The sequence below is a fragment of the Vibrio sp. MarTm2 genome (assembly GCF_027587055.1).
Lineage (GTDB): Bacteria > Pseudomonadota > Gammaproteobacteria > Enterobacterales > Vibrionaceae > Vibrio > Vibrio sinaloensis_D.
The window spans coordinates 688,360-746,030 of the sequence record NZ_JAPPTK010000001.1 but is presented as its reverse complement, the minus strand read 5'-3'; the positions used below and the strand labels follow the sequence as shown (position 1 = coordinate 746,030).

At 44.5% G+C, this 57,671-nt stretch carries 50 protein-coding genes and 4 pseudogenes (2 of these 54 only partly in view); 31 read left to right on the top strand and 23 right to left on the bottom strand.

The genetic code is table 11. The features are described from left to right. Nucleotides 1-1,029, bottom strand: the 5' portion of a protein-coding gene (locus OH458_RS03485) for an EAL and HDOD domain-containing protein (protein WP_269977282.1). 234 nt of this gene lie to the left of the window's left edge; 1,029 of the gene's 1,263 nt are visible here — the first part of the coding sequence; it begins with the start codon at nucleotides 1,027-1,029; its stop codon lies off the left edge, out of view. Between the two features lie 169 nt (nucleotides 1,030-1,198). Here OH458_RS03485 and OH458_RS03480 point away from each other — a divergent pair. From OH458_RS03480 to OH458_RS03435, 10 genes and pseudogenes are all read left to right on the top strand, one after another. Then, nucleotides 1,199-2,119: pseudogene (locus tag OH458_RS03480) on the top strand (IS5 family transposase). 187 nt (nucleotides 2,120-2,306) lie between these two features. Then, nucleotides 2,307-3,842, top strand: a complete 1,536-nt coding sequence (locus OH458_RS03475) for a methyl-accepting chemotaxis protein (protein ID WP_269977281.1) — start codon at nucleotides 2,307-2,309, stop codon at nucleotides 3,840-3,842. Nucleotides 3,843-3,862: 20 nt separating this feature from the next. Beyond that, nucleotides 3,863-4,591 (top strand): transporter substrate-binding domain-containing protein, encoded by a 729-nt coding sequence (locus OH458_RS03470; protein ID WP_269977280.1) that lies wholly within the window; start codon nucleotides 3,863-3,865, stop codon nucleotides 4,589-4,591. A gap of 444 nt (nucleotides 4,592-5,035) precedes the next feature. After that, on the top strand, nucleotides 5,036-6,187 hold the full coding sequence (locus OH458_RS03465) for an HDOD domain-containing protein (RefSeq protein WP_269977279.1): 1,152 nt from the start codon (nucleotides 5,036-5,038) through the stop codon (nucleotides 6,185-6,187). 9 nt (nucleotides 6,188-6,196) lie between these two features. Then, a complete protein-coding gene (locus tag OH458_RS03460) occupies nucleotides 6,197-6,565 on the top strand; it encodes a response regulator (RefSeq protein ID WP_269977278.1) in 369 nt (122 codons plus the stop codon). Next, nucleotides 6,562-7,146, top strand: coding sequence for a chemotaxis protein CheC (locus OH458_RS03455; protein ID WP_269977277.1), 585 nt, complete (start codon nucleotides 6,562-6,564; stop codon nucleotides 7,144-7,146). Before OH458_RS03460 ends, OH458_RS03455 begins: the two co-directional genes overlap by 4 nt. An 11-nt stretch (nucleotides 7,147-7,157) precedes the next feature. After that, the gene (locus tag OH458_RS03450; protein ID WP_269977276.1) at nucleotides 7,158-8,465 is read left to right on the top strand and encodes a sensor histidine kinase; all 1,308 of its coding nucleotides are present in this window, start codon (nucleotides 7,158-7,160) and stop codon (nucleotides 8,463-8,465) included. A gap of 23 nt (nucleotides 8,466-8,488) precedes the next feature. Next, nucleotides 8,489-10,114, top strand: coding sequence for an EAL domain-containing protein (locus tag OH458_RS03445; RefSeq protein ID WP_269977275.1), 1,626 nt, complete (start codon nucleotides 8,489-8,491; stop codon nucleotides 10,112-10,114). Further along, the gene (locus OH458_RS03440) at nucleotides 10,111-11,412 is read left to right on the top strand and encodes an HD domain-containing phosphohydrolase (RefSeq protein ID WP_269977274.1); all 1,302 of its coding nucleotides are present in this window, start codon (nucleotides 10,111-10,113) and stop codon (nucleotides 11,410-11,412) included. The genes OH458_RS03445 and OH458_RS03440 overlap by 4 nt, the downstream gene beginning before the upstream one ends. A gap of 22 nt (nucleotides 11,413-11,434) precedes the next feature. Next, nucleotides 11,435-11,788 (top strand): Hpt domain-containing protein, encoded by a 354-nt coding sequence (locus OH458_RS03435; protein WP_269977273.1) that lies wholly within the window; start codon nucleotides 11,435-11,437, stop codon nucleotides 11,786-11,788. Here OH458_RS03435 and OH458_RS03430 read toward each other — a convergent pair. From OH458_RS03430 to OH458_RS03420, 3 genes and pseudogenes are all read right to left on the bottom strand, one after another. Next, on the bottom strand, nucleotides 11,763-13,418 hold the full coding sequence (locus OH458_RS03430) for a sensor histidine kinase (RefSeq protein WP_269977272.1): 1,656 nt from the start codon (nucleotides 13,416-13,418) through the stop codon (nucleotides 11,763-11,765). The genes OH458_RS03435 and OH458_RS03430 overlap by 26 nt on opposite strands. Before the next feature lie 9 nt (nucleotides 13,419-13,427). Next, on the bottom strand, nucleotides 13,428-14,243 hold the full coding sequence (locus OH458_RS03425; RefSeq protein WP_269977271.1) for a phosphate/phosphite/phosphonate ABC transporter substrate-binding protein: 816 nt from the start codon (nucleotides 14,241-14,243) through the stop codon (nucleotides 13,428-13,430). Between the two features lie 252 nt (nucleotides 14,244-14,495). After that, a pseudogene (locus OH458_RS03420) lies at nucleotides 14,496-14,824 on the bottom strand (IS5/IS1182 family transposase); the annotation flags it as partial. A 409-nt stretch (nucleotides 14,825-15,233) separates the two neighbouring features. Here OH458_RS03420 and OH458_RS22125 point away from each other — a divergent pair. After that, nucleotides 15,234-15,371 (top strand): annotated as a pseudogene (locus tag OH458_RS22125) (cyclic-phosphate processing receiver domain-containing protein); the annotation flags it as partial. 120 nt (nucleotides 15,372-15,491) lie between these two features. Here the strand turns inward: OH458_RS22125 and OH458_RS03415 are convergent. From OH458_RS03415 to OH458_RS03390, 6 genes are all read right to left on the bottom strand, one after another. Continuing rightward, the gene (locus OH458_RS03415; protein ID WP_269977270.1) at nucleotides 15,492-16,355 is read right to left on the bottom strand and encodes a hypothetical protein; all 864 of its coding nucleotides are present in this window, start codon (nucleotides 16,353-16,355) and stop codon (nucleotides 15,492-15,494) included. Between the two features lie 105 nt (nucleotides 16,356-16,460). Then, the gene (locus tag OH458_RS03410) at nucleotides 16,461-17,414 is read right to left on the bottom strand and encodes a hypothetical protein (protein ID WP_269977269.1); all 954 of its coding nucleotides are present in this window, start codon (nucleotides 17,412-17,414) and stop codon (nucleotides 16,461-16,463) included. Between the two features lie 419 nt (nucleotides 17,415-17,833). Continuing rightward, nucleotides 17,834-18,358 (bottom strand): hypothetical protein, encoded by a 525-nt coding sequence (locus OH458_RS03405; RefSeq protein WP_269977268.1) that lies wholly within the window; start codon nucleotides 18,356-18,358, stop codon nucleotides 17,834-17,836. Between the two features lie 19 nt (nucleotides 18,359-18,377). Continuing rightward, entirely contained in the window at nucleotides 18,378-18,683 is a 306-nt protein-coding gene (locus OH458_RS03400) for a hypothetical protein (RefSeq protein ID WP_269977267.1), read from the bottom strand. A 45-nt stretch (nucleotides 18,684-18,728) separates the two neighbouring features. Further along, nucleotides 18,729-20,105 carry a DEAD/DEAH box helicase gene (locus OH458_RS03395; RefSeq protein ID WP_269977266.1) on the bottom strand — a complete coding sequence of 459 codons (1,377 nt, stop codon included), beginning with the start codon at nucleotides 20,103-20,105 and terminating at the stop codon, nucleotides 18,729-18,731. A 1-nt stretch (nucleotide 20,106) separates the two neighbouring features. Continuing rightward, complete coding sequence (locus OH458_RS03390; protein ID WP_269977265.1) at nucleotides 20,107-20,652, bottom strand: hypothetical protein; 546 nt, start codon at nucleotides 20,650-20,652, stop codon at nucleotides 20,107-20,109. Between the two features lie 103 nt (nucleotides 20,653-20,755). Between OH458_RS03390 and OH458_RS03385 the strand changes: the two genes are divergently transcribed. Continuing rightward, nucleotides 20,756-21,085: a helix-turn-helix domain-containing protein gene (locus tag OH458_RS03385; RefSeq protein ID WP_269977264.1), complete on the top strand. Its 330-nt coding sequence runs from the start codon at nucleotides 20,756-20,758 to the stop codon at nucleotides 21,083-21,085. 38 nt (nucleotides 21,086-21,123) lie between these two features. Here the strand turns inward: OH458_RS03385 and dinB are convergent, their stop codons facing one another. The 5 genes from dinB to OH458_RS03360 form a co-directional block, all read right to left on the bottom strand. Continuing rightward, a complete protein-coding gene (gene dinB / locus OH458_RS03380; RefSeq protein WP_443088491.1) occupies nucleotides 21,124-22,173 on the bottom strand; it encodes a DNA polymerase IV in 1,050 nt (349 codons plus the stop codon). A 181-nt stretch (nucleotides 22,174-22,354) separates the two neighbouring features. Next, on the bottom strand, nucleotides 22,355-23,719 hold the full coding sequence (locus OH458_RS03375) for a site-specific integrase (RefSeq protein WP_269977262.1): 1,365 nt from the start codon (nucleotides 23,717-23,719) through the stop codon (nucleotides 22,355-22,357). A gap of 1 nt (nucleotide 23,720) precedes the next feature. Continuing rightward, a complete protein-coding gene (locus OH458_RS03370) occupies nucleotides 23,721-24,245 on the bottom strand; it encodes a hypothetical protein (RefSeq protein WP_269977261.1) in 525 nt (174 codons plus the stop codon). Between the two features lie 11 nt (nucleotides 24,246-24,256). Further along, entirely contained in the window at nucleotides 24,257-26,680 is a 2,424-nt protein-coding gene (locus OH458_RS03365) for an integrase (protein ID WP_269977260.1), read from the bottom strand. Next, nucleotides 26,674-29,013: a hypothetical protein gene (locus tag OH458_RS03360; RefSeq protein WP_269977259.1), complete on the bottom strand. Its 2,340-nt coding sequence runs from the start codon at nucleotides 29,011-29,013 to the stop codon at nucleotides 26,674-26,676. Before OH458_RS03360 ends, OH458_RS03365 begins: the two co-directional genes overlap by 7 nt. 138 nt (nucleotides 29,014-29,151) lie before the next feature. On the opposite strand from OH458_RS03360, the pseudogene OH458_RS03355 reads away from it, so the two are divergent. Continuing rightward, nucleotides 29,152-29,322, top strand: a pseudogene (locus OH458_RS03355) (DNA polymerase IV); the annotation flags it as partial. Nucleotides 29,323-29,327: 5 nt separating this feature from the next. On the opposite strand, the gene OH458_RS03350 reads toward OH458_RS03355, so the two are convergent. Then, entirely contained in the window at nucleotides 29,328-31,259 is a 1,932-nt protein-coding gene (locus tag OH458_RS03350; protein WP_269977258.1) for a RecQ family ATP-dependent DNA helicase, read from the bottom strand. Nucleotides 31,260-31,318: 59 nt separating this feature from the next. Between OH458_RS03350 and OH458_RS03345 the strand changes: the two genes are divergently transcribed. The 4 genes from OH458_RS03345 (at nucleotide 31,319) to OH458_RS03330 (ending at nucleotide 35,739) form a co-directional block, all read left to right on the top strand. Continuing rightward, nucleotides 31,319-31,813, top strand: a complete 495-nt coding sequence (locus OH458_RS03345; RefSeq protein WP_269977257.1) for a GreA/GreB family elongation factor — start codon at nucleotides 31,319-31,321, stop codon at nucleotides 31,811-31,813. Nucleotides 31,814-31,869: 56 nt separating this feature from the next. Then, complete coding sequence (locus OH458_RS03340) at nucleotides 31,870-32,613, top strand: YggN family protein (RefSeq protein WP_269977256.1); 744 nt, start codon at nucleotides 31,870-31,872, stop codon at nucleotides 32,611-32,613. Between the two features lie 96 nt (nucleotides 32,614-32,709). Beyond that, the gene (locus OH458_RS03335) at nucleotides 32,710-34,233 is read left to right on the top strand and encodes a sensor domain-containing diguanylate cyclase (RefSeq protein ID WP_269977255.1); all 1,524 of its coding nucleotides are present in this window, start codon (nucleotides 32,710-32,712) and stop codon (nucleotides 34,231-34,233) included. 141 nt (nucleotides 34,234-34,374) lie between these two features. After that, entirely contained in the window at nucleotides 34,375-35,739 is a 1,365-nt protein-coding gene (locus OH458_RS03330; protein ID WP_005473500.1) for a sodium-dependent transporter, read from the top strand. 69 nt (nucleotides 35,740-35,808) lie between these two features. Here the strand turns inward: OH458_RS03330 and OH458_RS03325 are convergent, their stop codons facing one another. The 4 genes from OH458_RS03325 to OH458_RS03310 form a co-directional block, all read right to left on the bottom strand. Continuing rightward, the gene (locus tag OH458_RS03325; protein WP_269977254.1) at nucleotides 35,809-36,903 is read right to left on the bottom strand and encodes a succinylglutamate desuccinylase/aspartoacylase family protein; all 1,095 of its coding nucleotides are present in this window, start codon (nucleotides 36,901-36,903) and stop codon (nucleotides 35,809-35,811) included. Continuing rightward, on the bottom strand, nucleotides 36,863-37,768 hold the full coding sequence (gene rimK, locus OH458_RS03320) for a 30S ribosomal protein S6--L-glutamate ligase (protein WP_005473485.1): 906 nt from the start codon (nucleotides 37,766-37,768) through the stop codon (nucleotides 36,863-36,865). The genes OH458_RS03325 and rimK overlap by 41 nt, the downstream gene beginning before the upstream one ends. After that, entirely contained in the window at nucleotides 37,768-38,208 is a 441-nt protein-coding gene (locus tag OH458_RS03315) for an ATP-dependent zinc protease family protein (RefSeq protein WP_005473502.1), read from the bottom strand. The genes rimK and OH458_RS03315 overlap by 1 nt, the downstream gene beginning before the upstream one ends. Nucleotides 38,209-38,500: 292 nt before the next feature. Further along, a complete protein-coding gene (locus OH458_RS03310; protein WP_269977253.1) occupies nucleotides 38,501-39,973 on the bottom strand; it encodes an aminoacyl-histidine dipeptidase in 1,473 nt (490 codons plus the stop codon). Between the two features lie 1,029 nt (nucleotides 39,974-41,002). Here OH458_RS03310 and OH458_RS03305 point away from each other — a divergent pair. The 14 genes from OH458_RS03305 to pgpA all read left to right on the top strand — a co-directional run bounded on the left by OH458_RS03305 (nucleotide 41,003) and on the right by pgpA (nucleotide 53,551). After that, the gene (locus tag OH458_RS03305) at nucleotides 41,003-42,292 is read left to right on the top strand and encodes an NCS2 family permease (RefSeq protein ID WP_005473593.1); all 1,290 of its coding nucleotides are present in this window, start codon (nucleotides 41,003-41,005) and stop codon (nucleotides 42,290-42,292) included. Between the two features lie 214 nt (nucleotides 42,293-42,506). After that, on the top strand, nucleotides 42,507-42,971 hold the full coding sequence (tet(34), locus tag OH458_RS03300; protein ID WP_269977252.1) for an oxytetracycline resistance phosphoribosyltransferase domain-containing protein Tet(34): 465 nt from the start codon (nucleotides 42,507-42,509) through the stop codon (nucleotides 42,969-42,971). Nucleotides 42,972-43,069: 98 nt separating this feature from the next. Beyond that, nucleotides 43,070-44,317 (top strand): esterase FrsA, encoded by a 1,248-nt coding sequence (frsA, locus tag OH458_RS03295; protein ID WP_269977251.1) that lies wholly within the window; start codon nucleotides 43,070-43,072, stop codon nucleotides 44,315-44,317. Nucleotides 44,318-44,421: 104 nt separating this feature from the next. Then, nucleotides 44,422-44,811: a sigma factor-binding protein Crl gene (gene crl / locus OH458_RS03290; RefSeq protein WP_038190735.1), complete on the top strand. Its 390-nt coding sequence runs from the start codon at nucleotides 44,422-44,424 to the stop codon at nucleotides 44,809-44,811. A gap of 167 nt (nucleotides 44,812-44,978) precedes the next feature. After that, nucleotides 44,979-46,112, top strand: coding sequence for a glutamate 5-kinase (gene proB, locus OH458_RS03285; RefSeq protein WP_038139580.1), 1,134 nt, complete (start codon nucleotides 44,979-44,981; stop codon nucleotides 46,110-46,112). Between the two features lie 10 nt (nucleotides 46,113-46,122). Beyond that, nucleotides 46,123-47,373 (top strand): glutamate-5-semialdehyde dehydrogenase, encoded by a 1,251-nt coding sequence (locus OH458_RS03280; protein WP_269977250.1) that lies wholly within the window; start codon nucleotides 46,123-46,125, stop codon nucleotides 47,371-47,373. A gap of 104 nt (nucleotides 47,374-47,477) precedes the next feature. After that, nucleotides 47,478-47,927 (top strand): transcriptional regulator NrdR, encoded by a 450-nt coding sequence (gene nrdR / locus OH458_RS03275; RefSeq protein ID WP_038139576.1) that lies wholly within the window; start codon nucleotides 47,478-47,480, stop codon nucleotides 47,925-47,927. Between the two features lie 16 nt (nucleotides 47,928-47,943). Beyond that, a complete protein-coding gene (gene ribD, locus OH458_RS03270; protein WP_269977249.1) occupies nucleotides 47,944-49,050 on the top strand; it encodes a bifunctional diaminohydroxyphosphoribosylaminopyrimidine deaminase/5-amino-6-(5-phosphoribosylamino)uracil reductase RibD in 1,107 nt (368 codons plus the stop codon). A 2-nt stretch (nucleotides 49,051-49,052) separates the two neighbouring features. Then, on the top strand, nucleotides 49,053-49,706 hold the full coding sequence (locus OH458_RS03265; RefSeq protein ID WP_269977248.1) for a riboflavin synthase: 654 nt from the start codon (nucleotides 49,053-49,055) through the stop codon (nucleotides 49,704-49,706). A 60-nt stretch (nucleotides 49,707-49,766) separates the two neighbouring features. After that, complete coding sequence (ribBA, locus tag OH458_RS03260; protein WP_269977247.1) at nucleotides 49,767-50,876, top strand: bifunctional 3,4-dihydroxy-2-butanone-4-phosphate synthase/GTP cyclohydrolase II; 1,110 nt, start codon at nucleotides 49,767-49,769, stop codon at nucleotides 50,874-50,876. Nucleotides 50,877-51,046: 170 nt separating this feature from the next. Continuing rightward, entirely contained in the window at nucleotides 51,047-51,517 is a 471-nt protein-coding gene (gene ribH, locus OH458_RS03255) for a 6,7-dimethyl-8-ribityllumazine synthase (RefSeq protein ID WP_005440184.1), read from the top strand. Further along, nucleotides 51,517-51,984, top strand: a complete 468-nt coding sequence (gene nusB, locus OH458_RS03250; protein WP_005473507.1) for a transcription antitermination factor NusB — start codon at nucleotides 51,517-51,519, stop codon at nucleotides 51,982-51,984. Before ribH ends, nusB begins: the two co-directional genes overlap by 1 nt. An 82-nt stretch (nucleotides 51,985-52,066) precedes the next feature. Continuing rightward, complete coding sequence (thiL, locus tag OH458_RS03245; RefSeq protein WP_269977246.1) at nucleotides 52,067-53,032, top strand: thiamine-phosphate kinase; 966 nt, start codon at nucleotides 52,067-52,069, stop codon at nucleotides 53,030-53,032. A 12-nt stretch (nucleotides 53,033-53,044) separates the two neighbouring features. After that, a complete protein-coding gene (gene pgpA, locus OH458_RS03240) occupies nucleotides 53,045-53,551 on the top strand; it encodes a phosphatidylglycerophosphatase A (RefSeq protein WP_039483442.1) in 507 nt (168 codons plus the stop codon). Nucleotides 53,552-53,615: 64 nt separating this feature from the next. Here pgpA and OH458_RS03235 read toward each other — a convergent pair whose 3' ends face one another. The 3 genes from OH458_RS03235 to map all read right to left on the bottom strand — a co-directional run. Continuing rightward, on the bottom strand, nucleotides 53,616-53,999 hold the full coding sequence (locus OH458_RS03235) for a DUF3461 family protein (RefSeq protein WP_005473565.1): 384 nt from the start codon (nucleotides 53,997-53,999) through the stop codon (nucleotides 53,616-53,618). Nucleotides 54,000-54,160: 161 nt separating this feature from the next. Beyond that, nucleotides 54,161-56,782 (bottom strand): bifunctional uridylyltransferase/uridylyl-removing protein GlnD, encoded by a 2,622-nt coding sequence (gene glnD, locus OH458_RS03230; protein ID WP_269977245.1) that lies wholly within the window; start codon nucleotides 56,780-56,782, stop codon nucleotides 54,161-54,163. A gap of 101 nt (nucleotides 56,783-56,883) precedes the next feature. Then, nucleotides 56,884-57,671, bottom strand: partial view of a type I methionyl aminopeptidase gene (gene map / locus OH458_RS03225; protein ID WP_269977244.1) — the 3' portion only. The gene runs 91 nt beyond the window's last position; 788 of the gene's 879 nt are visible here — the last part of the coding sequence; its start codon lies beyond the right edge, outside the window; its stop codon occupies nucleotides 56,884-56,886.

Sequence of the window (57,671 nt, the reverse complement as noted above, 5' to 3'; positions counted from 1 at the left end):
AATAGTTTCAATATCGGTGTCCAACATCGCATCTAGAGTGGAGAGTAAGCCGCATAAATAGGCAGAACCTTGTCTCTCTTCTGAATGAGAGAGAGCGGTAAGCGATTGTAAAAAGTTGGCACGGAATAGGGCCAAATAAGACAGTGCGTGCGGTTTGTTACTAGAGGTATTTTGTAAGAGAAGATTGGAACAGAGATTTTGTAACCGTTTAACGCCCAAGTAAACAATAGCTTGCTCTACATTTTTGATTTCCCGTTGTAGTCCAGTGTTATTGACGTGTTTAAGTAATTGATATGTTAGCTCTGGGCTATTTGATACAATTCCGGTGGCTTTCGCGAAATTGAAGTCCTTGCTCATTACGAGTGACGAGAGCTCGAGCACAGTTTGTAAAATAGTAGATAGTTTCTTTTTCTGAATAACTTCAGGTTTTTTAAAAAAATATCCTTGAAACAATGAGAAACCACACTTAATGGCTAATTGGTACTCTTCATAGGTTTCGACTTTTTCGGCGATAAAAGTTATGTTCGAGTGGCTCATAGCTTCTATGAAGAAGCTCGCGTTGAGTAAGGAGTATGCTTGAATATCTATTTTGATTATATCAACAAAAGGGTAAAACCTCTCCCATTCTGGTGAAGGGACAAAATCGTCCAATGCGATTCTGTAGTCTGCTTGGTTAAGCTCAACGATTATGTCAAAGAGTTCGTCATCAGGTGGACAAGTCTCTAGGATTTCTACGACAATTTTTTCTGCAGGAAAATTAAAGACTAATCGCTCACGTAATGCTTCTATATCGAAATTTATGAAACCGTCCTTACCCTCTAAGAAGGAGCCTGTAGATGAAAGAAATTGCTCTGCAAGGATGAGTTTAGTAGCGTCAATGTGTCTAATGCTGGCGGGGTATCTGTTGTCTGAGCTATTCCGATACAAAATCTCGAAGGCAACAGTGTTTCGAATCGTGTCAAGAATAGGTTGCTTTGCAACATAAATATTATCACTCTCGTTTATATTCAAATTAATTATACCAACCACTAGGCATCCTCCGTAACCTATTATGTTAATAATATATTAACACATTTTGTTTGCTGTAGTTTTTTGTGCATTTTTAAGTGCTGCATTATTTGTTGGCTTTGTTGCGTAAATCGATGGAACTAAATCCAAAGCTTACGATCTGATCTGCTACATTCAAGTATGTAGTCTCATGTCGAAACCTGGTTGCAAAACAAACAACTGGAAGCAATACGATCAAGCTATCACCAACCGTGGCTCTCTGACGTTTTGGATTGATGAGCAAGCGATAAGAGAGTGGAAACAAGGTAAGCAAAACAAGCGCGAAAGACCTCGTATTTACAGTGATTCAGCCATCACAACCGTTTTGATGGTAAAGCGTATGATTTCAATGCCACTTCGTACTACATAAGGGGTTATAGATTCTGTATTTCGACTCGCTCAGCTTCCATTGCGCTGCCCACACTACAGTTGTATCAGTCGTCGAGCCAAAGATGTTAATGTGAGTTTCAAAACGAAAACCAAAGGACAGATTCAGCACCTCGCTATCGATGCGACAGGCCTTAAGGTTTAGGGGGAAGGCGAATGGAAAGTCAAAAAACATGGCGCGGATGGTAAACGCCGAGTGTGACGGAAATTACACCTCGCAGTAGATACGAGTGCACATGAGATTATTGGCGCAGAGTTGAGCTTATCAACGGTGACTGATGCAGAAGAGCTGCCTTATTTGCCTAAGCAAACACGTCGGAAAATCCTTGAGATATCAGGCGATGCTGCTTATGACACAAAGGGTTGCCATAAGGCTATTCAAATTAAACGAGCGGTTGCGTTCATGCAGCCACGAGAGGGAGCTGCATTCTGGGAACGAGGTCATCCAAGAAACTTAGCGGTTGGTTGCCAAAAGCTATACGGTTCGAACAAGCACTGGAAAGAACGCTATCGTTATCACAAACGCTCGCTATCTGAAACATCTATGTATCGAGTGAAGCAGTTACTTGGAGGATGGTTAAGTCTAAGAAATTACAACGCACAAGTTGCTGAAACATACGTGGTGATCAAAGCGTTGAACAAGCTAACAGGGCTTGGTAAGCCTAAAACTGGCCGTGTTGCCTAACAATTAACCAAAATAGGTCTGGCCTATTTCGAAAATGAATTACGCAACAAAGCCCGAACTAAGCATCAAGGCATGTACCGTAACATTCATAGATTTATCCCATATACGATGAAAGTTTAATCACCAAATTGATTAAAGCTAAACTAGCTGCTAACTTTTGAATAGCTGTCAAATCGAGGAGGCAGTAATGAAAAAATTAAAGGTAGTATTTTTAGCCCAAGTTATTGTTTCTTTAACACTAGTATTGCTCGTGTCAGCTTTCATTAAGTATCACGCGTTTAAAAATAACCTCCTTGAAGAACTACAACTCTCGGTTGAAAACACGACTCAGCGAATGGCTATTAGTCTTCCCAAAGCAGTATGGGATTTTGATTTGGAATCGGCTCGAGTCTCAATATCTGCGGAACTCAAATCGCCTGAGATTTCCGCGGTCCAGCTTATTGATAGTGATGGCAATGATTTGCTGTTTCTGACTACGCAAGTAATAGATGACAAGATTGAGACCCTAGAAGTCAGCGATTCTTCTCTTTTATTGGAAGAGAACAGCATAAGTGCTGATCTCACTTTTGTGGAATATGGTGAAGAGAATGCTGTCGGCAGCGTGAGAGTCTTTTCCGATTCTAATATTCTTGATGCCAAGCTCATGGACTTTCTTTACACCAATATAATCGATTTGATAGTACTCGATACCATCATATCAATCGTGATCGTGTTGGTGCTTTCGGTGACGGTGATTAGACCTATTTCTCAACTGACAGATGTGATCAAAGATCTCGCTTCTGGAGAAGGAGACTTGACTAACAAGCTCGAACCAGCGAAATACCAAGAGTTCGTTGACATCACCGAGGGAATCAATAATTTCACTGAATCGCTGCGAGCGATTGTACAAAATGTCAACCAATCTTCTGATGTTTTGAAAGATAAAGCTCAAGCCAACCGCGTTACGGCTAAGACCAATGCACAGAAACTTGAGATACAAAAGCATCAATTGGCAACTATCGCAGATGCAGCGACAAAGCTCAATCAATCGGTTTCCACCGTGGCTGAAACAGCTTCTGAGACGGCAGAACAAGCACATACAGCCAGTTTCCTAGCTTCAAGCGTAAATAACACAATTGAAAGTAGTGCCAACGCCATCATCAATCTGTGTGGAGATATGATCCATGTGAAAAAAGAAATGTACATCTTAATAGAAGAAGGAGAGAAGATCACCACAGTGCTAAATGTCATTCAAGATATCTCAGATCAAACCAATCTATTGGCACTAAATGCCGCGATTGAAGCAGCAAGAGCTGGAGAACAAGGTAGGGGCTTTGCCGTTGTCGCTGACGAAGTGCGTAATCTTGCCGTTAAAACCAGCGAGTCTACAGAGCAAATTCAGAAAAATATAGTAGCACTCGGCAGCGCCACTAAATCGGTTGAAGAAGAGTTAACACGTATCGCGACTCTACTTGAAAAAACTGCTTCGCAAGTTGGTGAATCTCAGGGCTCGGTAAGTGAAGTACAGAGCCTAATCACCATCCTTTCTGAACGAAGTGGACAGATCTCTCAAGCAACTGATGATCAGCGGATGGCCGTTGAAGAAATCAGTCAAGCGATCGTGGAAGCATCAGAAGCCTCGAACGAGGTGTCATCAGGTGCAACGAAGAACGCTCAAAGGACAGACCAAGTCTTGGAACTTAGCCAAAGCATAGCTCAGCACATGTCTAAGTTCCGTGTTTAAAAGTAAACAAAGGATATGTTATGAAAAATATTACATTATTTATATTCAGTACATTACTTTATTTTAATGCCTCAGCTGCCACCATTACAGCTGCGCAAGACCCATGGGCTCCGTTTGTTCAGAAAGACAGCGTTAACCCAGGCATATCAGTAGAGATAATAACCGAAGCTTTTAAGAGTCAAGGTCACACTGTTGACTTTAAAATCATGCCTTGGACCCGCGCCCTCAATGAAGTCAAAAGCGGTAAGGTAGATCTATTAGTTGCAACTTGGTTCACTAGTGAACGCACTTCCTATTTGAAATACAGTGAGCCATATCTTGAAAACTCTCTCAAGTTTATTATGCGCAAAGGATACGGATTTGAGTACAGCGGTATGGCCAGTTTGTCGGGAAAAAACGTGGGGATCGTTCGTAATTATGGCTACGGTGATGAATTCTTAGCAGCAACCAACTTCAAAAAACCTGAAGCAAGTGATTTGGTCAGCAATGCTAAGAAGTTGCTGGCTAAACGCATCGACCTCACTTTAGAAGATGAACTGGTAGCAAAGTCGACTTTATCCGGAGCTGGAATGGATTTGGCCGATTTTGATTTCTCGAGCACTGCGTTGTCTGTGAACCCACTACATGTCACTGTAGGGTTATCGAATCCAAATCATGATGCTTATATTGCTGCTTTTAACAAGGGATTAGCAGAGATAAAAGCTAATGGGACCTTTGATAATATTTTGGCAAAGTATGGTATCAAGTAGCTATCGTTCACATTGAAAAAGGTGTAAACCGCGCACGTAAGATGGGCGGTTTTATTCTAGGACTGCATTTGCAATTAACCTCATCTTGCCTTTATTACAAGTATCCCGACTAACCGATAGCAAGCTTTAAGGCCTTTCAACAAATTAACATATGACTTGTTCGTAAAGGGACTCATCTATACTTATACTCGCAGCAAAGTTTAACTAACCAATAATTAGCCTGTAGTAGTAACTGCCAATCGTTGGTGATTTAAAAGTTAAAAAACAATTTCTGTGTGGCCCTAGTAAGGTTGGATTTGTCCTCAATATCTGTATTTTCGATATTTGTTAAGTGGTTGGCGGCAAAATCCAGTTTTTTGTCTATGATTAAAATAAGTGAAGGAGTGTACGGCGAAGCTGTAGTTAGCAAAAATAGTTATCAAAAAGAATAATAAGCGAGAGAGTATGGCAAAGAGCAGTTTTCAGGTGCTTTATATAGATGATGATGAGTTCATGCTTAAAGCTGCCAGTCGGTTGCTTAAGCGTTTGAAGCCCGAATGGTCAATCACTTTGATTCAAGACCCTACCACGTGGCGGGCTCTGACCGATGCACAGGCCATATCCCCTGATTTGGTTTTGAGCGATCTGGTCATGCCTGAGCTAAAGGGCGATGAGCTATTGGCGCAAGTCAGCCAACGTTTTCCTAATAGCATCCGAGCCTTAATTACTGGTGACACGACGGTGGATATTATAGCGCTAGTTAACAACTGGACTCATTTTATATTACCTAAACCGTTCTCAGAAAAAGACTTTGCGCAAATTCTCATCTGCGCTGAGAGGCTAAGAGGCTTGCCTTTTTCAGCCCGTTGTCGCCAAAAATTAGCTGGTATCGAAAACTTGCCTGTGTTGCCTAGTATAGTTCGGCAACTGGAGCTGTGTATGGCCAACGAGCAATGTGGCAGTTCAGAGCTTGCAAATATCGTTGCTGATGAACCTCCCTTAGCGGGCCAAGTGCTTAAAGCTGCTAACTCCGTATATCTGGGCTTTGAAAGTCCTACCAATTCATTGAGCACCGCTGTATCTCGGTTGGGCGTTAAAGTGGTGTGCGGCATTGCGATGACCATGATGAATCGAAAGGCTTTTCGCCAACTAAGCGATGAAGAGCACGAGGCAGTCGTGACACGCCATCAAACGCTCGCTAACCTTGCCGGGGCACTTGCCCAGCAATTACATTGGTCTCCGGAAGATAAAGACAGCGTCTATCTAGTGTGTTTGTTGTCCGCGATTGGGGAATTGATCCTAAAGGAGATGGGTCACACACAAGCGCTGGACAGCGACAATCCGCTCGATTTGCAAGTGGGCTATCGAGACACCGACGTGATCAGTGCCTACGTGCTGATCTTATGGGGCTACCACTTGCCCTTGGCGGAGGCGATTCTCACGCTCGGCCAGACTTCCGACGTCGCTGATCCTCATCAGTGGGAAGTGGGGCAACTGGTGCTCTTCTGTTACGACTACACTAGAGCGCATGACGCTGGGACGTTGGACGAATGGCAGCATTCCCTTCCTGAGCCATTGGGCGTATTGGCGGACTTGTTGTCATTTTTGGAAAAGTAGGGGGAGTCTATGTCAACTATTTCTGTCACTATTGTAGATGATTCTAAAATGTCGAGAAAAGCCGTGATGAGAGCCTTGCCGCCGGAACTGCATGATAACGTCTATGAAGCCACAAATGGGGTAGAAGCCCTTGAAAAATTCCATGAGGGTAAAGCCGACGTTATGTTTCTGGATCTGACCATGCCCATCATGGACGGCTTTGAAGTTTTGTCTGAGCTAAAAAAACGGGCCGCGCGGAATTTCGTGTTTGTGATAAGCGCAGACATTCAGCCTACGTCTCAGCAAAAAGTCATGGAACTGGGTGCAGTGTCGTTTCTCAAAAAGCCGCTGGATGCATCAATGTTGAAAGAGCTACTGCACGAGGTGGGTATTATATGAATCCGACCTTAAGTGCCGATCACGAAGACTCGCTCAAAGAGTTGCTCAACATTTCCATGGGACAGGCGGCTTGTAAACTGGCAATTTTGCTCAATCATCCAGTGACCTTGACTATTCCCAGTATTGACATCGCCTCGCCGAGTCAGTTAATGGGAATGTTCGGTGATGTCAAAGCCAATTACTACACCCGGCAACCATTTTTCGGCCAAATGTCTGGTGAGGTAATTACCCAATTAACTAAGCAAGGCGGCCGGACAATAGCCTGTGGTTTGTTGGCGCTGGACGATGATCAAGCTATCGATAGCCAAATGCTCCATGATAGTTTGCTCGAGGTGTCGAACATCCTGTCTGGCGCAAGCTTGAGAGGGCTATGTGAGCAAATTGAGTTGGATACACGGACTCAACCACCGTTTATGTATTCTCCGGCGCGCCAACCTATTCCTGGTAATAAATGGCAGCAAGCGATTATTTTGCATGTTTCCTTCTTGATCGAATCTGCAAGTTTTGAGACCAAGACGATCATTTGTTTCGCCGAAGATGGTTTTAATGCCATCGTAAACCGATTGGACGAGTGGTTGTAGCAGGGGGACGTATGAAAGCAAAACTTGCGCTCTCAGATTTACTTAACCAGTTGTCAGTAGCGATGTGTATCGTTCGTAAAGACTACACCATCGTGATGGCCAACTCGTACTTCCAGTCACGGGCGGGCCTCACCAAAGATGCGTTACTGGGGCAAAACGTCTTGTCGGTTTTCTCTGGCGCCGCCGCTGTACTGAAACGTAAAATCGATACGGCATTTGTCATTGAATCGCCTAGCTTCTCGTCTTGGGAGCAAGCCCCCCATGTTCTGCCTTTCCAGTCTTCTCGTCAAGTATCTGGACAAGAAGAGGAAATGTTCCAGGATCTTGAGTTTATCCCTATCCATGGTCAAGACGGAGCACTGGATCATGTGTGCATCTGTGTTTACGATCTTACTGCTCAAGCCTGTCAACAAACAGAACTCAAGAGTCTGTCTCGCCGCCTGCACCGTGAACAAAAAGAACTCAAAGACGCGTTAGCCCACCTTAAAAATGCCCAAAGCCAACTGCTGCAGTCGGAGAAAATGGCATCGATTGGTCAACTCTCGGCGGGCATTGCCCATGAAATCAATAACCCTCTCGGCTTTATTACCTCCAACATTCAGACGTTGGACGACTACTTTCGCAAGATCTCTGACGTCGTGAGTACACTGGAGGAAGCGATCGATGGGTCGGGTGACGCGACGCTGGTCGAGCAAAAACGGCAGTTGATAGAACAGTCTCAACTGACTTACATGCTGGAAGACGTCACCGATCTGATCGTGGAGTCATTGGAGGGCTCTTCTCGAGTGATGGCGATTGTTAAGAACCTGAAAGAATTCTCGCATGTCGACGATTCTGAGTGGCTCTATAGTGATCTCAGACAGGGATTAGACTCTACTCTGCGCATCATCAACAACGAAATCAAATACACCACTACCGTCGAGCGCGAATACGCCGACGACACGCCGAGTATCTATTGCCAACCCATGCAACTTAACCAGGTGTTTCTTAATCTGTTGGTTAACGCCACTCATGCCATTCAAGAAAACGGCGTCATCCGAGTGCGGGTGCAACCACTAGCGAACGATCTGGTGCAAATTCAGATCGAAGACAACGGTGCTGGTATCCCTAAAGAAAACTTGTCGGTGATCTTTGAGCCGTTTTTTACGACCAAACCCGTCGGCGATGGTACAGGGCTGGGTTTGTCCGTGTCGTATGGGATAGTCAATGCACACGGGGGAACTATCGAAGTGGATAGCGAAGTGGGTAAGGGGACCACCTTTACGCTGACTCTACCTGTGCACAAAACCACGGCGGACGCAGCCGACTCGATCAGTTAAAGCTATCGGCGGGATGGAGTGTTATGGACTTTGCTGAGATTCTTATAGTGGATGATGAAATGAACATCCGCAATGCGCTGCGACGAGAGCTGCGTTTTAAAGTGGCTACCGTACACACGGCGGAAAACGCAGCTCAAGCGCTCGAGGTCCTCGACGCACACCACATTGATTTAATCATCACCGATTATCGCATGCCGAGGATGAGTGGCACCGAACTGCTGCTAGAAGTTAAGCAACGCTACCCAGAAGTACCCGCGATAATGTTGTCGGGACAGGCCGATCTCAGCAGTGTGACGGCGGCCATCAACGCTGGCGTGCTCAATCAGTACGTGGATAAACCTTGGGATGCCAACAAACTGGCTTCGGTGATCGCCACCACGTTGCATGACCATGAGCCAGTTATAGACCGCCGCACTCAAATGGCGACTCGCCGAGAGCTTGACCGACGTTTGGCGTTATTGCCTGATCTCACGGGAAATGGCCTCCTCTGGCTGCTGGTCATTGTCGACATTGCTGAGTTGGACGCCTATAACAACAAGTATGGTAAAGCCTCTGGTAACAACCTGATCCAGCAAATGGCCATCGCTCTCCAGCGAAGTACGGACCAGATATGGTATCGAGCTGATGACAAGTTTGTCACATTCACCGAATACTCGGTCGAAGGCCATAAAACGATTGACACCCTAAGTCAGCGAATTAAGGCGATCTGTTCAGCGCACCCTCAAGCGGTCGACATGCGCTGTTACATTAGCGAGGCCAAACATTGGGGTCAGTGGAATGAGCAGCAGGTGTTGTCGAGTAAAGCCAACGCTCTACCTATCAATGCTCACGTGTACTGGTTGGTGCAAGAGGGCAATCGGGCGATCGCAGAGGAGTACTCCGAATTAGGCACCCTAATCCAAGATCTGGAGCAGGGCAAAGTCGAGGCGTTTTTCCAACCACAATTGGCACTCGACACTGGTGATATTACTCACTGCGAAGCCTTGGCTCGGCGCCGGTTGCCCGACAATTCCTATCAAAGCCCGGTGGACTTTTTGCATTTGATTCGTAAATATGACCTCTACGACTTATTGACCATTGTAATGTTGCAGCATGCGGCGGACATGTTAAAGCGCAAGGGGGCACCGGGGACATTGACGGTGAGTGTTAATGTCACTGCCAAGCAGTTAATTACAGGCTTTGCCCAACGCTCGTTGAGAGAGCTTGAACCAAACCCTGCCGTTGCTTTCAGCGATATCGAACTCGAAGTAGTGGAGACCCATCAGATCTTTGACTATCCACGGGCCCTAACTCAGTTTCATCAGTTGCATGCTCTTGGAGTTACAATTGCTATGGATGATTTTGGCACAGGTTATTCTGGTTTTGAGTCTCTTTGTGAACTGCCGTTCGATGTGGTTAAAATTGATGGACGTTTCGTTCGTGCTTTGGGTGAAAATTTATCCGATGAGGTGATTTTGTCCTCGATCACCAACAGTGCTAAGTCGCTCAATATGGAAGTGGTTGCAGAGTGGGTGGAGAAGCGCCGTCAGGCCGAGTACCTTAGGAACAAAGGCTGCACACGTATCCAAGGATACTTGGTCAGTCCACCGTTGCCCCTAGACGAATTTTTGTATTTTTTAGACAACCGTGTGGCAGGAGCCGAATTATGAATGATGCTGACGTCAGTGCCCTCACAGACAAGTTGCACCTTCTACTCTTAGACGACGAACCTGACATCCTCAAGTCTTTGACGCGTGTGTTGCGTTTTGATTATCAAGTGGTGTCGTTTAACAACGGTTATGACGCCTTGGCTCATTTGGAAGAGCATGACGTGTCGATCATCATCTCTGACATGCGTATGCCTGAGATGGACGGCGCGGAATTTCTCACTAAAGCTCGCGCGCTCCGTCCTAACTCCATTCGGTTTCTTTTAACGGGCTACAGCGATATGGCGTCGACGATTCGAGCAGTTAATGAAGGGGGGATCCATACATACATTGCCAAACCTTGGGACAATGAAGGCTTAAAACTAACGCTGTCTAAAGCCTCTGAGCTATTCGAGTTGCGCCGTCAAAAGCAGGCTCTGACTGATGAACTGCAACAAAAGAACGCTCAACTGAGAGACTGGAATAACGCGCTTGAGAGCAAAGTCAAACAACGCACAGCCGCATTGCAAGACTCTAATAAAAAGATGAGCGTACTGCTGACCAGTCGTACCCGAACGTTTAAAGACATCCTTGCCGCTCTGTCTGCCATTATTCAACATGCTACGGGCCAGCCACACCAACATAGTGATCGGGTCGCCGAATATACTAAGTTGGTTGCATTACGCATGGCACTGCCCGAAGCCCAAGTGAGCCATTGTTACTTGAGTGCATTGCTGCATGAAATTGGCTTGATAGGAGTCAGGCCTGGGTCCGAGGGACTGACGAGCCAAGGAGACGGTTCGCAGATCCAATTGGCTCCTCCAGCGAACGCGGAAGTAGGCGCCACCATCGTTGGACAAATTAAGCGTTTTGGCCCGCTGGTAGACATTATTCGTCATCAGGATGAAAACTTTGACGGGACTGGCCATCCTGATCATCTTGCTGGGGATACTATCCCCGTTGGTGCCCGGATTTTACGGGTGATCAAAAATTACGATTTTTTCGTCTCGAGTCTGTATAACTCCGCTCGTCTCAAGCCGAGCAGTGCGAGAGCCTTTTTAGAGCAACAAGCGGGCACTCTTTACGATCCTGAAGTGGTTCGCCATTTCTTGGAAGTGCTCAAGAGCGAAGTGGAAAACGCTGACGTTGACTTATGTGTTGGTCTTGATGAACTTAAAATTGGCGCGGTGCTTAAGCAGGACGTGTATCACCCGAACGGCCAGATGATGCTGTCTGCGGGCCAAGAGATCAACGAGGCGTTGCTCAACAAACTGAAACAAATTGAAGCGACCGTGGAAGTGCCTATTGCCGTGTACATTTGAGCCGATAGAAAGAGAAGTAATTATGACAAAACCTACCTACGTCTTTTCCCCAGACACCATTGCCGGGCTAGTGGGAGAGGAGGGCGTTGAAGAATTGCTCACCGAATATCAGGGGTTGGCCAATCAATATTTAACAATGCCCGCTCCAGCTCTAGGCACAGTGGTCAACGCCACGTTCTATCGCACGGTGCATTCACTGAAGGCGGCCAGCCAGTTTATCGGTGCTGAACGAGTGGCCGAAGAGGCTCTCGCCCTGGAAATGGAATGTAAGAATGGCGCGGTGTGCAGCGTTGCCATCACCACCATGGCGGCCGATCTTCAACTGCAATTAAAAGACATCAATACGCAAATCACGCACTATCTTCAGTCTCGTTGATTGCCTGATCTGAGAGTGAAAGGGGAAAGGCCAGCGTGACAACCACACCGTCGATATCTCGGTTTTGAACGTGAATCACCCCATCATGATGACGCACGATATTGTACGCAAAGGTCAATCCCAGCCCAGTTCCTTGGCCGACGGGTAAGGTGGTAAAGAAAGGATCGTACACACGTTTGAGGTCAGTCGCCTCAATACCCACCCCGTTATCTACCACGTGGATCACCCAACGTTGGCCGTCTTGTTGGACGGCGATGGATATCTGTCCTTCCTCCGGGTTAGGCTTGCGCTCACACGCTTGAATGGCGTTCCTCAGAAGTTCAGTGAATAACTGTCGAAAGTCGTCTGGGTTCACGCGCCATTGGGGTAAGTCAGTGAGCGACGTGCTCACAGTGATACTCAACGTTTCCGGCGGCGCCAGCGTCTCCAGGCAGTGAGTCACTAACTGTTTGAGCAAAATGGGCTCTCGATTGCCTTTTGGTTGATGAAGCTGAGTGGCGTAACGTTGCAACGCCGTGACGATCGCTCGGACCCGGTCCACGCTCACCAGTGCGTCGTTCAGGCTGTCACGAAAGTCTTCCTCTAGACACTCTACGTGATGGGCTTGTTTCCATTGCTCTAGGTCTTGATTCGCTTGAGCATCGCAGCTTTCGCGCAACGCTTCACTGCGCTCAATCCACTTTTGGTAAGTACCTAGGTAGGTCTGGCACATTTGAAGGTTACTGCTCACAGCCCCCATGGGGTTGTTGATTTCATGCGCCACTCCAGCAGCCATGGTACCAATCGAAGCCAGTTTCTCCGACTCGACCAGCTTCTCTTGGGTATTTTTGAGTTGTACGTTCGTGGCCGTCAACTGATGATTGGCCTCGGTCAGCGCTTGCGTGCGCCTTTGTACTCGGGTTTCTAATGTCGCGTTGGCTTCCGCCAACTCGTTATGATAGCGTTCAGCTTTGTCTTCGGACACTTTGATCTGGGCGACCATGTTACTGAAGGCGCGCGATACCGTGGCCAGCTCGTCTCGGCCGTCAGTGCGAACGTCGACATCCCGAGCACCCGCCGCGATGTCGTCTGCGGCCCGTCGCAGTTCGCTCAATCGTTGAGTCAGATACGCTCCGAGTATATAGGAGAATAGCGCCACTAAGGTCATTTCGCCGACCACGATAAGCGTGCTCCATTTCTTGGCCGAATCGATGGCAGCATTAAGGGCCGACATGTCAAAGCCAAGCCACACCGCGCCAAATTCGATTCCAGCTTCGGCGATCGGGCTTGAGACATCAAAAATACCATCTGTCACTTGATGCGAGCCCTTCTCCAAGCGTGAAGGATCGTGATCACTGGGTACCGAACCGACACTTGACAGTACTTGCCCACCCTCTCCGAACACCGCCACATAGACAATGTCTTCGTTGCGTAGCAACTCTTGGGTAAAGGACTCGACGGTCGCCAAATCGTAAGAGAGCACCGCATTTTTGACCGTGGAGGCGAACAAGTCAGAGGTGGAAAAAGCGCGTTGATCCAAACCGTCAAAGTTGGTCGTGCGTAAGTAATTGAGCGTCAACGTCAATAGAATAGCCAACAGCACAGCTTCAATCAGGGCCACTCCGAGGATGGTTTTCAGTCTCAGTGACATGGTTCACACCTAAGGCGTTAGATACTTGTCGAGCAAGGTGATATTTAGGGCACGGACATCGTCCCAGTCGCTGTCCCGCGCCAGCTCGATCCCCTTGAATTTGAGCCGCCCTAACAGCGCTTGTCCTTCGCTGTCGTCATTCAGTGCCAACATCGCCTCGGCGATCTTCGCGCTTACGTCTGGCGGCAAAGCGGGATGGGTCGCAAATGCATGCGGTGTGTAGCCGGGGGTGCGCCACAACACTTTGAGCTGACTGCGTACCGCCGGATCGGTGTTGTTAAGGGTACGCTCTATTCCACCCCCTGCAGGGAAGAAATCTTTGGCGACGTTGATGTATACCGAATCGTGCGAAGAGACATATTGCGGCGTGAATGTGATCCCCATAGCTTGCAACGACGACCGGGGGACGACACTCGCGGCAAAGGCTGCGGGCGAAGGAAAGGCTAACGTTTCACCGTCCAAATCCTTCAAGTCTTGGATGGGACCGTCACTCTTGGTGATGATGATGCCATGGATCAGCTTGTCTTTTTGTTTGGCAAATGCTTCGTACCCCGGTTTTTGATGGAACACCGTATAGTGATAAGGGTTCATGTAGGCGATGTCGTACTCGCCTTTGAGCACACGTTGCTCAAACTCTGGTATGTCCTTGGCGGTGCGAAAGACGATTTTGTAGCCAGTCTCTTCAGACAGGTGCTGCAAGATCGGTCCCCAGTTTTTGGCGAGGGTGATTGCCGACTGTTGTGGAACTATGCCGAACGTTAGGACGTTTTCCTGAGCCTGCAGTGGCAGCCCGAAGATTAACGCAACCAATACCAACTTTTCCATCTTGTTGTCCTTTCTATAGCCAACTTACCTAAAGCGTAGACAAAAGGTGGAAAAATTCGAACTTATTATGACTTTTCATAGCGTTGACGAAACGAAATGTGGCACAGTCGAGTAGTTTTTAGCTTCCTTGCTTGGTCAGATGGTGGTATTAACGTTAGATATGCCCTCTCCACTTTCGGAAACTTTCAAGTCTTCATGGGCTTTGTTGCTTAGGTCGGTAAGAATACATGATAGTCCAATGCGGATTACTTCTCATACAACATATTGAGTTTCAGGCATACCAACCCCTGTAAGTTTGCTCAGCGATGTGATCATAGCGTAGGTCTTGACAACCTGAACGTTGTAACTTCTTAGGCTTAATTTCCCACCTAACAACAATACATTGCTGCCTCTGACAGCGAGCGCTTATGATAACCATACCGCTTTTTCCACTTCTTGTTAGAACCATGGAGCTTCTGACAACCTACTGCTAAATTACGAGGGCGTCCTTGCTCCCAGAGGACAGCTCCTTCTCGTGGCGGGATTAGTGGAACCGCTCGCTTGATTCGTATAGCATTATGGCAATTCCTTGTGTCATAAGCACACACCCTTATAGATAAAAGGGGAAATTAGCAGAGTCCAACCTACCTTTAACATCCATTCAAGAGTTCTAATTAAGTTACGTTACTGGTGAGAACAAAGAGGGAGCGTGTCGCTTTCTCTTTGCTTGAATACCTGACTGACTATTGCCTCTGAGCACAAATACTATTGTGTAGATTAGTTTGAATAGGCGCCAACCGATGTTAACGTTCTTTCTGGGTGATCCAGACTTCGAAAAACTTATTATCGGGCTTACAGAGCAAAGGCGTATGAATCTAACGGCTTGTTGTAAAAGTACTAACTTTGGATCAATTCAAGCCAAGCTATCCAATAAAAACAATAGGTTATCTGAAAATTTACCTTGATGACGAACGAGCAACTCCGAACGGATAGCATAGGGTTTACTGGCCTGAAGAAGCTATTGCATTACTCAAGCGAGGCAAGGTAACTGAGATCAGTCTTGATCATGATCTTGGTGACGATGAACACGGCACTGTCTATGATGTGGTTTTGTGGATTGAAGAGGCTGTTGCAACGCAAAGTTTTTAACCTATAACACGGGTTCACAGTGCTACCTGATATAGGAAGAGAGGTTTCAAGAATAGAATCGCAATCTTGATCTGCAACGACGAAAATTGAAACCATCTCTATGAATCACACAGTTAAAATTCAAAATAATCGGTACGGAGATACGTTCAGCTCACTGTTTTTAAGGTAATAATCGTCCCAGCCACGAGTATCAAATGGAACTTGTTTACCTTGTATATCTATATGCAAATAACCTAGCTTTGCACCAACAACAGTTTTCGAACGAGCAATTGGCATCACAATCGCGTTTATCATCTTTTGAGCATCAGATTTTGAAGCGGGTTTATGTACCGAAGCTACTTTATTACCTATCTTCATACACTTACGGATAAAGGTTATATTTTTATCACCAACTTTACCATAAGCCTGACTTCTAAGTTTGCCTAATTCACATGTTGGTTTCTCTAAATTGACAACCCCAAATCGAACACCATAGTCGGTGTATTGATTTTCTCGGTTCGCATATAAAATAGCGATCAAATCGTCATTAGCACTGAATGCCGGATAAAATGAATGTGACTCTTTCATCCAAAAACTATCCAGTTGTGTCGGTCGGTTGAACTCTAAGTTGTATCCATACTTCGCACTTGCTACGAATCCTTCACCGTTGAATTTTAACTGGCGACCAGTTGGCTTTTGATTCAATGAACCACGTTCAGGATCAACGAATCTTGCATTTCGCATTTGAAGTGAACCATCGCGGTTGAAATACTCTCTGAGGCGGTACAATCCTTGTTCTAAAGTATGTGAACTCACAGAACCATCATCAAAGTGAGTGAACCTCTCTTCTTTGTCATTCACGTAGAATGTTGGCTTTGGTGCCGTTTTTTTTGCTTGAATACAAGGCTCACCCAAGCACATTGCTACCTTTTCTTCACTCGTTGCTGAGCATCCACTAAGAGCCAATACTGACACCCCAATTACAAACAACCCCTGTTTTTTCATAAGTGACATTCGCCTTTTTTGTTTTAAACTCTATAAACAACCAATCTTTGTTTTTTTAATGTTATCTTGCGATAACACCGTACTCCGCTGTAAATCAGCGCACTTTTACTCGCTAAGATTAAAGACTCTATAGAGCGAGTGACTGTCTTTTTGCTTCGCAGTAATTTTAGGATTGAAGTAAAACACCGTATCGTCGCTTAATCGCTTGATATACGGGTTAATGGAAATGCGTTGCTGATTATCCCAATCAGTAAAATAGGAAAGATTTTCCTTTTTCCATAGATCTTCGTGCCCATTCATTTTTACAGCTGGTACATAAAGGAATTGCTCAACCCCAGCAACGTTAGCAAATTTTATTTGCTCTATAGGAAAGCCAATCGGCAAGTAAGTCTTAGCAACCATATAGTCACCACCTTGCGGCGCTAGCGGGATATAACCATTATTGTCGCGGATAAGCATAGGAATTCTGGCTGTGAGGGAGTAGCAAGGCGAATAGACAGCAGTACAAGTCTCATCTGAAGTGCTGGTCACTTTAATTCTGTCCAAGAAGTAAAAATCTTCTGCCCCCACTTTTTGATATTCTTCCTTCGCATCACTTTCCATGGCTGCTTTTATGGTATCTACTGCAATACGGTTAACGTATTGTGCCTGAGCATCCAAGTCTTTACTGTTATCCACCTGAATAATGGTGTAGAGATACTGGTCTCCTAAAAGTGAATCATAGCCAGATCGCGAGCCTTGTTGAGCTAGTAATCCCATCACCGCGTCAAATGAGGTGATACTTCCTAATCCAGCGGCGGCAAGAGTCGCCACAGAAGAAGTATTAGCCAATTCCTTGTGTGAATCCGTATCGTAATAAAACTTGTCTAAGTTGTTGGAATTATGTTCAGGTTCTATCCATCTTAGTGGATAATAGAACCGTGTGGCTTCTGAAAACTCTTCAGCATTGAGAGCATAGTCATCCGCATATTTACCCTGAGATTCAATGGCCTCATTGGGAGTGCTTGCGCAACCAGATATCGCTAAAGTTAGAGTTGAAATAACGACGAATTGTTTCATAAAACTATTTCTTGATAAGTCTTCTAACATTATATTTCATTTATTTATCAATAACTAAAGTTGTGTTGTTTATAGGCTTGAACACGGATAAATGAAGTCAAATCAATCTCGCAACCTTCATTTCTAAATGAGCTAAATTGCAACTCCCATGACTATAAAACTTGCAGACAGTTTTATCGCAAAGACTATAGGTACCCTCTTATAGGTTTGATAAATTACCTCTTAAAGTTCGTCCTGATCTCTCTGCATGCTCTTTTCTTGAGACAATAAGACGCCATCACGTACCTTTTGAGCAATTCCTGGTTTCCACAGTTCGTACAGTTTTAGTCTTTCTGGAGAAGGAAATTCATCAACGTAATTTCTGCCCCTGATAGAAGCGAGAATCTGCTCTACGGTTCCGATCTTTCTTTGAAACACCCTCATTTGTCCCGTAAAATGTTATCGGTCAAACTTGGCGTATTGGTCGCTTTTAACCTTAGAATCTGGGCGAGTAATTCACTCGTTACTCCTTTTCCAAATTCTGAACGTAAGTGACGTTCCGGATAGTGTTGTAATAGTTCTTCAGATCCAATTTCGCCGCAGGCGTACCATTGGGTATTCAATCCATGTGCGTGGGCTATCATCCGACGCACAGGGTCGTTGTCGTCCATTTGCATCCTGAAGGGTAATTCTGTATTAGGCGCTAATTCATCAGTGGAAAACACACCATGTTCAATAAGGTATGAACGATTATAAAAAGTCCCTAATGGGTAAAGTAGTAGCCCCGCTTCTGACGCTGCATTTTTTAGCTTTTCGATAGCTTGAAAATCCGGTTCCACCATTTCTAACAGTGTCTTTGTACGAGTATGGAACCATTCTTTATACTTGGTGTGCACACTTGCATTACGTTGAAAATACTCATTCGAATAAAGTAAACTAAGCGTATCAAAATATAAAATCTTCACTGAAACCACCTAGTCCGTATTAGGCATAGTTAAAATGGTGCTTCATGAAAAAATCCAGATGACATCCTCTTTCTAACGCTCTTTCCTCAATTTGCTTCCATAAGAGTGGTAAATAGGTTTTCAGATCTTCCGCTTCCGATTGATGATATTCATCCTCACAGTCCCCTGCAGCAGCTTTTAGCCACTCTGAAGGGGTTAAAATAGTGAGCCCAAGATGAAAATACTCTGGAATGGCTGCCCGTATTGATTCTTCGCTACCGCTAGCAACATACATTGTGAGGCCTTCACCTGTTGCGTAATAATGGCTAACACCGATGTAGAACATACCAACTCCTTAGAAGTGTATTGCTTGATGGAATATCATCGCCGTCTATAAAAATGCTGAAACTACACGTTCACGAAATCGTCCTAACCAGATTTCATCGAAAATATCGTCAGAACCCCGACCAGATGAGGAATGTTTAGATTGAATTCCCCAATCTAACTGGCTATATCCTTTGATGGCTTTTTTTGACGCAGATTCGGCTTCACCGTTTTGATTAGTTGCTTGCAGATCTGGGACGAACTCTTCTTTACCGATTTTGGCAAAGAGACAGGTTTCAGGAATGTCATGTTCTATACGTTCCGCGTAGTCAATTAAATTTTGCTCGGCAAACGTATAAAGCCAGGCTTGTTGATTTGAGCTGTCGTTGACTCGTAATATCCGGCCAAGTACTTGTCTAAAGTAAAGCTCTGTTTTTACGGAGCTGATATGACAACACACCTGTAAACGGGGAATATCGGTACCTTCGCTTATCATGCCGACACTCACAATCCATTGCGTCGTTCCTGTTTGATAAGCCTTAATTTCAGATTGAGGATCGTCATGATGGTAGGTCACTAATGTTGTCGACTGAGCAAATTTTTCAACCAATATTTTTTGTACTTGTTTGGCATGCTTCACTGACGAGGCAACAACGAGACCGCCGGCATTAAAAGATTCTTTGCGGATTTCACTGAGTTTCTGACATCCCAAGCCGAGGATATACTCCATCGCTTGAGTATTATGAATCACATCCTGATAAGATGTTTTCGATTGCTTAAGGAGCTCAAGAATAGAAGCAAATGATCTCTTCTCGGAACCTTCTGAAATCGTTAAGTGTTCATTATCAACCAAAACTATTTTAGGCTTACGGCAGACATTGTCCGCTATAGCTTGGGCTAAACCATACTGATAATCACAAAATAGCTTGCCTTCCGGATCACTATATTCAGCCAAGACGATCGGAAATTTATCTGAGCGCCAAGGAGTACCCGACAAAGCTAAAGTATAGGTGGCAACACCTTGTATACGGGCTAATATCTGCTGTCCCCAAATGTTCGCTCTTTCTGGTTCATCACCAGAACAGTGATGTATTTCATCAAATACAATAAGCAGCCGATATTTTTCAATGGTTCGCCAAAAGTCGTCTCCTAAGTACTGAATGGACTGATAAGTAAGTGACTGACCAATTGAGCCTAGACTTCCGTTGAATGGACAATTGATGGTTATCGAAAACGTAGTTCTCATGCTATCTGCTACAGAAACAGAAGGTGAAAAACAAAGAATGAGGTCAATCATACCTTTATTAAGTAGTGTGTTAGCCAGTGTAGCTGCCATGATGCTTTTTCCGGCTCCAGGTGTCGCCTGACAGAAAAAATGATTAAAACCGGATTTGTACTTTTCCATTGCGTGAGTGACGCATTCTGCTTGCCATTTTCTTAACATACTACGCTCTCTCGTGTGACAACGAATTCAGCATATTCGTAATAGCGTTAATATTGCCCATAAATAAAGCTGCCCTTTCGTTAGCGGCGACATGCAGACGTTCAAGGAGCTGAAATTGCTCGGGATATTGTTCTTTTAACGTTTTGTACTTGTCTATCTCACCAAAAGTAACTTCCAGCTCTCCCTTTAACCGATTGCGCTCAATCAATAGTTCTGAGTAATCGCTATTGCCTTTATTCGCAACTGATACTTTAGGGATGATCTTTTTTACACGTGATTTAGGTTTACGAGGTTCAAAAGAGAGCGATTTAAACTCGTCCGTTTTGAAGTAACGTTTTTCTCTACCAGAACCTTCACAGCGCAACCATCCACATTCTATGCACTTTAATAGTTGTCGATAAACAATCTTGCGGAGTTCATTGATATCTTTAGGGCTTTCGGGGAACATACGGGCGACATCTCTAGCCTCAACAACTGAGAATCCATCCATCTTCTTTTCTATCAACAACTTATAAATATATACGTTTATCTTTTGAGAACGTTTCATTTACTACTCGAACAACATAAACACTAAGTATTGCTTAGTATACATAAATAAGTAAAACTAAGACAATCTTAGTCTTAATGAGTACCACAAGTATGAAGCATAAGTGTCAACAGACAACCCCATCCCAAAGCGCCTCAAAGAAGCCCGTAAGAAAATGAAAATCTCTCAAAAATCACTGGGGATTTGCATTGGTATGGATGAAGGGGTAGCAAGTGCACGCATGAATCAGTATGAGAGAGGAGTGCATACTCCCGATGTTCGGACGCTAAAGCTGTTGGCTAAAGAGCTAGGGGTACCTTTGAACTATTTCTTCTGCGAAGATGCTGAATCAGCAGAGTTAGCAACTGAGATTTCAAAACTATCTATAGAGCAAAGAAACCAAGTGCTTAATTTTATTCATAGTCTTCAAAAAGGAGATGAGTTCGAAGGTTAACATTATGAAATATAAGTAAATGTGAAAATGAGTTCTCGCTAGAACAAAGTCATTTGGTCACTGTCCTTCTCTGTGTTCAGACTAACAGAGATACCGATCAACCTGATGCCTCGATTTTGTTGCCTTCCTAACCCTTCTTTTAATAATTCTAAGAAGAAATCTTTATTTAACTGCAATTTTTTGTGTTCGACAGTGGTTTGCTTGAAGTCCTGAAACTTTAGCTTTAACCCTTGCTTGATGATGTCGTTATCATGTGAGGCTTTTTGTAGCCTTTCAACGAGCTTTGGATAAAGCATATCAATCACTTCGATGCATTCTTTTTCCGAATAAATGTCAGTTTGAAAAGTTCTTTCTACACCGACGGACTTCCGAATCCTGCTTGTTTCAACTTTACGGTTATCGATGCCATGGCACCTTTCCCACAAGACTTGGCCGAATTTACCAAAATTATTTAAAAGAACATGATGGTCACATTCTTTGATGTCTTTACCTCTATAAAGATCAAGCTTATGTAATTTATCTAAAGTTACCTTGCCGACACCTGATATTTTTCCTAATTCAAGTTGTTCAATAAAGCTGTCTACTTGATGCGGCGGAATAACGCAGATACCGTTGGGTTTATTAACATCCGATGCCACTTTAGCAACAAACTTCAACGGAGCGACTCCTGCGCTTGCGGTCAGATTTAACTCACTCCAGATTGCTTTTCTGATATCTTCAGCAATCAAAGTAGCGGACCCATGAAAAAGCGGGCAGTCTGTGACATCAAGGTAGGCTTCATCTAATGAAAGTGGCTCGATAAGATCAGTGTATCTCGAAAAAATCTCATGGATCTGTTTTGAAACTGCTTTGTATTTATCCATGTTGCCGGGTACAACAGTTAACTGGGGGCATAGTTTTAGAGCTTTGGCTGTAGGCATGGCAGAATGCAGACCAAATTGCCGAGCTTCATAGTTGCATGTTGAAAGAACCCCACGTCCATACTGAGAACCACCAATTGCGATAGGGATTCCTCGTAGTTCGGGGTTGTCTCTTGCTTCAACGGCTGCATAGTAACAGTCAAGATCTATGTGGATGATTTTCTGCACCAAAACGGTTAACCTAATAGATTAAAAACATAATCACCAAAACTGCTTTACAGACGTTGAAAAATCAATTGGGTGTTTTGGTGAGGTATGGTTAAACCTAAATTATATGCTATACCTGTTTTAATATACAGTGCTTTGAGGTTTACTCATTTTTCATCTGCATGGGGATGTAAAATCAAAGTTATATATTCACGCATCTATCAATATCATGCTCAAAGCTATTAAGCATTTCATCTAAACGCAAATCGTACTCAACGCGTGTTAGCTCTTTGCTTTGGTACATGCTTCTAATATCGGAAAGTTGACGTTTCATAAGCGCCACACTGTTTTTTAATGAAACGGCATTATACGTTTCTGTGTAACCGTTAATCTCTTCAAATACTAAGTCGATATAGGTATCCAATGAACTTAGCATTTTGTGACCAGTCCATTGCTGTAGCTGTTGTTTGAATGCTTTTGTATTCAGTAAGTGCTTACGAAAATCATCTTTGTTGTTTATCTCATTGTGAGTAAGGATCATGTCTTTCAACTTGTTGGTAATAAATGCATGTCTCCAAAGATGGGCATGTAATTCACCGTCTATTCCTATCACTCTTTTCCATTCATTTAAGTAAGTCCCCCAACTATCTGCAGAAAGTGATAGACCATTGTTTAAGTTAATGAAAAGCATGTCATGCTTTACTTTTTTCTTTTTCATCACTCTTTTTCTAACCTTGACATACTGAGAAATGTAATCCAAGACGATTTTTGGTACGGGAATATAGCGAGTCGTTTGATCATCCCCGCGTTTTAATGTATGTACCTTAATGTTGCCAGTTCTCTTGGCTTCTTCATAATCAGAGAGAGTGATCATATGAAACTCTGTAATTCTGGCACCGAGCTGTTCCATGGTTATGTACATCGCTTTATCCCGAGTACGTTTGTCCCTTCCTACTGGTTGAGACATAAGGTATTCCCATAGTTTTAAAGCATCATCAGAGGACACTGGATGCCTTGACTTGATCGGATCCTTGTTTGGTATGCAAGGATGAGAAGTCTTGATACCTTCTTTATATCCCTTTTGTCCTTCGATTTTTATTTTGTATGGTTTTTCTATCGTTTGTATAGCGTTGGCTTTATCACTTCCGATGAAGTTAGTTAGATCATGGAACGCCTGTACAAACTTGAGAAAGTCCAGACATCGTTCAGCAATTTCAACGACTCTATTGTTCTCTCTTTTTAACTCGCCTGTTGGTAACATTTCGGTTTGTAAATTCTGAACAAAGAGCCTGAACAAAGCATCGGTAAGTTGGTGAAAGGAGTTAATCGATGGTTGATTTTCAACAAAGCGGATAAGATGGATGATTAACCCTGCTTCTTGTTTTAATGTCGAACTTGCAACTTTGTCTAACAACCGCTTGTGAACATACATATTTACTTCATAGCATGGGACGTGGTTACTCCATGTAAAGTATTGTATATCTATGGGTTTATTGATGACCAATGTATCATCGAGAGGACTAACATGACTCCATAATTCAAAGTCTTTTAACTTACGATAGGGCATGTTAAAGCTCCCCATTAAGCGTGTAATTTAGTTTCGTCTGTACTTCTTTGTTAAACCTGCGATAAAGTTCCTTTCTTTCTTCTACAGAGCCATCATTTTCTGCGAGTTGTTTAAGCTTAGAGCGAAGATCACTTATCATTGTTGTGAGTAAGAAGTTACTACGTTTGGTAATATCTAACTCATCCTTTAACTCATTTACTGTGTTTCTTAACCCCATTTTTGTTTGCTTACTGGGCTTTTTGCCTTCAATAGCACTTTCAATTGCAGTCTTGGCATTTAAACGTAGCTGATCTAATCCCAAGAGAAAGCCTCGCTCCAAAAGCTTGTCGGAGGTGGTTTTGAGCGTATTTAAAGAGCAGGAGCAAATTTCTCGTGCCTCATTTTCGTATTTAGCAATGCCACCTTGAGAATTTAGTGTTTTAATAAGATTTTCATCGTCTTTAAAATTATCTGGTTTATCAATTATTTCTTTTAGAAACTTGACGGTGTTTAACACTTTTAATTGATTGATTTCTTTAGCTTCCATTGTGGTCCGCCTTAATTTTTCTCATTGAATGTCAGTACTAAATTGAATGTTTTTTCTGTACTTCCCTCTGAATTTGTCACACTAAAAAATTCAGGCTCAAGGGAGATAGTTTCATCATCTAGTAATTGGAGAATTTCATTTTCTATTACTTGCTGTTTTTCAATTTGACTAATGTGAGGAACGGTCTCGTAATCATCTTCGTAAAAGTCATCAGCTGTATTGCTGAGAGAGTTGATCATCACTTCAGCGTTTTCATTACCAGTTAAACGGGTAGCGAGGAGTTTACGAAGTGTTCTGAGTTGTTCGGTATCGAGCTCATTAGCTGTTTTGTCGATAACGCTACTAGCGAGAACACTGGCTTTTGCACCATTTAGTACCGCGCCGGTTTCTGACTCTGAAATATAGTGGTAGAGGTGTTCCATATCGGTGTGACCCAGCATCCAACGAAGGGCATCCAGGCTTTCTTTTTTCTTTGACCAGAAGAAAACCAGTGCGAAGAAGCGTCTGAGTTGGTGCTGATGGATGTAATTCCGGCGGTATTCGCCATTGTCCATTAACACTAAATCCGTTTCCAGGTAATCACAAAGGGCATTATAGTGTCCATCGAAGCTTATTGGGATTACTTTGGAGAGAGAACAAGATTTGGACTGTAGGTAGTTAAAAAGTGATAGCTTACCTTTGTTTAGTCCAGAATCTTCAGCCTTTCTATTAAATTCTTCCAGTTTCCAAATAAATTTTGCAATAGAGGTAGGAATAGGGCGAGTAATGGTTTGATTTTCCCCTTTATTACCTGACTTTTTTAATTTGAATTGTAAGCTGTACTTGGGGGCGATTAATCCATCTTCCCCTTTTTCAACAATGCATTCCTTTTCACCACTAGTAAAAGGATTTTTGTTGGGTACCAAGTTTCCATATGGTTTGAGATCAATCAATTCATCTTGTCGTCTAGCCATAATTGCACCAACCAAAAATTGAATAGAGCCTTGTAATACGCAGAACAAATCAAAAAGGCTCTCATTGTTTCTAATACGTTGATGGCGGTTAGGAGTATTGAGTTCAAAAGCATTAACTTGTTTGATCCCTTTTTTTAACCACTCACTGCTGACGCAATTAATTGCATCCGTATCGAACCAATGGTTACGCTCAGATGAAGACATTTCTCCATGGATCTTTTCATTGTATGATTTCTGATGACGTTGAGGCTTGAGTTTATTGCTATCTGAATCTGAAGATTTACCTTTACCTTGAATCAAGGCTGTTAAGCATTGTTCCAATATTTCATCTTGGTTTTCTTTCGTAAATGTATAGCTCTGGTCAATTAGATTAAAAACAAATGAAGGAGATAAAGTTCGAGTACGTTTTGTTTTTTTTAGTCTCACGCCTTTAATATCATTAATGGTTTCAACCGTGAGCGTGTCTGGAATAATATTCGGGGTGCAGGCATCTTGACGGTCTAGGTTAGTATGTATCAGTTTAAGAACTGAAATATACTGTCTTAAACTAGAAGAATTCATACCACGACTATTGTCTTTATTGTTAATGGGTTTATATTCGGTTGTTATACTTTGTGGTTTTAGATGGAATTCAACAAAGTTAGATATTCTGATGTCATCAGATAAACATTTTTCACCTAAAACAAGGCTACCTAATACTGCTCCATTGCCATTATATTTGGGTATGTTTTGATAAGTGCGGTAATACCCTTGCTTAAATAACCATGCACTTGCTTTTTGCCTATTATTGGGGTTGATATAAATATCTTCGGATGCCAGCGTGGAAGTTAGGTAAGGGTATTGTGCAACGAATTTTTCGCATTCTTCGTCGCTGATTGTTTTTGTGCCATTGTCGACTAGTTTTTTGATTCTTTCTTCAAATCTATAAACTCCTTCTGTTGCACCATAAGTAGCCATTTGAGTGAAAATAGTCAGCCAAAAATTTGTATCCACAAACGATAGTTGATATTTTGCTAATAGAAGTTCTTTCGCATTCAGCAAAATAGCATTGATTAATCTGATAACATAGTAAACTTTTGTTAATATTGTTTTGGAAGCCAACTCGACTTTACCGCTGTTTTCCAATGGGTTAGCTGTGGCAGTTATCCAATACTTAAAGGCGTTGAGAAGCTTGGCGTGTTTGGGAGCTGTGAGTTTTTCTCCATCATCAAGAATAACAGTATTCCATCGAATGAATTTTGGAGTGTCTAAGAGGGTTAATTTCCAAATCGGCGCTTCGAATTCTGAATCTAGCCATGAAGGTACGCGGTCATCGTAGTCATAGATGCCGGTATTGTGGTTTGTGATCATTCTAAACACTGTGAAATCATTACTAGCTAGAGATGCTTCGTAAACGCTTTCAAATTCTTTTTTTGAAAGGGAGCTTAATGAACGTTCTTCTGATTTGATATCTTCAATCAGTTTTAGATGAGACTTTAGCATGTTAACGCCCTCATGATTATACTGCTATCAATTGGATTAGCTTTAGCGTCTTCTAACATCTGTTTGTAGTCTTCTTCTTCCTTGTACATGTCGGTTTCAAGAGATAAGAGGATGAATAATGCACATTGATACCAATGCTCGACAACTTCTTTTAATTGGGTTTTTGTGTCTACAGTCTCCACTATCGCTTTTATAGTAATCAGAAGTTGCAGTAATGCTGTACTGATGGTGAAAACCATCCCATCAAATGCACTAATAACATCTTTTACTTGTGATTGATTTTTCACTTCGTGACCTAAGTGAAATGGAATGTCACTAATACCGTGATTCTCAAGGAATTCAGTTATATTTTTTTCTGAGATATCAATGGCATCCAAAAGATATTGAGAGTCCTTCATTGCCTCGGATAAAATAGCATTCTGAAATTGACGTATAACTCGATCAACAAAAAAGTCCATAAGGGGCTTGGGAAGATAGCTGCCTTCTAACAACTTTAAATTAATTTCTTTATGCCCTAAGGCTCTGGCGACAGCACTCATGGATTTCGTTTCCAGATAGATTTGTAACCCTCTGTGCCGACGTAGTGAACGAAGTGAGAATATATCAGAGATAACATTGATATCATCCTGATTAATAAGTGCACTGTTTTTTGGTAAATAGTCGTTGTTCTTTAATTCTTGGTAAAATTCCGAGTCTATACTTAACGAGTTGTTTAAATTTGAGTACACGATTGCTTTATTATGTGTGGCAATAATGATCATCTTTCGCCAGTTTTTATCGCCAAGTGACTTCAGGCGTGCTCTGGCTATAGTTGTGTGCTCAATTAAAAAGTCTACTATAGCCTTCGTTTCTTCATTGAGAATCAACTCTTGTTGAGCAAGTGTTACACCTCTTCGCTTTTTGAGTGATACCGCTATCCACTGATTGCCAACTTGCTTAAAACCAACTTGACGGCCTTTTTTATCAAATAATTCCCACTCTTGAAGCCAACTTGGAGTAATTTTAGGGTGGGACAATATTAGTAGTGACAAGATAGCATTCATTGTCGTCCTAGTAGGAAGAGCTAATTCTTTAGCAAGTGTTGGTGCTAGACAATCGAATCCTAAAAAACCTGCATAATTAGAATGTTCCGCTCCAATACCATGATGGTAAAAAGTAGCAATGGTGTTTTCAAGGTTTTTTGGGCCAATAGGGTATTGAGAATTACGTGATGGATTTTTTAAGGGTTTAATATCACCATTTTGAACATAACTTGCATTACGAGCGTGAATGGCTTTTGTTTGTTCAAAAATATGAGTGCATACGGTTTTTATGTGGTTTAAGTCTTGATTTAGCCGTAAGTGAACGGTCTTAACTGCTTCTTCATCTTTAATATGCAGGTCAATGTCTTCAAACCAACGTTGAGATTCTTTCGCTGTTGCGTTACCGCCAATACTGAATGATAAGTCGTCATTGACAGGCTCTTTCCATGTTGGAGTTAAGAACGGCTTTAATGGGGCATCAAAAACCCCTGTTTGTATAAAACATTGAGAATAAGTGTTAACAGCCTCCAGCCACTTTGAATAGAACGTTTTTTCATCGTTACCTTGAATTTTTACCTTGGCGAACTGGATATCCATTATTTCAGCGAAGTATTTTTGTGCATTTTTAGCTGATAATTTGACTTTTAGTTCTTCAAGTGTCTGGGCTCTATGCAGGGTAAATCCATTCAAGACACAGGAACAAAGGAAAGACATTTTAGTCTTTAATGTAGTTAATATTGTAGTTAACCCATAGTTCTTTAATGCAATGTGAATTTTTTTAGTAAAATCGTCACCATATCTACAATAAATGGGATCGAGATTGACCTGAAGATCCTTTCCCTCTTTTGATTTTATTGCCCAGCCATTGAGATAATTCAATTTGTCATTATCGAGAGAAAGGTGACGATATAAATCAATGCAATGTTGGGCATCATCTGTGATTTTTTTCGTTCTTAAGTCGATTTTTTGGAAACTAAGATCTAAAGATAGAGCCATATGACTAAATATTTTATTGGCATACATTGCCCTGCGATAAGAGGTTACTAGAGATGCATCTGCTTCTGCGTAGATGAAGCCCACGAAAGTTCGAATGTGCTGATTAAATGATTGACTGTCATTTAATATGCGCAAACTAGAAAAGTTTTTAGGTTCGGACTCCGTTACTAGAAGATATGCAGCATAAATATTCAATATTTGGTTACGATGATCCTCAAGTATATTGGCTTCTACAAAGGGGATCAGATACTGGAAGTACTCACTAGAGCGAATAGTTTGTAACTTTGATAACGAGTTGAGAATTGTGGTATTCATGTATTACCTATAACTACCGTATATAAATACATAATATGAATCAATTGACAACTGTCAATGTATAATTGACTGTTTTATTTTTTCATTTATCAATTTAAACAATAAGTTATGATAGTATTGATAATTATGTGCTATTGGGAATACCAACCAACCACGATTGAACACATTCATTCAGAGCTCGATCTCGACCATTTTAAGCAACTGCTACAAGATATCCTCAAGCGACAAAATGGTCGAGAAATTCGACTGTTAGGGTTGAGTGTCATGCTCAAGCCAGAGCTTCAAACTAAGCAATTAAGTTTCTTCTAGTTGGTTTACCGAGTTTGTTCAACCCACTGTTTAACCTCTTTAAATGGGGTGCTCTCATATTGCCCAAATCCAGGGAGCGTACGCGCTTTAATCTTGGTAAAAAATGGAGTGGCAATTCCACATAGAAATTTCGTTTTCAGCTGTGACGTGAGTGGCCTCCTCGCTTTCTCTTCCAACTGAGTAAGCCAGCCGTCAATTAAGTGCTTGTTAGAGTTTGGTTGAGGGCATTTGGGCAATACGGCGATCTCGCCTCGACAAACGCTGCAATGCCCACACTGTGTTGGGGCGGCTTTGTCTCCAAAATAGTTTGCCAGCCTTGAGCTTAGGCACTGATCCGATTGGAAAAACTCGATTAAGTGATGAATGCGCGCAATATCGCTGCTTTCCTTTTCATGGAATAGAGTGGCTAGTTTTGATACCACAGCGCTAATATTAGGCGCTTTTTCGACATGGTAAACCTCTGTCATTAACTTACTTTCAAGCTCAATCCACCCCTTCTCATTAAAATAATCGAGCGCCGCGATAGCGCGGGCGCGATCGCCTTGAAATTGATGCCACAGCGTATCAAAGTCGACCTGACACCAAGTTCTGGCTTGTGGAGAGCAATTAAACAGTGCTTGAATGAATTGGCGACGTTCAGGATCAAAGTGGTCAATAATGCGTTGCTTGTCGAGCAAGAACTTAAATCGATAATCGGCAAAATAACTGTATTTAGAACGTATTACCCCTTCCATTTCCAAATAGACCAGAAGGGTTTTTAACGGCAGTTGGCGGATATTACATTCAGAAGATAGGCGGCTCAGCACGATCTCCCATTGAGGGACCGATTGTTGCGCTTGTTCAATGACGCTCTGGATTTCATCGGGTTCAGGGGTATCGCCATAGATAAAGTTTTCAAGCGTACTGATGCCATTTTGGTTGCCGAGTAAAACGCAATGAGAGAGGTTGCCGTCTCTGCCTGCTCGACCGATTTCTTGAGCATAATTTTCAATAGATTTTGGTAAGTCGTAGTGGATGACTCGACGTATGTCGGATTTGTCTACGCCCATGCCGAATGCAATCGTCGCGACAATGCAGTCTATTTCACCTTTCATAAAGTGGCTTTGAATCTGCTCTCGATCGTCATTGTTCATACCCGCATGATAGGCATTCGCATTGATACCACTCTCGCGAAGTAGTGTTGCTACTTGTTCAGCGGCACTTTGTAGAGTGACATAAACGATGGTTGGCGCTTTGGAATTGGATTGAAGCAGTTTGACCAGTGTTTCGGGCTTTTGGTCATCATCACAAGGTGTGACCGAAATATCGAGGTTGGGGCGATAGAATCCAGTGGTCACGATATGGTTTGGTTCGATGGAAAACTTTTGCTGCATATCTTGAATAACAGCCTGTGTTGCCGTGGCGGTTAAAAGTAGCACTTGCTCAATGTTGAGCTCTTTCTGGTATAGCGGCAGTTTAAGGTAGTCAGGGCGAAAGTTGTGTCCCCACTCAGAGATACAATGGGCTTCATCAACCACCAATAATGAGATGGGAACCTGTGAGATAAATTGGCGAAAACGCTCGTTTTTAAGTCGTTCTACTGAAATCATCAACACCTTTATTTGCCCTTGCTTCACGCCATCCATAACCTGTCGAGATTCCTCTTTTGTTTGGCTGGAATCAATGGATGCGGCGGGTATCTGCTTGCTTTTGAGAAACTCGAGTTGGTCTTTCATTAACGCAAGAAGTGGAGACACAACCAAGGTTAAGTGCGGCAACATCACCGCGGGTAGTTGATAGCAGAGAGATTTTCCTGACCCTGTTGGAAAGATGGCGGCTGAAGAGTGACGTTCTAGGACATGCTCGATCACTTGTTGCTGCCCCAACCTGAGTGACTCGAAGCCGAAAATGCGATTAAGAGTGTGTTGAATATCCAGTTGATGGTTTGAAGGTTCCATAGCGCCTTTGCCAGTATCTTTCCGTTGCAATGCACACTATTCTAGGAGGAATTGCGATAATGGAACATGATTTTAGTATGAATAAGTTGGATCTAAAGCAGACTATCCTCGATTCACTTGAACAAAAGTGGCGAGTTGCCCAGAGTTCGATGCAAAGGGCTGTGGAATCCGCAACCGATGAAGAGACTGTTCCGGAGCATAAATATGATACTTTGGCGCTCGAAGCCTCGTACCTAGCCCATGGTCAAGCGGTTCGTGTGCAGGAGTGCGAGCGGGAAATTCGATTGTTCCGAGAGCTCGAACTGCCAAACTCGCCACAACACGTTGTGCTAGGGAGCTTGGTCGCGGTCGTTGATATGAGCGATCGAACTCAATATTATTTTGTCGCTCCTTGTGCTGGTGGTTTGAAAGTTGAACTTGATGGTACTGAAGTGCTGGTGGTGACTTTTCAATCTCCACTTGGGCAGGCGTTGAAGAGTAAGTCTGTAGGCGATGAGTTGGAATACCAAGTGTCGGCCACGACGTTTAGTTACGAAATAGAAACCATAAGCTGACAAAATTGATATTGAGTTTTGCTATGGTAACGCTGAATCAACATAGTGAGAAGAGTATGAAAAAGGTATTACTGACGCTTCCATTGCTTTTATCTAGCCACGTTTATGCGGCTCAATGCCAAGTCGATATCAAGAATGAAATTCACTTGAGTGGGGACAAACTCGAGATTCATCAAGCAAGTGGAGAGGCTGCCGTTCTAGATAAGCAGAACAACCTGATCATTCAGGGGGAAACCATCACCTTGAATTCGGAACAAAAACAGGCGGTGAGCAACTATCGTGAGAGCCTCAATGAGTACTTACCGCGCGCTAAACAAATTGCGCAAGATGGCTTAGCGTTGGCGAACGATATAGTGGATGATGTTGCAGAGAGTTTTGATGCGCCAGAAGCGTTTGATGGCGTTAAACAATCCATGAAACAGTTCTACGCTGACATTGAAGCTCGCTACTACCAAAATGGCGATCTGATTCTCCCTGCAGAGAGCTTTGACTCGTTAGCTAAGACTTGGAATGATGATTTAGATAAAGCGATGGCCCTTTTTAATCAAGAGTTTATTACGAGTGCATTCGGGGCGATGTCTGAAAAAATGAAAGCGGAAGGCGGTCTCAACTTGACAGAAATGGCCAACTCGATGGCAGAGTTGAAAGAGCGCATCGCGAATCGAATCGCTGAGCACCAGTCTCAGGTTGAACAGCAAAGCGAGGATTTTTGTGATTCGCTTGGTGAAATTGCCGAACAAGAACAGCAACTGCATCGAAAAATACCTCAACTTAAAGACTATAAGGTCTTTACCATCTAAACTTTAAGAGCACCGATAGGGTGCTCTTTTTGTAGACAATCTCGTATGGATTGTATTTAATCCCCGCTCATTTAGGAGCAGTGTATCAAGCGTTTCGTGCAGATATCTAATTTCTCGATCAAACAACTTACGGTTATAGCCTCTGTCATGATGGCGGTGACTTTTGTACTTTTCTATTTAACGTTCCGATATTTTTGGACCTACGATACAGCTGTTGAGCTGGCTATTGAGCGACAGAATGAGGAAGTTCGTCGGGTTAAGACCCTCATTCACCTACAAAAAAATGATTTAGCCAAAAGCATTTCAGATTACGCTGCATGGGATGAAGTCGTCGATTTTATCGAGGGTAACAACGACGATTTTCTGGTCGATAGCATCAACGAACATTCGTTTTCGGCACTGCAGATAAACGGTGTCTTTATTTTTGATGCCGATGTGAGCCTGATGTGGGGAAGGATGTACGATTATATCTACAAGCAAGAACTTTCCTTTGATGAGATTCGCTATAAATTTGGTGCGCTCTTAGCAGAGAGTCTGCGTTCTCGCACGGATAGAATTATGCCGTTTGTTCGATTTCTCGTTCTTAACGAACAGCCACATTTGTTGGCGACCTCGCGAGTGTGTAATAGCGATGGTATCGACTGCGACAAAGGCTACATGATGATACTAAAGCCTGTGGGAGAGACTTTCAGTCGTACGTTGCAACAAGCCACAGGGCTTCAAGTTCATATTAAAACGAAGCGAGATGACGACACAATTTTGGATCACGCTCAGGATAACATCTCCATCATTGAGAAGAATGATTATAGAAATGATGAGACGGTGTTTCTTGAAATTCACCACTCAGTAAAATTGCCCCCGTTTATCACTTGGGGAGAGCTTTCGGCCGTGTTGGCTTTTGCCGTGTTTATGTTCGCGTTTAACTTGAGTGTGGTGCATATCATGGTTCGTCCAATCAAACGGGCTCGTAGCGCGTTGGACCAATTGATGAGTGGCGAGTCCTCGCAACTGACGCAACAAGATACGTTTATTTCTTATGAAATGCGTGATTTTGTCTACCGAGTCAATGAAGTTATAAGCCAGCTCGAAAGTAAGCAGCAAGAACTTGAATGGATCGCTCATCATGACGCGTTAACCAAAGTCGGAAATCGGCGCAGTCTCCAGCAGCATTGGCAAACGTTAGTCGATAAACAGCCGAAGCACACTAGCTTACTTCTCATCGATATTGATTACTTTAAACCGTTCAATGATCACTATGGACACGTTGAAGGTGACAATGTTCTTCAGCAAGTCGCCAGTGCACTCAAAGAGGCACCGACCGAAAGCTCGAAGTTTGTTGCTCGTTTTGGTGGCGAAGAGTTTTGTGTCGTTTTGAGCAATGACTCTCCGCTCAATAACCGGCAAGAAGCTGAGTGGCTCAGAGCTGCGGTAGAAACACTGAAGATTCGTCACTACTATTCACCGATTGCTGCCCACCTGACGGCTTCCATTGGTGTTGCCGACTGCGGTTTACAGCCCTTAGGTGACTTACAAGATCTGTTTTTGGTGGCGGATCGCGCGCTCTATGAAGCAAAAGATGCTGGACGTAACCAAGTAGTGATCCACTCCTCTGAGCGTTAAGTTCTGTGTCATCTTTTGTTTACAGATGAAGCTGACTGTTTTTTATCCCATCGACTTTAATTAAGTTCCAATATCATTGCTGATTGTAGATTTTTCTTTTATTGTACTAGCTAACTAGTTCAATGGTGCAAGTGAAGTTGTATGGCACAAGTAGATACCTCTCAATCTCGTGAACATTTTGGTTCACGTCTTGGTTTTATTCTGGCTGCGGCAGGTGCTGCGGTTGGCCTAGGTAACATTTGGGGATTTCCAACTCAAGCAGCGAGTAATGGCGGTGGTGCGTTCTTGCTTGTTTATTTGGTGATGATTCTTGTTGTTGCCTTCCCTATGCTGGTGGTCGAGATGGCGATTGGTCGCCACGGGCAAGCTAACCCTGTTGATAGCATGCGTTCGTTGACCTCGAACCCTATTGGTAAGCGTGTTGGTGCAGCGGTAGGCTGGATTGGCTTAAGTGTCCCAAGTGCCGTACTGGCGTTTTACAGTATCGTTGGTGGTTGGTTGATTTGCTTCCTGTTAGGCGCAATCACGGATGTGTTGGGCATGGAAGCGGCGACGGCTTGGTTTAAAGGCTTCAGTGTTGAACGTAACCTTTTCGGTACCATCACTTTTTACGTTCTGACGATTTTAATTGTTCAAGGCGGGGTGAAGCAGGGCATAGAGAAATGGTCGACTCGCCTGATGCCTGCGCTGTTTGTGCTGTTTGGTCTGCTTTTTATCTACATCATGACGCAAAGCGGTGCGATGGAAGGGTTAAAGCACTACTTGATCCCAGACTTTGAGAAAGTAATGGACCGCAAGTTAATCTTAGCGGCGATGGGGCAAGGGTTCTTCTCGCTGACGATTGGCGGTTGTTCGATGCTGATTTATGGCTCTTATCTGAGTAAGAAAGAGAACTTACCGAAGATGGCGATGAACGTTACGCTGGTGGATACTGCAGTTGCGTTTATTGCTGGATTGGTGGTTATGCCTGCGATGTTTGTTGCGATGCAAAAGGGCGTGCAGATTTATGCTGAAGATGGTTCGCTACTCAGTTCTGATACCTTAGTGTTCACAGTGCTGCCATTGATGTTTGATAGTTTAGGCTTGCTTGGCCAGCTGTTTGCCATTGTGTTCTTCTTACTACTAACCATTGCTGCCTTGACGTCATCTATCTCGATGCTGGAGTGTCCGGTTGCTCTGGTCAGCGAGCGTTTCAATACAAAACGTACGTCAACGAGTTGGGTACTTGGTGGCTTGATTGCGCTGTTGAGTGTCATCATCGTGTACAACTTTGGGGAGCTATTTGGGTTGGTGGCGATGGTTGCAACTCAATATCTGCAGCCAGCAGCAGCTTTACTATTCTGCTTATTTGGTGGCTGGGTATGGAATCGCCACTCTAAGATTAAAGAGCTAGAGCAAGGGTGCCCGGAGTTTACTCAGGGGTGGTTTGGTAAGTTATGGCCAGCTTACGTGAAGTTTGTCTGCCCGATCCTTGTCGCGACCGTTATTTGGGCATCATTTGGTTAATTGCCTCAACCTCACCAATACAAAGGGCCCGCATAGTGATATGCGGGCCCTTTGTTTTAGCGGTTCAGTCTACTGAGCTGGAGTGTTGATTTGACCCGTCGTCAAAGGATCAACATCAAGGTCCGTCACTTCTTCAATAAACTCTTCTACGACCTGTTCGACTTCTTCGTCATCTTGCTCAAAGTAAGCTAAGTGGAAGATAGCATCGCCTTCGTTTACCAAAGGTAGTGTCTGTTGGCCGATAACAATGCCGCCTTTGCGAGCCGTGAGTTCAATTTCACTGTGACCAAGAGGGGCGCTGATGTACGCCAATACTTGGCCCTTCTCTACCTTCTCACCCAGTGTGACGACAGTACGCAAGATACCATCGCTTTCCGCACGCAACCAGCTGGTGGATTTTGCAATCACATGAGGTGGCAGCTTTTTACGGCTTGAGCGTAGCATACCAATGGCTTGCATCACGCGCTGTACACCGATGAAACCTGCACTGATACAGATTGGCTCAAAGCGCAGTGCTTCGCCCGCTTCGTACGTCAGTACAGGAATGCCCAGGCGTTCAGCTTCGCTGCGCAGAGAACCGTCTCGAAGTGGAGCATCGACGATAACTGGCGTCGCAAACGCCTGAGCAATTCTTAGGGTTTCTGGGTTACTCAGATCAGCACGGATCTGAGGCAAGTTCGTGCGATGGATCGCACCCGTATGCAAATCCAGAATGTAATCACAGCGCTTCGCTACTTGAGAGAAGAAAGTATGCGCCATGCGTGATGCAAGCGATCCTTTCTCACTGCCTGGGAAGCAGCGGTTTAAATCACGTCTATCTGGTAGATAACGCGATTTATGGATAAAGCCAAATACGTTAACAATAGGAACGGCGATAACCGTCCCTTTTAGCTTGCTCGCGTCGATGGTGTTGATGAGCTGTCTTACGATTTCGACACCGTTCAGTTCGTCACCATGGATCGCGGCATTCACCATCAGAACGGGACCCGCTAAGTGGCCGTTGATGATCTCTACAGGAATAGATAGAGGTGAGTGGGTATAAAGCTTGGCAGCTTCTAACTCAATGACCTTACGTTCACCCGGCGAGACAAGCTCGCCGAGAAATTCAAATGCGCTATTTTTTTTAGCCTTTGCCACGAGTTTTTGTCCTTTTACTTGCCGCATTTTTCTCAATAAATTCGACAATCATTCCAGCAATGTCTTTACCAGTTGCGGCCTCAATACCTTCAAGACCTGGAGATGAGTTTACTTCCATGACCAATGGGCCACGGTCTGATCTTAATAGATCCACCCCAGCCACATTTAGACCCATTATTTTCGCTGCTGCGACGGCGGTACGGCGCTCTTCAGGAGTGATCTTGATTAAAGATGCACTGCCACCACGGTGTAGGTTCGAGCGGAATTCACCCTCTGCACCTTGGCGTTTCATCGCAGCAATCACTTTGTCACCAATCACGAAACAGCGAATATCCGCGCCGCCCGCTTCCTTGATGTACTCTTGCACCATGATGTTCGCTTTTAGCCCCATGAATGCTTCAACCACGCTTTCCGCAGCTTTACGAGTTTCAGCGAGAACCACTCCGATACCTTGAGTGCCTTCGAGTAGCTTAATAACTACGGGTGCACCGCCGACCATTTCAAGTAGGTCTTTGACGTCATCAGGCTTGCTTGCGAACCCAGTGATCGGCATACCAATGCCTTTACGCGATAATAGTTGCATTGAGCGCAGTTTGTCACGTGAACGAGTGATGGCGACCGACTCATTGACCGGGTATACACCCATCATTTCGAATTGGCGAAGTACCGCTGTACCATAGAAAGTCACTGATGCACCGATTCGAGGAACAATCGCATCAAAACCAGATAGCTCTTCACCTTTGAAGTGTATTTCTGGCTTCTCTGAGTTGATATTCATGTAACAACGCAGCGCATCAATCACTTTCACTTCGTGGCCACGGCTTTCTGCCGCTTCAATTAAACGCTTTGTTGAGTATAAGTTCGCGTTGCGAGACAGAATACCAATTTTCATTATTTGCTTTCCTCGAAAGGGACTAAAAACGATTCAACAGGGTCGACAATGATGCGCTCGTGCATTGCAGTGCGACCTAACAACATGCGAAAAGCCATATTTTCGCGATTAGTTAATGTAATTTCGATTGGCCAACTTTTTCCGCCAATACTCAGTTCTGATTCGATCACGTAGCGTGCTTCTTCATGGCCACCTGAATCACGAACGATACGCTCATCAATGACTTTCGCTTCACAGACTGTTTCGAATTCCGTGTCATGTTGTTTTGGGTGGATCCAAAAGCGAACCCACAGAGCTTCATCCTTTTTAAAGCTCTCTACTTTGAACGCGTGTAAGCAAGACGTCCTGGCTCCGGTATCAATTTTTGCGTTAATTTCATTAATACCTAAACCTGGCAGGCTAAGAGTTTCTCGCCAGCCGACTAATAGTTTTTCTTTCATCGCAGTAACATATTTTTAGAGAGTATTTAAGATGTTCGGGTGAAGTGAACATCCCCAACATGACCGGTCGAATTTGTGCCGAGTCTTGTGCTTGAAGAGAGTAAGAATGTACCCATAGGCGCTTCAAGGAGGGGAAATTTAGCAACCGAGGTTCGGTGTGACTAACGAAAAAAACTCACCGTCACGACAAAGAAAATTTATCGAAAGGAAAGCTGAGGTATTAAAAAAGCCAGCTAATCCGAGCTGGCTTTTTGGATAAGTTTTTCTAATGGAATGTTGCTATTTTAGCAAATTATGCCTTTTCAGGAATCGCTTCAAGAAGTGCAACCATTTGATCCCAGAATAGGGCAACGGTATCAATTTTCACTTTTTCATCTGGAGAGTGAGGGAACTTGATGGTTGGACCGAAAGAGACCATATCCATGTTCGGGTAAGGTTCTTTAAATAGACCACATTCTAGGCCTGCGTGGATTACCATGATGTTTGGCTTGTGGCCGTAGATGCCTTCGTACATATCACGGAAGATAGCCATGATTTCAGAACCTGCATCTGGTTTCCAGCCAGGGTAAGCACCAGAGAACTCGATACTTGCACCTGCTAACTCAGCAACCGAAGTCAACATGCCTTCCACTTGCTGACGTCCTGAGTCAATAAGAGAACGCACAAGGCAGAGAACTTGAATTTTGTCTTCTTCAGTGGTGATTACACCGACATTCAGAGAGGTTTCAACTACGCCCTCGATTTCATCGCTCATACGAATCACACCATTTGGACATGCGTTTAGAGCGGCGATGAAGCGTTGCTGATCTGCGATGGTTAAAACTTGAGCGTCTGTGTCGATTGCTTCATTAAAAGAAACAATATCGGTTTCTACTTTATCGAGTTCAGTTTTTAGTAGGTTGGTGTAGAACTCAAATAGCTCTGCCAGTTTTGCTTCGTTTTCAGCAGGAACCGCGACAGTGACGAAAGCTTCACGAGGAATCGCATTACGTAGGCTGCCACCACGGAACTCCACTAGACGAAGATCAAGCTCTTGTGCGTGACCTGCTAGGAAGCGGGCAACTAGTTTGTTTGCGTTGCCACGGCCAGTGTGAATATCACAACCTGAGTGACCGCCTTTTAGGCCTTTTAGCACTAGCTGACGAGTAATGTAACCTGCAGGGATTGCCTCACGCTTGATATCGAAAGTCATTTCACCATCGATACCACCCGCACAACCCATGTAGACTTCACCTTCTTGTTCTGAGTCAGTGTTCAAAAGGATCTCACCTTCCAACCAACCTGCTTCAAGACCAAACGCGCCTGTCATGCCTGCTTCTTCATCAACCGTCAGCAAAACCTCGATTGGACCGTGCTTAATATCCGTAGAGGCAAGTACTGCTAGACACGATGCCATGCCCATGCCGTTGTCAGCACCCAGAGTTGTCCCTTTCGCTGTTACCCATTCGCCATCGATATAAGGTTGGATTGGATCTTTAGTGAAGTCATGATCGGTGTCTTCATTCTTCTGTGGCACCATGTCGATGTGCGCTTGCAGAACGACGCCTTTCTTGTTTTCCATGCCCGGTGTTGCTGGTTTTTTAATGAACACGTTGCCTGTTGGATCACGACGAACGTCTAGACCTTGCTCTGTCGCCCAATTGACAATGTATTGGGCAAGCGCTTCTTCATGTTTAGAAGGGTGGGGGATGGAACAGATCTTATCGAAAAACTGCCATAGTGGAGCAGGTGATAAGTTGCTGATTTCAGAATGGAATTCAGACACGGATGACTCCTTATAAAGAATAATACCAGATCTTATGACTTCAACGTTTCAAATTTCAGATGATTAATCTAGATGTGGCCTATTAAGTAGACGCACAGAATAGCACTCTCCGAGATTCGGGTGTAGAGAAAGAAGTGAGGATTTGTTTCGCTGCTATCACAGAATACTGATTTTATCTGCAATGCGTATGTTACCGGACTCTTATCAGGTGTAAGAAATAAAAATAATAAATTGATATATCTGTAATTAAATTACAATATTTGTTTGATCTAAGTCAATTGGTGAACTTTTTGTGACTTTTGTCACTTTTGTGCTTGTAATTAAATTTCTTTGGGGTATATTTACACCAACTTCGAAAGCGAAGAGAAAATGCTCAAAGGATGAGTCCGATTTGTCGCCTCCAAGGAACCGAGAAATCAATAGTGTTTATTTAGTTTTCATTGATTTAGAAGGTGATAGTTATGAAAGGTTTACCAAGTGCAGCGTTCTGGCTAAACAGCTCAGCTTACACAGGCAGCTTTACTTACCCAACAAGCTTCGGATACTAATCCAAGTTTGTGACTCTCGAACAAGTTTGTTCACCCCTATATATTGGAATTTTTTTACAGCTCCTATATAGCTGACATGATTCAACCGCCACTCAAATTGAGTGGCGTTTTTTTATCCCTTTTACTTTCCGATTAAATAGTGCACACCAATAAAGTGTTTCTTCGATCACTTTGAGTTCCCTGCATATTATTCGCATAAACACATATTCCCTCCGCGTTTCTTACGTAAATCCAACTGGTATTTTTTCTCATAAGTATAAAAAACAACCGAACAGTGTTTTATATGGATCGCAGTCTTAGTGATTGAATTTTATCGGGTATTTTTACGCTAGACTGGTCGGTTGATCTTAAATAGACAAGCTGGATGGTAGAAATGTTGATTAGAGTGTTAATTCTATCTGGAATTTGAAATTTTATAACTTTATAATTCCGGCCAATCGATTACGCAACCGTTTACTTTTTACCCTTTTAGGATTCGATCATGTTCGAAAAACTGTTCAAACTCAGTGAAAACGGCACGAACGTTAAAACTGAGATCATCGCGGGTGTTACCACCTTTTTAACCATGGCCTACATTATCTTTGTTAACCCGGCAATGTTAGCGGATGCAGGTATGGATAAAGGCGCTGTGTTTGTCGCTACCTGTCTTGCTGCGGCAATTGGCTGTTTCATTATGGGTTTTGTTGCGAATTATCCTATCGCACTTGCTCCAGGTATGGGCTTAAATGCCTTCTTTACCTACGGCGTTGTTCTAGGTATGGGGCATTCATGGCAGGTTGCGCTTGGGGCTGTATTTGTCTCAGGTCTCATCTTCATGGCCTTGAGTATATTTAAGGTTCGTGAGTGGATCATCAACTCGATCCCGATGTCTCTTCGTACAGGCATTTCTGCAGGTATCGGTTTGTTCTTGGCATTTATCGGCCTGCAAAACTCAGGCATTGTTGTCGACAATCCAGCAACTCTGGTTGGTCTTGGTCATATTACTGGTCTCCAGCCTGCTCTTGCTGCTCTGGGCTTCTTTTTGACCATTGGTCTTGTCTACCGAGGCGTTCGTGGCGCGGTAATGATTGCAATTTTGATCATTACGGTGATTGGTTTGATGTTGGGTGATGTTCAGTGGGGCGGTATTATGTCTACGCCACCAAGTGTTGCACCAACATTCATGCAAATGAATATCGCCGATGTCTTCGAAGTGGGTATGATTTCAGTGGTGTTTGCATTCCTGTTCGTTGACCTATTCGATACGGCAGGTACTCTGGTTGGCGTTGCGCAAAAAGCGGACCTTATTAAAGAAGATGGCAAACTACCGCGTTTAAGCAAAGCGTTACTGGCTGACTCTACCGCGACGTCAGTTGGTGCGATGATTGGTACATCAAGTACAACATCGTACGTTGAATCAACAGCCGGTGTGGCTGCTGGTGGTCGTACTGGTCTTACTGCCGTCGTAGTAGGGGTATTATTCCTTCTGGCTCTTTTCTTCTCACCATTGGCGGGCATGATCCCAGCTTACGCAACAGCGGGTGCGCTATTCTACGTTGCGATCCTAATGATGTCTGGATTGGTAAGTGTTGACTGGCGTGATCTAACAGAAGCTGCTCCAGTCGTAGTGACTTGTCTTCTAATGCCGTTAACTTACTCAATTGCTGAAGGTATCGCGCTTGGCTTTATCTCTTACGCAGCGATTAAACTGTTGAGCGGCCGTGGTCGTGAAGTTTCAATCAGTGTGTGGGTTCTGTCTGCAGTCTTCATTCTTAAGTACTTGTTTGCTTAATTAGACTTACCTATCACATTTTTGAGCATCGCTATGGCTGTTTCTCTGCTGTAGCGATGTTTTTTCGTTTTGAGGAGAGGTTAATCATTGGTATTACCAGTCTCATCCGTTAAAATAAACGTTTGCGTAGCTTTTCCCCAACTTGCTAAAGCACTCCGAACCGACAGTCACGCTTTGTGGGGATGCGGATTTTTCAAATTATTAGGTTATTACAATGGCTAAGAAATTCATTATCACATGGGACCAAATGCACACATTCTGTCGTGAGTTGGCTGAGAAACAGATGCCAGCTGAGCAGTGGAAAGGTATTTGGGCAGTAAGCCGTGGTGGTTTAGTTCCAGGGGCAATTCTTGCTCGTGAGCTCGGTATTCGTCACGTTGATACGATTTGTATCTCAAGCTACGACCACGACCATCAACGTGATATGACTGTTGTAAAAGCACCTGAAGGTGACGGTGAAGGCTTCCTGATCGTGGAAGACCTAGTGGACAGTGGTGATACCGCGCGTAAGTTACGTGAAATGTACCCGAAAGCAAAATTGATTGCTGTTTGTGCAAAACCTGCTGGAGTAGACCTGCTAGACGATTACGTGGTAGATATTGCTCAAGATACATGGATTGAGCAGCCTTGGGACATGTCTATCCAGTACGTTGAGCCAATCAACCGCAAACAAAAGTAATCAAAATGGCATAATGCCGCTGATTCTTGATAAATGGCCCTTTATTGGGCCATTTTTTTTTATACAATTTAGAAAAGCACATTTACTAGGTTAAGCCCATGTCTGAGGAAGTCAGCAAGAATCTCTCTGAAACGTTGTTTGCGAATCATAAGCAAGCGAAAGAAACCTCGGAACTGACTCGATATATGCCAAGTAGTCAGAGCTTCTTGGATGAAAAGCGTGAGAGTGACGGATACAAGTGGTATCGAAATTTGCGTCGAATGCAATGGACGTGGCAGGGCTTAGACCCAATCGAGATTGAAGCGGTGCTCGCCAAAATCGCTGCTTCGAAGCATTCCCGAACTCATGAAGAGTGGTTAGACACCGTCATGGGGTATCACAGTGGCAACTGGACCTACGAGTGGACGAAGCTCGGCATGCTTCACCAAAAGCGTTCATCGCAACTGAAGGGCGAAGACGCGGCTGATGAGCTTTTTAATGCGTCACTCTGTTTTAGCATTGCCGGCTATCCGCATCTAAAAAACGATAATCTGGCGACTCAGGCGCAAGTTTTAGCAAGTGCTGCTTATACCGAAGCGACCAAGAAGACGAAGTACATCGTAAAGCGGTTAGAGATCCCTTATCAGAAAAAAAGCATTATTGCTCATCTTCACCTTACCAGTACCGAAAAGCCGCAACCTGTGGTGATTGTGAGTGCTGGGCTGGACAGTCTGCAAACCGACTTGTGGACCGTTTTCCGTGACCATCTTGCGAAGAAAAATATCGCAATGTTAACCGTCGATATGCCTTCGATTGGGCACAATACCCACTGGAATTTAACTGAAGACACGTCAGTATTGCACCAAGCTGTGCTCAATGAGTTGTACTCCATTCCTTGGGTCGATCATCACAGAGTAGGGCTGATTGGTTTTCGCTTTGGTGGTAATGCGATGGTGCGTCTTTCATTTTTGGAGCAAGATAAAATCAAGGCGTGTGTCTCGATGGGGGCACCGATCCATGATGTCTTATCATCACCCGATAAGCTCAAGAGTATGCCGAAGATGTACCTTGATGTGCTGGCGTCACGTTTAGGTAAAAACGCAGTTGATATTCATAGTCTGTCGAGTCAACTGATGGCTTGGTCGTTGAAAGTGCAGGGGATATTGTCTAGCCGTAAAACTCGTGTCCCTATTTTGGCGATGAGCTTAGAGGGAGATCCTGTTTCCCCTTATAGCGATAATCAGATGGTTGCTCTGTACAGCGACTACGGTAAAGCGAAGAAAATCAGTGCAAAAACAATTACACAAGGATATGAGCAATCCCTCGATTTAGCGATTAAGTGGCTAGAAGATGAGCTAATGAGATGACATCTCAAGTATTTTAGACGACACTGATATAGGCTGTACCTAGACTAACAAGTCCTGGAATCAGCCTTTTATAATAATTTCAGTGATGAATATGGAGATTCATAATGTCTGATACTATAAAAAAGCCGACTCACTATCGTTTGGTTTCCGTTATGAGGGCAATTGGACCTTATTTACGCGAATCACAGTGTGAAGAAGGGGCTTATTTGTTTGATTGCTTGTCTGTTTGTGTAGACGATAAAAAGTCACCAGAGAAAAGAGAGTTTTGGGGGTGGTGGTTAGAGCTCAATCTACAAGATGGTGTATTCCAAGCACGCTATCGCACTGGGCTTTATGATGTGACTGGAGATTGGCAAGAAAAGAGCATACCGAAAAAAGTGGTTGAGGACGTCAACCGTACTCAAGTGGCGTTTCATGACAAGCTCGTTGAAACCTTGAAAAGTCAATTTGCACTAGAGGTTCAAATGCACGAAGAATCTGTCGAATTCGTCTGATTTTCATCGTTTACCCTCTACCAACAACAAAAAGGCGCGTTTTCGCGCCTTTTCTACTTGTGAATTTACCATTTGATTGCTAAAACATCAGGTCTAAGCAATCTTCAGCGTCTTGTTGTGACTGCGTCGATTGTGACGGTTTGTATTTATTTCATAGTAGAAAGGCAATGAATCAAGAAAGCGGAAAAGTACTACAGCCACAGACTGTGGTAGTGAAACTAGGTACTAGTGTATTAACTGGTGGAACGCTGGCGTTAGACCGAGCTCATATGGTTGAGTTGGTTCGTCAATGCGCTGAGCTAAAAAAACAAGGCCACTCAGTGGTGATGGTTTCGTCTGGCGCCATCGCGGCTGGTCGAGAGCACCTAGGTTACCCCGCATTGCCCAACTCTATGGCCAGCAAGCAACTGTTAGCGGCCGTTGGTCAAAGCCAATTGATTCAAACGTGGGAATCATTGTTTGCTATCTACGGTTTGAAAATTGGTCAGATGTTGCTGACGCGGGCAGATTTAGAAGATCGCGAGCGCTTCTTAAATGCTCGTGACACCATCAACGCACTGGTTGAAAACGATATTATTCCCGTTGTTAACGAAAACGATGCCGTTGCGACCAGCGAAATCAAAGTTGGTGACAATGATAACTTATCGGCATTGGTTGGCATTTTGTGTGGTGCCGACAAGCTATTGCTGCTGACCGATCAAAAAGGATTGTTTACTGCAGACCCTCGTAAAGACCCTAACGCTGAGTTAATCAAAGAAGTGAAAACCATTGATGATACACTGCGTAAAATTGCTGGTGGTAGTGGCACAACGCTTGGCACTGGCGGTATGGCGACTAAGTTACAAGCCGCTGATATCGCACGACGAGCTGGTATTGAAGTTATTATCGCCGCAGGTAGCGCTCCAAATGTTGTTTTTGACTCGTTGAGTGATGAGCCACAAGGGACCCGTTTCCTTCCGTGTGAAGAAGCGCTCGAAAACCGCAAACGTTGGATCTTGGCAGGCCCTGCAGCATCAGGCGACATCGTTATTGATGATGGCGCGGTTAATGCGGTGGTAGAGAAAGGAAGCAGCTTGCTTGCCAAAGGCTTGACGGGTGTGAGTGGTGAATTCGCGCGAGGTGATGTTGTCCGTGTCACTGACGCTCAAGGCAAGCTAGTTGCACGTGGTATCGCCAGCTACTCAAGCCAAGATATGGCTAAAATCGTCGGCAAACACAGCAAAGATATTATCGGTATTTTAGGTTACGACTACGGCAGTGAAGTGCTTCATCGTGACGACATGGTCGTAATCCAAGAATAAGGAAAGAATTGTGGAACTGATTTCTATGGGCCAAGCTGCAAAAGAAGCAGCGTTTCAACTGGCGACAGCATCAACGGCACAAAAAAACAAAGCACTCGCTATTATCGCCGATGAGCTAGAAGCCAATGCAAAGGTTATTCTTGCCGCGAATGCGAAAGACATTGAAAAAGGGCGTGAAGCAGGGCTGACAGAGGCACTATTGGATCGCCTTCTGCTTAACGAAGAGCGCTTATCTGGCATTGCGAATGATGTGCGCAATGTCATCAGCCTTAATGATCCGGTTGGTAGCGAGTTAGACAGCAAAGTACTTGAAAACGGTATGTCCCTTTCTCGTCGCCGTGTACCACTTGGCGTCGTCGGGGTTATTTACGAAGCGCGTCCAAATGTCACCATCGATATCGCAGCCTTGTGCTTAAAAACGGGTAACGCGAGTATTCTACGCGGTGGTAAAGAGACGTTCTTTTCTAACATGGAGTTGGTTAAGGTCATTCAATCTGCATTGGCAAAAGCGGGTCTACCTGCGGCGTCGGTTCAGTACATTGAAAAGCCTGATCGTGAACTGGTTTCGCAGCTTCTAAAACTCGATGAATACGTGGATATGATTATTCCACGCGGCGGAGCTGGCTTGCACAAAATGTGTAAAGAGAACAGCACGATTCCGGTCATCATTGGTGGTTTTGGTATCAGCCACATTTTTGTTGACGAAAGTGCCGATCTTGAAAAATCGCTGAATGTGGTTGAGAACTCGAAAGTGCAACGCCCATCAGCTTGCAACTCACTAGACACGCTACTAGTGCATGAAAAGATTGCGGCGGATTTCTTACCAATGCTTGCAGAGCGTCTGGCGGACAAAGTTGCTTTAGTTGCAGAGCCAAAAGCGAAAGCCTTGTTATCAAGTGCGCAAGACTTACGTGATGCGGGTGAGGGTGATTTTGACACCGAATGGTTGAGCTACACGCTAGGTGTTAAAGTGGTTGCCGATGTCAAAGAAGCTATCGATCACATGCGTGTTCACAACGCGAGCCACTCGGATGCGATCATGACAAATAGTTTAGAGAACTCGGAATTGTTCATCAATTCAGTGGGGTCTGCGGCGGTTTATGTTAACGCATCAACACGCTTTACGGACGGTGCACAGTTTGGTTTAGGTGCAGAAGTGGCGGTCTCTACGCAGAAATTGCACGCTCGCGGCCCTATGGGCTTGGAAGAGCTGACAAGCTACAAATGGGTCGGTAAAGCGAACTACTTGCCGCGTAGTTAACAAAACAACCTAAAGATTGATTGAAAAAGGGGCTATCTAGCCCCTTTTGCTTTTCTTGTGATCCGCAAATCCGCTACACTGTCGAACACTTATATGGAGGTGATATGCATTGTCCTTTTTGTTCTGAAAACGATACTAAGGTAATCGATTCCCGATTGGTGGCTGACGGTCATCAAGTTCGTCGTCGCAGGCAGTGCCTCGCGTGTAGTGAGCGATTTACGACATTTGAAACCGCAGAGTTGGTCATGCCCCGAGTTATTAAGTCGAATGGCAACCGTGAACCATTCAACGAAGATAAAATGGTGGGCGGACTTCAACGAGCGCTAGAGAAAAGGCCAGTCAGTGCGGATGCGGTCGATGTATCAATCAGTTTGATTAAGTCGCAGCTTCGAGCGACGGGTGAACGAGAAGTACCGAGCGAAATGATTGGTAACTTAGTGATGGACCAGCTTAAAGAGTTGGACAAAGTCGCATACATCCGTTTTGCTTCGGTTTACCGTAGTTTTGAAGATATTCGTGAATTTGGCGAAGAAATTGCCAGACTGGAAGACTAACTGCAGGTGTAAAGGAATGCCTCAATTCACTGAAACCGATTTCAACATGATGTCGCGGGCTATATCGCTAGCAAAAGGCGGCATCTATACCACTGCGCCCAATCCGAACGTCGGCTGCGTGATCACGCAAAATGGTGACATTGTCGGAGAGGGCTTTCACTACCGAGCGGGTGAGCCTCATGCCGAAGTTCATGCCTTGCGAATGGCAGGGGACAAGTCGGTGGGAGCCACTGCGTACGTGACTCTAGAACCTTGTTCTCATTACGGGCGAACGCCGCCATGTGCTGAAGGGCTGATCAAAGCAAAAGTTGCCAAGGTGATATGCGCAATGCAAGACCCGAACCCTCAAGTCGCTGGTCGCGGTATTCAAATGCTACGTGACGCTGGGATAGAGGTGGAAGTGGGCTTGTTAGAGCAAGACGCTATCGCTCTCAATCCGTCCTTCATCAAACGAATGCAAACGGGCTTGCCTTTTGTACAGCTAAAAATGGCGGCGAGTTTGGATGGACAAACGGCATTAGCCAACGGTAAGAGTCAGTGGATTACATCAGAAGCCGCGCGTCGAGATGTACAAAGATATCGAGCTCAAAGTGGTGCGATCCTCTCAACCAGCAAAACCGTCATTGAAGACAATGCTTCTCTTAACGTCCGCTGGAACGACTTACCCGAGTCAGTAAAAGCTCAATACTCCGAATCTCAATTGCGTCAGCCAGTTCGTGTCATTCTAGATCGCCAGAACCAACTCACCTCCGAACTTAAGTTGTTTCAAGCTGGGGGAGAGACGTTAATTGTTGGGCCTGAAGGCGACGTTGAAATGACCCTCAATACGGATCAGCAAATCTCACTTCAAGATACGTTTGCTACATTGGCAAGCGCGCACAATATCAATCATATCTGGGTCGAGGCTGGTGCAACCTTAGCAAGCAGTTTGCTCCAGCAAGATTTAGTCGATGAACTCGTCATTTACTTAGCCCCTAAAATCATGGGTAGCGATGGTCGTGGCTTGTTAGGAGCGCTAGGATTAGAGTCAATGAGCGACGTCATTGAGCTTGATATCAAAGATGTAAGACAGGTGGGTAAAGATATCCGCATTGTTACCACCATATTAAAGAAAGAAAATTAAGCATGTTTACAGGTATTGTTGAAGCAGTCGGCACTCTCACTGCAATTACGCCTAAAGGCGAAGATATTAGCGTTACGGTCAATGCCGGTAAGCTAGACATGGCGGATGTCAAATTAGGCGATAGCATTGCGACCAATGGTGTTTGCCTGACGGTTGTGGCATTTAGCGAAAATAGCTATACCGCTGACTTATCGTTTGAAACGCTGCAGAAAACTGGTTTTGCAGATTACCAAGCGGGTGACAAGGTCAACTTAGAAAAAGCCATGTTGCCCACAACGCGCTTTGGCGGCCACATTGTCTCAGGGCACGTGGATGGCGTAGGTGAAATCGTAGAACGTAATATGGTTGGTCGCGCGATCGAGTTTTGGGTGGCGATGCCGCAAGAAATCGCCAAATACGTCGCAGAAAAAGGCTCAATTACGGTAGATGGTATCAGTCTGACGGTGAATGCATTACGTAAAAATGCCTTTAAGCTCACGATAGTACCGCACACGGGTGAAGAAACAACCATTGCTGACTTCAATGTGGGCCGAAAAGTGAACCTAGAAGTAGATGTATTAGCACGCTACATGGAGCGCCTTCTGACCAGTCAGCAAGAGCAACAACCAGAATCAAAAATCACCATGGAATTTTTACAACAGAACGGATTTGCTTAAGTTAACCTTGCGTTGTTAACTCACTCAATTAGCCGCTAGAAGCCAAGATAGGAATGCAAAATGCCAATTAGTACCCCGCAAGAGATTATTGAAGATATTCGCCTAGGTAAAATGGTTATCCTAATGGATGATGAAGACCGCGAAAACGAAGGTGATTTGATCATGGCGGCAGAGCACGTGACGCCAGAAGCGATCAACTTTATGGCAACTCACGGCCGCGGTTTGATTTGTTTGACGATGACGAAAGAGCGTTGTGAGCGTCTTGGCTTACCTCCGATGGTGCAAGACAATAACGCCCAATATACAACCAACTTTACCGTGTCTATTGAAGCTGCAGAGGGAGTCACAACTGGTATTTCTGCGGCAGACCGTGCGCGCACGGTACAAGCGGCGGTTGCGAAAGACGCCAAAGCTGCTGACTTGGTTCAACCTGGTCATATTTTCCCACTAGCGGCTCAAGAAGGTGGCGTGCTAACCCGAGCTGGGCATACTGAAGCTGGCTGTGATCTCGCTCGTCTTGCCGGTCTAGAGCCTGCTGGCGTGATCGTCGAAATCCTTAATGACGATGGCACCATGGCGCGTCGCCCAGATTTGGAAATCTTCGCTGAGAAGCACGGCATCAAGTTAGGCACCATCGCAGACCTTATTGAGTATCGCAATAACACCGAAACGACCATCGAACGCGTCGCGGAGTGTAAGCTTCCAACCGAATTTGGCGATTTTAATTTGGTGACATTCCGTGACACGATTGATAACCAAATTCACTACGCACTGTGCAAAGGTGACTTGACCAGTGATGCTCCGTTAGTACGTGTTCACTTACAAGATACCTTCACAGACTTACTTCATAGTGATCGCAATGCTGAGCGTAGTTGGACACTCGATGCTGCAATGAAGCGAATTGGGAAAGATGGCGGGGTATTGGTTATCTTAGGCAACGAAGAATCGACGGACTTGCTGATCCACCGTGTGAAAATGTTCGAAGCGCAAGACAAGGGCGAAGCTCCAACGTTGGCTAAGAAGCAAGGTACATCACGCCGTGTTGGGGTGGGCTCTCAGATCCTTGCTGACCTTGGCGTCCATGATATGCGTTTGTTGTCGTCGGCAAGCAAGAAGTATCACGCCCTAGGCGGCTTCGGTCTTAATGTGGTTGAGTACGTTTGTGAGTAATCGCTAACACGCACTTTGATGAAGAGGGCAAATGTTTCAGCATTTGCCCTCTTTGTTTTCAATCTGTTGTGAACAAGGCGGGTAATGCTAAATTTCCATTAGATATTGCTCACAGATTTGTGCTAGAATCCGGCGATTCTCACTTGATGAACATAGTTAAAGGAAGGCTTATGAAAGTGATCGAGGGTGGCTTCCCAGCGCCAAACGCAAAAATTGCTATCGTTATTTCTCGTTTCAACAGTTTTATTAACGAAAGTCTATTGTCTGGTGCAATCGATACTTTAAAACGTCATGGCCAAGTTAGCGAAGACAACATTACTGTTGTTCGTTGTCCTGGCGCTGTAGAGCTTCCTCTTGTTGCTCAACGCGTAGCAAAAACAGGCAAGTACGATGCGATCGTATCTTTAGGTACTGTTATTCGTGGCGGCACTCCACATTTCGACTATGTTTGTAGTGAATGTAACAAAGGTCTTGCGCAAGTTTCTCTGGAATACAGCCTTCCAGTTGCATTCGGCGTACTGACGGTTGATACAATTGACCAAGCAATCGAGCGCGCAGGAACCAAGGCTGGTAATAAAGGTGCAGAGGCTGCACTAAGCGCACTTGAGATGATTAACGTTCTTTCTGAAATTGATTCCTAATGGGGGCCAGTGTGAAACCAGCCGCACGTCGTAATGCACGTCGATTTGCTCTACAAGCAATCTACTCTTGGCAAATTACTAAAGAAAATGTTGCTACGATTGAGGAGCAGTTTTTGTCAGGTGGCAAGTATGATGAAGAAGAACATCATGCCTCAGAACCTGCACTTTCTACTCCAGACACAGACGTTGCATACTTCCGTGACCTACTAACAGGTGTTGTGCTAAGTCACACAGAGCTTGATAGCAAGATTCGTCCGTATACAGCGCGTCCAATGCAAGATTTGGATATGATGGAGTTAGCATTGCTTCGTCTAGCGATGTACGAAATGACACGTCGTGAAGATGTGCCTTACAAAGTGGTGATCAACGAAGCGATTGAACTTGCAAAAGTGTTCGCTGCAGAAGAGAGCCACAAGTTCGTGAATGGTGTACTTGATAAGGCAGCACCACACGTTCGTAAGAAGTAATCGAATACAGAATATAAAAAGGTCAGCATCTGCTGACCTTTTTTATAGGTATAAAGACACCCAAAACGAAAACAAGAACGCTATGTCAGGTGAATTTAATCTCATTGAAAAATACTTCGTCGGCCGTCAAAAGCAGCGTAACGATGTTTTGCTCGCCGCTGGTGATGATTGTGCCTTAGTTCAAGTGCCTCAAGGTTTGTCAGTGGCCATCAGCACAGATACCTTAGTCGCGGGAACACACTTTTTGGCAGACGCCGATCCCGCTTTGGTAGCGCATAAAGCGTTGGCTTCTAATATTAGCGATTTGGCTGCGATGGGGGCGACCCCAGCCTGGGTTTCGTTCGCATTAACCATGCCTGAGCCCGATGAGGCATGGCTTGCCCCATTTTGTGAGTCGTTTTTTTCACTCGCTGACTACTTTGGTATCCAGTTGATTGGCGGCGACACAACGAAAGGCCCACTTAGCTTGACCTTAACGGTTCAAGGGCTAGTGAATCCTGAAAAAGCGTTGCGTCGCAACGGTGCTAGGGTTGGCGACCGTATCTATGTCACGGGGAATCTTGGCGACAGCAAAGCCGGACTGGATGTGATCTTGTCTGCTCAGCAGGAAGATAAACCTTATGCATCTGAGTTAGAGCAGCGACATTACCTATCGTCTCCAAGGGTGCTAGTTGGTCAAGCTCTATTAGGGCTGGCAAGCTCAGCCATCGATATTTCGGATGGCTTAATATCCGATTTAAAACACATTTTAAAACGTTCTAATGTTGGCGCGAGTATTGACGTATCAACGCTTCCTGTTTCTAATGAGCTGGTTCAGTTTTTGGGAAGTGCTGAACAGGCGCAGCAGTATGCGTTGTCGAGTGGCGAAGAATACGAACTGTGTTTTACCGTCCCTGAGCAAAACCTAGGTGCTATTGAGAGTGCACTCGCGCATTGCGGTACTCAGATTACCTGTATTGGTCAAATTCGCCCAGAAGGTATGTTTGATATTCACTCTCAAGGTAAAGCGCTCGATTGGACGCTTTCAGGTTACGATCATTTCAACTAGTTAAGCAGTATTATGGCAAACCCTTTATCTCTTATTTCTCTGAAAAATCCGTGGCATTTATTGGCGACAGGGTTTGGCAGTGGCTTATCCCCAATCATACCTGGCACTATGGGAACGTTAGCCGCGATCCCCTTTTATTTACTGCTAGTGCAACTGCCTTTACCCCTTTACCTTGTCGTTGTTGCGGCCGCTTGCGTAGTTGGCGTTAAGATTTGTCAGGTCACCTCCGACGATATGCGGGTTCATGATCACGGCTCGATTGTTTGGGATGAGTTTGCTGGTTTTTGGATTACGATGCTGGTTGTGCCACTGTTTAACCTCTCGGCGACAGACTGGAAATGGTTATTAACCGGATTTGTGTTGTTCCGTTTCTTCGACATGGTGAAGCCTTGGCCAATTGGTTGGCTCGATAAACGAGTCCACGGCGGGCTAGGGATTATGCTCGATGATATCGTTGCTGGGGTGATGGCAGGCTTTGCCCTTTACGCTGTAGGCAAGTACGCAGGTTGGTTAGGGTAAGCAAGAGGTTACCTGCTCTAACGAAAAAGGGTGGGCATCATAACCAACCCTTTCAATCAACTATCTATTTTAGTTTGTCCAGATCCGCCTCGATCTCAGCGATCTTACTTGAAACCACCTTCTCTAGATGACGCAAGTCAGACAAGATTTTCTCTTTTACATCCAACTCTGCAGACGTTTCTGGCTTGGTGATTTTATTCAGTTCATCGATAACCAAGGTTAAGTTGCGGTTGATTTCTGTCACTTCTTTGTATTTGTGACTGCCGCTGTCAACCAAGACATTTTTCACCTGTCTCGGGTATTTAAACTTAACGCTTTTCGCAAACAGCTCTCCTTTTTGCTTACGAAAATAGATTTTCAACACATCCTTATGCGCTTCTTGACGGAGTGAATAGCGCTCAATCTGTTTAGGTTCGTGAATCCCTAAACCAGTGAGGTGTGGAAACATAGGCTACCTCTTTATTTGTGTGTTATACCAATCAAGACAATACGCAATAAAGCGTTTGGTCGGGCTTGGATTATTTACTGAACACTAAATAATGTAGCAGCCTATTCACGTTGTAGATAGTTGATTTTTCGAACAGTGTAACAACTTGTGGTCAAGATCGCTTAAGGTGCTAATTCTGCCACATTGCTCACTAATAGCTCCCTTAATTGGTTTTCTTCTTGATTGGTTAATTTTCCACCATTTTCACTCGTTATAATGAATAAATCTTCTGCGCGTTCACCTATGGTCGTGATCTTGGCAGCGTGTAAGTGAACATGAAGGTCAGCGAAGGTTGCACCGACGGTAGCCAATAAGCCTGGAGTATCCAATGCAACAAACTCCATTAAGGTACGCTTTTTACTTTTCGTTGGCAGAAAATCGACCTGAGTTTTGACGGTAAAGTGCTGCAAATTACGAGGGACGCGGCGAGTTTTGATTTTGGTGGGGCGTCCATCTTGCAAAACGTGAGTGAGGTGTTTAATGACCGCTTTATGGCGACTCTCGTCGACGACTTCGCCATGTTGATCCAACACCATGAAAGTATCGAGAACATAACCGTCTTTGCTGGTCATAACTTGCGCATCGTGAACGTTAAAGTTACGTCTATCCAACTCAGCGACCACAGTAGCAAACAGCGCATGTTGGTCTTTGCTGTAGACGAACACTTCGGTGCCACCACGGGTCGCTTTCTTAGAAATCAGGATGAGAGGCTGAGAGTGATCTTCGTGGCGAAGAAGATGCATACAGTGCCATGCGATCTGTTTGTGTGTGTGTCGTAGGAAGTAGTCCGCTTTGAAGCGTTGCCATAGCACTTCGATTTCACGTGCGTTGAACCCCTCTTTGCGCAGTAGAGCGGAAGCCAATTGTTGGTTGTGACGAATACGCTCACGCACATCCACTGGGTTCTCTAGCCCGCGGCGCAGCGCTCGTTGGGTCGAGTAGAAAAGTTCTGCCAATAACGTGCGTTTCCAACTGTTCCATAACTCTGGGTTGGTGGCACAAATATCGGCGACAGTAAGACAGACGAGGTACTCTAGATACTCTTCATCGCGAACCTGTTTGGCAAACTCTGTGATTACCTCTGGGTCGTAGATATCGCGTCTTTGCGCTGTGACGGACATTAACAAGTGATGACGTACTAGCCATGCCACAAGCTTAGCTTCAGGTTTAGAAAGCCCGTGCTCAATGCAGAAGTCATAAGCTTCCCCTTCACCAATCACAGAGTGATCACCCCCACGTCCTTTACCGATATCATGGAAAATAGCGGCAATGATCAGCAATTCTTTCTTTTGAATTCTCGGGTAGACTTCACAGCAGATCGGATGCTTATCGTGATTTTTCGCGTAGCTAAAGGTGTTGATATGTTTGAGTAAGCGAATACTGTGTTCATCAACCGTGTATACATGAAAGAGGTCAAACTGCATCTGGCCGACAATTTGGCTCCACTGTGGCAAGTAAGCAGCAAGAACCCCCAACTTATGCATCAAACTGAAAGCTTTGTGCAGAGCATTTGGGTGGCGGCACAGCTCTAAAAACTTTTCGCGAGCTTCGGGAATCGTATGTAGGAACTTGTTCAAACGACGCCTTGCGGTTCGAAGTTGGCGCATGGTTGGAGGCGCAACCCCTTCAATGGTTGAATCGTTGGCGATATGTAAGAACATGTCGAGAATCGTTTCAGGGCGAGCTTGGAATAGGGCAGGCTTACGCGCTTCAATCAAGTGACCTCGGCGTTGAAAATCGTCACTTAGCACTTCTGGCTCAGCTTCGACACCGTTCTCCAAGATGGCTTGATCGAACAGTTTGAGAAGCATTTTGTTTAACTCCGCGACACGGCGTAGCGTTCGGTAGAACTCTTTCATCATCATCTCGACGCCACGGTTGCCTTCGCCGCTAAAGCCTAAGCTTTCAGCCACCTGAGCCTGATGAGCGAAGGTTAGGCGGTTGTCGTAACGTTTGAGTTCGATATGCAGAGCAAAACGCACGCGCCACAAGAAATCTTGGCATTCAACCAACTCTCGGTATTCTGCATCGGTTAAAAAGCCGTAACGACTCATCTCAAGCAGTGACGTTGCGCCGAAATGTCGACGGGCAATCCAGCTTAAGGTATGAATATCACGCAGCCCCCCTGGTGTGGATTTGATATCGGGTTCTAGGTTGTAGGTGGTGTCGTGATAGCGAGCATGACGATCTTTCTGCTCTTTAATCTTCGCTTTGTAGAAGACTTCACTTGGCCAAAACGATTCCGAGTGAATCACCATTTTTAGCTGGTGAAAGGTATCTTCGCAGCCACAAAGTAAACGAGACTCTTGTAAGTTCGTGGCAACAGTTAAATCTTCCCGGCCGATAGTCGCACACTCTTCTACGCTGCGAACCGCATGACCCACTTCCAATCTAAGATCCCAAAGCAACGTAATAAACTCACTGACTTTGGACGCAAGAGATTCTGGCAATGTTTTGCGCGACACAACCAAAATATCAATATCGGAAAGAGGATGAAGCTCTCCTCGACCATATCCCCCGACGGCGACCAAACTGATGTTAGGCAGCTCAGAAAAACCAAAATTTTGCCATAAGCGGTTGAGTAGCAGATCAATGTATTCAGCTCGCCCTAACACTAGATCGGTAACCGGGTGATGAGTTAAAAATTCCGTTTTTTGGTAGTCGGAAAATTTTTCTAATTGGGCTTTGAGTTCACTGATGGTGATTTGCTGATCATCAAACGTCAGCGGGGATTGAAAAGGCATACAGCAAGTCCGTGCAAAATAGTCCTATCGACCAATTTAACAGAAGGGTAGATAAAAAAATATCCCCGACTGAGCGGGGATATTAAGTGTATTGGCTTCAATTAAGCGTTGTTCATCATACGCGGGATGGTGTCGTCGCTACGCAGCGTGAGCACCTCGCAGCCAGTACTGGTCACCAAAATGGTGTGTTCGTACTGAGCAGACTTCTTACCGTCACCGGTGTACACCGTCCAGTCATCTTCCGCATCAACCGTCACACCAAATTTGCCAGCGTTAATCATTGGCTCGATCGTGAAGCACATGCCTTCTTTCAGCACGCGACGATCATTGTTTTTGTAGTGGACAATTTGCGGTTCTTCATGGAACTCGTTACCAATGCCGTGGCCACAGAAATCTTTCACGATAGAAAACTTATTACGTGGGTTCTTCTTGTTGTTCTCTTTGATGTACTTCTCGATAGCGGTACCAATGTCGCCCACCGTTGCGCCCGGCTTCACTTTACGCATACCGACGTAGAGTGCTTCTTGAGTCACCATGCAAAGGCGTTTGTCCGCAGGAGAAACATCGCCAACGAAGAACATTTTAGACGTGTCACCGTGGTAACCATCTGGACGAACGCTAAGATCTGCGCCTTCTTCATTTGGGATAATCACTGTGATATCGACGTTGATAATGTCACCGTTTTTAAGTACCGCTGGCTTTAATTGGCCGTTGCTGCCCACTTCATCTTGAGATGCCGGGATACCATGACACACAATGTGGTTGATGGATGTACAAATAGACTTAGGAAACCCATGGTAATCAAGAGGTGCAGAATACGCGCCTTTTTCAATCCCATAATTGTGACAGATTTGGTTTAATTCATCTGTCGTTACCCCTTCTTTAATAT

Coding starts and splice junctions, on each gene's coding strand:
- OH458_RS03475 (WP_269977281.1), top strand. CDS start 2,307: ATGAAAAAATTAAAGGTAGTATTTTTAGCCCAAGTTATTGTTTCTTTA.
- OH458_RS03470 (WP_269977280.1), top strand. CDS start 3,863: ATGAAAAATATTACATTATTTATATTCAGTACATTACTTTATTTTAAT.
- OH458_RS03465 (WP_269977279.1), top strand. CDS start 5,036: ATGGCAAAGAGCAGTTTTCAGGTGCTTTATATAGATGATGATGAGTTC.
- OH458_RS03460 (WP_269977278.1), top strand. CDS start 6,197: ATGTCAACTATTTCTGTCACTATTGTAGATGATTCTAAAATGTCGAGA.
- OH458_RS03455 (WP_269977277.1), top strand. CDS start 6,562: ATGAATCCGACCTTAAGTGCCGATCACGAAGACTCGCTCAAAGAGTTG.
- OH458_RS03450 (WP_269977276.1), top strand. CDS start 7,158: ATGAAAGCAAAACTTGCGCTCTCAGATTTACTTAACCAGTTGTCAGTA.
- OH458_RS03445 (WP_269977275.1), top strand. CDS start 8,489: ATGGACTTTGCTGAGATTCTTATAGTGGATGATGAAATGAACATCCGC.
- OH458_RS03440 (WP_269977274.1), top strand. CDS start 10,111: ATGAATGATGCTGACGTCAGTGCCCTCACAGACAAGTTGCACCTTCTA.
- OH458_RS03435 (WP_269977273.1), top strand. CDS start 11,435: ATGACAAAACCTACCTACGTCTTTTCCCCAGACACCATTGCCGGGCTA.
- OH458_RS03430 (WP_269977272.1), bottom strand. CDS start 13,418: ATGTCACTGAGACTGAAAACCATCCTCGGAGTGGCCCTGATTGAAGCT.
- OH458_RS03425 (WP_269977271.1), bottom strand. CDS start 14,243: ATGGAAAAGTTGGTATTGGTTGCGTTAATCTTCGGGCTGCCACTGCAG.
- OH458_RS03415 (WP_269977270.1), bottom strand. CDS start 16,355: ATGAAAAAACAGGGGTTGTTTGTAATTGGGGTGTCAGTATTGGCTCTT.
- OH458_RS03410 (WP_269977269.1), bottom strand. CDS start 17,414: ATGAAACAATTCGTCGTTATTTCAACTCTAACTTTAGCGATATCTGGT.
- OH458_RS03400 (WP_269977267.1), bottom strand. CDS start 18,683: ATGTTCTACATCGGTGTTAGCCATTATTACGCAACAGGTGAAGGCCTC.
- OH458_RS03395 (WP_269977266.1), bottom strand. CDS start 20,105: ATGTTAAGAAAATGGCAAGCAGAATGCGTCACTCACGCAATGGAAAAG.
- OH458_RS03390 (WP_269977265.1), bottom strand. CDS start 20,652: ATGAAACGTTCTCAAAAGATAAACGTATATATTTATAAGTTGTTGATA.
- OH458_RS03375 (WP_269977262.1), bottom strand. CDS start 23,719: ATGCCCTATCGTAAGTTAAAAGACTTTGAATTATGGAGTCATGTTAGT.
- OH458_RS03370 (WP_269977261.1), bottom strand. CDS start 24,245: ATGGAAGCTAAAGAAATCAATCAATTAAAAGTGTTAAACACCGTCAAG.
- OH458_RS03365 (WP_269977260.1), bottom strand. CDS start 26,680: ATGCTAAAGTCTCATCTAAAACTGATTGAAGATATCAAATCAGAAGAA.
- OH458_RS03360 (WP_269977259.1), bottom strand. CDS start 29,013: ATGAATACCACAATTCTCAACTCGTTATCAAAGTTACAAACTATTCGC.
- OH458_RS03350 (WP_269977258.1), bottom strand. CDS start 31,259: ATGGAACCTTCAAACCATCAACTGGATATTCAACACACTCTTAATCGC.
- OH458_RS03345 (WP_269977257.1), top strand. CDS start 31,319: ATGGAACATGATTTTAGTATGAATAAGTTGGATCTAAAGCAGACTATC.
- OH458_RS03340 (WP_269977256.1), top strand. CDS start 31,870: ATGAAAAAGGTATTACTGACGCTTCCATTGCTTTTATCTAGCCACGTT.
- OH458_RS03330 (WP_005473500.1), top strand. CDS start 34,375: ATGGCACAAGTAGATACCTCTCAATCTCGTGAACATTTTGGTTCACGT.
- OH458_RS03325 (WP_269977254.1), bottom strand. CDS start 36,903: ATGCGGCAAGTAAAAGGACAAAAACTCGTGGCAAAGGCTAAAAAAAAT.
- rimK (WP_005473485.1), bottom strand. CDS start 37,768: ATGAAAATTGGTATTCTGTCTCGCAACGCGAACTTATACTCAACAAAG.
- OH458_RS03315 (WP_005473502.1), bottom strand. CDS start 38,208: ATGAAAGAAAAACTATTAGTCGGCTGGCGAGAAACTCTTAGCCTGCCA.
- OH458_RS03305 (WP_005473593.1), top strand. CDS start 41,003: ATGTTCGAAAAACTGTTCAAACTCAGTGAAAACGGCACGAACGTTAAA.
- frsA (WP_269977251.1), top strand. CDS start 43,070: ATGTCTGAGGAAGTCAGCAAGAATCTCTCTGAAACGTTGTTTGCGAAT.
- crl (WP_038190735.1), top strand. CDS start 44,422: ATGTCTGATACTATAAAAAAGCCGACTCACTATCGTTTGGTTTCCGTT.
- proB (WP_038139580.1), top strand. CDS start 44,979: ATGAATCAAGAAAGCGGAAAAGTACTACAGCCACAGACTGTGGTAGTG.
- nrdR (WP_038139576.1), top strand. CDS start 47,478: ATGCATTGTCCTTTTTGTTCTGAAAACGATACTAAGGTAATCGATTCC.
- ribD (WP_269977249.1), top strand. CDS start 47,944: ATGCCTCAATTCACTGAAACCGATTTCAACATGATGTCGCGGGCTATA.
- OH458_RS03265 (WP_269977248.1), top strand. CDS start 49,053: ATGTTTACAGGTATTGTTGAAGCAGTCGGCACTCTCACTGCAATTACG.
- ribBA (WP_269977247.1), top strand. CDS start 49,767: ATGCCAATTAGTACCCCGCAAGAGATTATTGAAGATATTCGCCTAGGT.
- ribH (WP_005440184.1), top strand. CDS start 51,047: ATGAAAGTGATCGAGGGTGGCTTCCCAGCGCCAAACGCAAAAATTGCT.
- nusB (WP_005473507.1), top strand. CDS start 51,517: ATGGGGGCCAGTGTGAAACCAGCCGCACGTCGTAATGCACGTCGATTT.
- thiL (WP_269977246.1), top strand. CDS start 52,067: ATGTCAGGTGAATTTAATCTCATTGAAAAATACTTCGTCGGCCGTCAA.
- pgpA (WP_039483442.1), top strand. CDS start 53,045: ATGGCAAACCCTTTATCTCTTATTTCTCTGAAAAATCCGTGGCATTTA.
- OH458_RS03235 (WP_005473565.1), bottom strand. CDS start 53,999: ATGTTTCCACACCTCACTGGTTTAGGGATTCACGAACCTAAACAGATT.
- glnD (WP_269977245.1), bottom strand. CDS start 56,782: ATGCCTTTTCAATCCCCGCTGACGTTTGATGATCAGCAAATCACCATC.